This window comes from Niveispirillum sp. FG156 (genome assembly GCF_057809555.1).
The window spans coordinates 1-57671 of the sequence record NZ_JBMDKE010000025.1; the positions used below are offsets into that span (position 1 = coordinate 1).

General features: G+C 64.8%; 33 protein-coding genes (1 of these 33 running past the window's edge). 17 read left to right on the forward strand and 16 right to left on the reverse strand.

Translation table 11 applies throughout. From position 1 onward, the window contains the following. The 3 genes from ACODSP_RS16670 to ACODSP_RS16680 all read right to left on the reverse strand — a co-directional run. The coding region (locus tag ACODSP_RS16670) for an MBG domain-containing protein (RefSeq protein ID WP_488966687.1) at positions 1 to 7252 on the reverse strand (7252 nt) is incomplete at its 3' end. 10 nt (positions 7253 to 7262) lie between these two features. Beyond that, positions 7263 to 8906, reverse strand: a complete 1644-nt coding sequence (locus ACODSP_RS16675) for a ShlB/FhaC/HecB family hemolysin secretion/activation protein (RefSeq protein ID WP_488966688.1) — start codon at positions 8904 to 8906, stop codon at positions 7263 to 7265. A gap of 231 nt (positions 8907 to 9137) precedes the next feature. Next, positions 9138 to 9989 (reverse strand): MBL fold metallo-hydrolase, encoded by an 852-nt coding sequence (locus ACODSP_RS16680; RefSeq protein WP_488966689.1) that lies wholly within the window; start codon positions 9987 to 9989, stop codon positions 9138 to 9140. Positions 9990 to 10185: 196 nt separating this feature from the next. Here ACODSP_RS16680 and ACODSP_RS16685 point away from each other — a divergent pair, with 196 nt between their 5' ends. Both ACODSP_RS16685 and ACODSP_RS16690 read left to right on the forward strand, forming a co-directional pair. After that, positions 10186 to 10917 carry a cyclic nucleotide-binding domain-containing protein gene (locus tag ACODSP_RS16685; RefSeq protein ID WP_488966690.1) on the forward strand — a complete coding sequence of 244 codons (732 nt, stop codon included), beginning with the start codon at positions 10186 to 10188 and terminating at the stop codon, positions 10915 to 10917. Positions 10918 to 11037: 120 nt separating this feature from the next. Beyond that, entirely contained in the window at positions 11038 to 12237 is a 1200-nt protein-coding gene (locus ACODSP_RS16690; protein WP_488966691.1) for a GGDEF domain-containing protein, read from the forward strand. A 5-nt stretch (positions 12238 to 12242) separates the two neighbouring features. Here the strand turns inward: ACODSP_RS16690 and ACODSP_RS16695 are convergent, their stop codons facing one another. Continuing rightward, positions 12243 to 15152: a hypothetical protein gene (locus ACODSP_RS16695; protein WP_488966692.1), complete on the reverse strand. Its 2910-nt coding sequence runs from the start codon at positions 15150 to 15152 to the stop codon at positions 12243 to 12245. Positions 15153 to 15336: 184 nt separating this feature from the next. Continuing rightward, positions 15337 to 16368 (reverse strand): substrate-binding domain-containing protein, encoded by a 1032-nt coding sequence (locus tag ACODSP_RS16700; protein WP_488966693.1) that lies wholly within the window; start codon positions 16366 to 16368, stop codon positions 15337 to 15339. A 255-nt stretch (positions 16369 to 16623) separates the two neighbouring features. On the opposite strand from ACODSP_RS16700, the gene pgmB reads away from it, so the two are divergent. From pgmB to ACODSP_RS16725, 5 genes are all read left to right on the forward strand, one after another. After that, positions 16624 to 19581 (forward strand): beta-phosphoglucomutase, encoded by a 2958-nt coding sequence (pgmB, locus tag ACODSP_RS16705; protein WP_488966694.1) that lies wholly within the window; start codon positions 16624 to 16626, stop codon positions 19579 to 19581. A gap of 106 nt (positions 19582 to 19687) precedes the next feature. Continuing rightward, positions 19688 to 22132, forward strand: a complete 2445-nt coding sequence (locus tag ACODSP_RS16710; protein WP_488966695.1) for a TonB-dependent receptor — start codon at positions 19688 to 19690, stop codon at positions 22130 to 22132. Between the two features lie 207 nt (positions 22133 to 22339). Beyond that, entirely contained in the window at positions 22340 to 24322 is a 1983-nt protein-coding gene (locus ACODSP_RS16715; RefSeq protein WP_488966696.1) for a hypothetical protein, read from the forward strand. Positions 24323 to 24369: 47 nt separating this feature from the next. Further along, a complete protein-coding gene (locus tag ACODSP_RS16720; RefSeq protein ID WP_488966697.1) occupies positions 24370 to 25587 on the forward strand; it encodes an MFS transporter in 1218 nt (405 codons plus the stop codon). A gap of 52 nt (positions 25588 to 25639) precedes the next feature. Then, a complete protein-coding gene (locus ACODSP_RS16725; protein WP_488966698.1) occupies positions 25640 to 26053 on the forward strand; it encodes a hypothetical protein in 414 nt (137 codons plus the stop codon). On the opposite strand, the gene ACODSP_RS16730 is transcribed toward ACODSP_RS16725, so the two are convergent. Genes ACODSP_RS16730 through ACODSP_RS16740 form a run of 3 tightly spaced genes read right to left on the reverse strand, consistent with a single transcriptional unit; the run spans position 26037 to position 28647 of the window. Then, positions 26037 to 26567 (reverse strand): HutD/Ves family protein, encoded by a 531-nt coding sequence (locus ACODSP_RS16730; protein ID WP_488966699.1) that lies wholly within the window; start codon positions 26565 to 26567, stop codon positions 26037 to 26039. The genes ACODSP_RS16725 and ACODSP_RS16730 overlap by 17 nt on opposite strands. Then, positions 26564 to 27295, reverse strand: a complete 732-nt coding sequence (hutC, locus tag ACODSP_RS16735) for a histidine utilization transcriptional repressor HutC (RefSeq protein WP_488966700.1) — start codon at positions 27293 to 27295, stop codon at positions 26564 to 26566. Before hutC ends, ACODSP_RS16730 begins: the two co-directional genes overlap by 4 nt. Then, the gene (locus ACODSP_RS16740) at positions 27292 to 28647 is read right to left on the reverse strand and encodes a formimidoylglutamate deiminase (protein ID WP_488966701.1); all 1356 of its coding nucleotides are present in this window, start codon (positions 28645 to 28647) and stop codon (positions 27292 to 27294) included. The genes hutC and ACODSP_RS16740 overlap by 4 nt, the downstream gene beginning before the upstream one ends. A 131-nt stretch (positions 28648 to 28778) precedes the next feature. On the opposite strand from ACODSP_RS16740, the gene ACODSP_RS16745 reads away from it, so the two are divergent. The 5 genes from ACODSP_RS16745 to hutU all read left to right on the forward strand — a co-directional run bounded on the left by ACODSP_RS16745 (position 28779) and on the right by hutU (position 34575). Continuing rightward, positions 28779 to 28964 carry a hypothetical protein gene (locus tag ACODSP_RS16745; RefSeq protein WP_488966702.1) on the forward strand — a complete coding sequence of 62 codons (186 nt, stop codon included), beginning with the start codon at positions 28779 to 28781 and terminating at the stop codon, positions 28962 to 28964. Beyond that, positions 28954 to 30159 carry an imidazolonepropionase gene (gene hutI / locus ACODSP_RS16750; RefSeq protein ID WP_488966703.1) on the forward strand — a complete coding sequence of 402 codons (1206 nt, stop codon included), beginning with the start codon at positions 28954 to 28956 and terminating at the stop codon, positions 30157 to 30159. The genes ACODSP_RS16745 and hutI overlap by 11 nt, the downstream gene beginning before the upstream one ends. Then, positions 30159 to 31703 carry a histidine ammonia-lyase gene (gene hutH / locus ACODSP_RS16755; protein ID WP_488966704.1) on the forward strand — a complete coding sequence of 515 codons (1545 nt, stop codon included), beginning with the start codon at positions 30159 to 30161 and terminating at the stop codon, positions 31701 to 31703. Before hutI ends, hutH begins: the two co-directional genes overlap by 1 nt. A gap of 202 nt (positions 31704 to 31905) precedes the next feature. Continuing rightward, complete coding sequence (hutG, locus tag ACODSP_RS16760; protein ID WP_488966705.1) at positions 31906 to 32733, forward strand: N-formylglutamate deformylase; 828 nt, start codon at positions 31906 to 31908, stop codon at positions 32731 to 32733. A 171-nt stretch (positions 32734 to 32904) separates the two neighbouring features. After that, entirely contained in the window at positions 32905 to 34575 is a 1671-nt protein-coding gene (hutU, locus tag ACODSP_RS16765; protein WP_488966706.1) for a urocanate hydratase, read from the forward strand. A gap of 85 nt (positions 34576 to 34660) precedes the next feature. Here hutU and ACODSP_RS16770 read toward each other — a convergent pair whose 3' ends face one another. After that, positions 34661 to 35593, reverse strand: coding sequence for a hypothetical protein (locus tag ACODSP_RS16770; RefSeq protein WP_488966707.1), 933 nt, complete (start codon positions 35591 to 35593; stop codon positions 34661 to 34663). Then, a complete protein-coding gene (locus tag ACODSP_RS16775; protein ID WP_488966708.1) occupies positions 35590 to 38421 on the reverse strand; it encodes a tetratricopeptide repeat protein in 2832 nt (943 codons plus the stop codon). The genes ACODSP_RS16770 and ACODSP_RS16775 overlap by 4 nt, the downstream gene beginning before the upstream one ends. 148 nt (positions 38422 to 38569) lie before the next feature. Here ACODSP_RS16775 and ACODSP_RS16780 point away from each other — a divergent pair, with 148 nt between their 5' ends. After that, complete coding sequence (locus tag ACODSP_RS16780) at positions 38570 to 39601, forward strand: adenylate/guanylate cyclase domain-containing protein (protein WP_488966709.1); 1032 nt, start codon at positions 38570 to 38572, stop codon at positions 39599 to 39601. Positions 39602 to 39608: 7 nt separating this feature from the next. On the opposite strand, the gene ACODSP_RS16785 is transcribed toward ACODSP_RS16780, so the two are convergent. The 3 genes from ACODSP_RS16785 to ACODSP_RS16795 all read right to left on the reverse strand — a co-directional run bounded on the left by ACODSP_RS16785 (position 39609) and on the right by ACODSP_RS16795 (position 44668). Next, on the reverse strand, positions 39609 to 40865 hold the full coding sequence (locus ACODSP_RS16785; protein ID WP_488966710.1) for an MgtC/SapB family protein: 1257 nt from the start codon (positions 40863 to 40865) through the stop codon (positions 39609 to 39611). Positions 40866 to 40935: 70 nt separating this feature from the next. Continuing rightward, positions 40936 to 41265 (reverse strand): PilZ domain-containing protein, encoded by a 330-nt coding sequence (locus ACODSP_RS16790; protein ID WP_488966711.1) that lies wholly within the window; start codon positions 41263 to 41265, stop codon positions 40936 to 40938. 163 nt (positions 41266 to 41428) lie between these two features. After that, entirely contained in the window at positions 41429 to 44668 is a 3240-nt protein-coding gene (locus ACODSP_RS16795; protein WP_488966712.1) for a TonB-dependent receptor, read from the reverse strand. Between the two features lie 281 nt (positions 44669 to 44949). Here ACODSP_RS16795 and ACODSP_RS16800 point away from each other — a divergent pair, with 281 nt between their 5' ends. Continuing rightward, the gene (locus ACODSP_RS16800) at positions 44950 to 46920 is read left to right on the forward strand and encodes a bifunctional 2',3'-cyclic-nucleotide 2'-phosphodiesterase/3'-nucleotidase (protein WP_488966713.1); all 1971 of its coding nucleotides are present in this window, start codon (positions 44950 to 44952) and stop codon (positions 46918 to 46920) included. Continuing rightward, positions 46917 to 47438 carry a nucleoside 2-deoxyribosyltransferase gene (locus ACODSP_RS16805; protein WP_488966714.1) on the forward strand — a complete coding sequence of 174 codons (522 nt, stop codon included), beginning with the start codon at positions 46917 to 46919 and terminating at the stop codon, positions 47436 to 47438. The genes ACODSP_RS16800 and ACODSP_RS16805 overlap by 4 nt, the downstream gene beginning before the upstream one ends. A gap of 32 nt (positions 47439 to 47470) precedes the next feature. On the opposite strand, the gene ACODSP_RS16810 is transcribed toward ACODSP_RS16805, so the two are convergent. Beyond that, positions 47471 to 50971 carry a hybrid sensor histidine kinase/response regulator gene (locus ACODSP_RS16810; protein WP_488966715.1) on the reverse strand — a complete coding sequence of 1167 codons (3501 nt, stop codon included), beginning with the start codon at positions 50969 to 50971 and terminating at the stop codon, positions 47471 to 47473. Positions 50972 to 51229: 258 nt separating this feature from the next. Between ACODSP_RS16810 and ACODSP_RS16815 the strand changes: the two genes are divergently transcribed. After that, positions 51230 to 52891, forward strand: a complete 1662-nt coding sequence (locus ACODSP_RS16815; RefSeq protein ID WP_488966716.1) for a hypothetical protein — start codon at positions 51230 to 51232, stop codon at positions 52889 to 52891. A gap of 5 nt (positions 52892 to 52896) precedes the next feature. Here ACODSP_RS16815 and ACODSP_RS16820 read toward each other — a convergent pair whose 3' ends face one another. Further along, the gene (locus tag ACODSP_RS16820) at positions 52897 to 54498 is read right to left on the reverse strand and encodes an alkaline phosphatase D family protein (protein ID WP_488966717.1); all 1602 of its coding nucleotides are present in this window, start codon (positions 54496 to 54498) and stop codon (positions 52897 to 52899) included. A 329-nt stretch (positions 54499 to 54827) separates the two neighbouring features. Then, positions 54828 to 56885, reverse strand: a complete 2058-nt coding sequence (locus tag ACODSP_RS16825) for a PhoX family protein (RefSeq protein ID WP_488966718.1) — start codon at positions 56883 to 56885, stop codon at positions 54828 to 54830. A gap of 273 nt (positions 56886 to 57158) precedes the next feature. On the opposite strand from ACODSP_RS16825, the gene ACODSP_RS16830 reads away from it, so the two are divergent. Next, positions 57159 to 57671, forward strand: the 5' portion of a protein-coding gene (locus ACODSP_RS16830) for a BMP family lipoprotein (protein ID WP_488966719.1). 495 nt of this gene lie beyond the right edge of the window; 513 of the gene's 1008 nt are visible here — the first part of the coding sequence; its start codon is at positions 57159 to 57161; the stop codon falls past the right edge of the window.

Below are 57671 nucleotides of genomic sequence, written 5' to 3' on the forward strand. Positions count from 1 at the left end.
TGCCGACATCCCGGCCCGCCGCCCGCGTCAGGGCACCCGACACACTGTCCCCCGCCACCAGACCGGACACGCTGTAGGCCAGGGCCGGGTCATCAGTACCGTAAACTTTGGTTCCAGAGGCCGCCGTCACCGTCAGGGCGGCGGGCGTGATGGTCAGCGTCCCACCCGTGAAGCTCAGCGTATAGTTCGCCCCCGCCGACAGGCTGCCCTGGCTGATCGCATAGGTGCCGACATCCCGGCCCGCCGCCCGCGTCAGGGCACCCGACACACTGTCCCCCGCTACCAGACCGGACACGCTGTAGGCCATGGCCGGGTCATCGCTCCCGTAAACCTTGGTTCCAGAGGCCGCCGTCACGGTCAGGACAGCGGGCGTGATGGTCAGCGTCCCACCCGTGAAGCTCAGCGTATAGTTCGCGCCCGCCGACAGGCTGCCCTGACCGATGGCATAGGCGTCGACGTTCCGCCCCGCCGCCCGCGTCAGTCCACCCGTCAAACCATCACCATTGACAAGACCGGTCACGCTATAGGTCAGCGCTGGATCATCCGTACCATAGACCCGCGTCAGGCTGTTCGCTGTCACGGTCAACGCGGCGGGATTGACGGTCAGGGTGCCTGTCGCCCCCTGCCCGCCTTCCATCACATAATTGCCAGCATCGGCACCGGTCAGGCCGTTGATACGCTGGGTATAGCTACCCGCACCCAGTTTCGGTCCCGGCGTGACGGCGCCGCCGGCCCCTTCCACGCTGACATCGGCCTTCACATCATCGCCGGCCAGCAGACCGGTCAGGGTGACCGCCCCCGTGGCCGCATTCTGGCCATAGGTGGCGGTGACCGATGCCACGCTGGCCGTCAGGGCCTTGGCCGCGATGGTCAGCACGCCATTGCTGTTGCCCGACCCGGCCAGCACATAGTTCGATGCCGACCCGCCACCCAGCGCCGTCAGGGTCAGGTCATAGGTCCCGACCTTCAACCGGTCCGACAGGGTGCCGGACACCAGCGTCACGGCACCGCTGACATCATCCCCCGACAGAACGCCCGTCAGGCTGGGCGTGCCCAGCACAGCCAGGGTGCCATAGGTGCTGGCAACATTGGCGATGCTGAAATTCACCGATTTGCGCGCCACCGTCAGGGTGCCAGCGCTGCTGCCACTATTGGCCAGCCGGTAATTGCTGACATCGCCGCCGCCCAGCGTCACCGTCTGATCATAGGTCCCCGCCGACAGCCGATCCGACAGGGTCGCGCCTGACAGGCTGACACTGGCCGTCACATCATCCCCATTCACCACCCCGGTCAGGGTGGCGGTGCCCAGCGTCGCCCGCGTGCCATAGATGGAATTGACCGCGCCGACGCTGTAGGTCAGTTCCTTGGCCGCGATGGTCAGGGTGCCGTCGGTGTGGCCCGATGCCGCCAACTCATAATTGCCGACATCGCTGCCGGCAATCGCCGTCACCTTCTGCGTCAGGCTGCCCACGGCGGTGCGCGGGGCCAGGGTCACCTCATCGGTCCCGCGATAGGTGGTGACGGTCCCCGTCACCCCGTCCCCATCCACCAGCCCACCCAGCGTCACGGTCCCGCCGGTCGCCGTCGTGCCATAGGTGCTGCTGCTGTTGGTGATGGAATAGGTCAGGGATTTCTTGGTCACCGTCAGGGTGCCGGTGCCGTAACTGAACCCATAGCCCAGGTCCGACGCCAGCGTGCCTGCCCCCGCCGTCAGGGTATAGGTGCCGACATTCCGCCCCGCCCCGGTAATGACACCGGTGCCGCTGACGGCATTTCCCAAAGCGTCACCCGTGACCAGTCCGGTGATCGTATAGGTCAGGCCCGTGATGGTGGACCCGGTATAGACCCGGCTGACGCTATCGGGCGTCACCGTCAGGGTGGGGGTATAGCCATAGACGAACCGGCTGCCGCTGTTGGACACCGCCGTATAAGTACGGTCGCTGAAGCTGAAGCTGCGGTTATAGAGCGGCAGGGCCGAGATACCGCCCGTGCTGCTGGTCAGCGGACTGTTGGAGAAGACCAGGAACCGGCCCCCGCCCGCCACCGACAGGGCGCTGGACCCCGCGCTGTTGGTGAAGGTGCCGTTGGCGGCCAGGATCAGGGCATCGCCGCTGCCATTGGCGGCTACACTGGCCCCCGATGCCAGGGTTAGGTTGCCGCCACTGGTCAGCTTCACGGTCCCCGTCGCCGTCACCCCCGCCACCGACCCGATGGTGCCGATACTGACCGCCCCCGACAGGCCGACATCGACGGAACCGGTATTGGCCGCCACCGTACTGACGGCGTTGGACGCATGGGCCAGCGTATAGGCACCACCCGCCCCGTTCAGCGACAGGCCCGACGCCGTAATGGCCGCACTCTGCGTCACACTCCCCGTGCTGGTCAGGGTCAGATTGCCCGTCCCGGCATTCACCCCCGCCACCCCATCCACCGTGCCGATGGCAAAGCCCGTATCATCGCGAAGGGCGACGGCGCCATTGCTGCTGCCGGTCGTAGCCGCAAAACTCGTGACGGCATTGTTCACACCCGACAGCGCCACCGCCCCGCCCGCCGTCACGGCCAGATTGGCGACGGTAATCGCGCCTGTCTGCCCAATCCCCGCCCCGCTGCGCAAATGCAATGTGCTGCTGCCCGTGGGCGCAATGGCCCCCGTCACGCTGATCGCCCCGGCGCTGGCCGACCCGATGCGGATGGTCCCCGCCGTCACGCGGTTCAGTTCCGCCGACGAAATCTCCAGCCCGCTGCCGCTGTCCGTGGCGGAGCCCAGATCGATCCCCCGCCCGGCGGTGGATGTCGTCAGGGTGGCCGTCGCCGTCCCGGCATCCACCGACCCGGTCAGGTTCAACCGGTCGGCATTCAGGGTGATGTCCTGGTTCTGCGTGCTGATGGCCGCACTGACGGTCAGCAAGCCCTTGGTATTGGCCGACAGGCTACCCGCATCCGCCCCGCTGCCCGTGGACAGGGCACCGCTGATGGTAATGGCGCCATTATTGCTGATCAGGCTGGTATTGTCCTTGAACGCGGCCCCGGAAACGCTGATCGCCCCCGTCCCGTCCGACCGCCCCACCGTGACGCTGCTGAACCCGGCGCGGAGGCTGTCCAGTTCCGTCTGGCCCAGTTCCAGATCGCTGGACGCCGCCCCGTCACCCACGCCGATGCTGGCAGATGTACTGTTGGGCCGCAGGATAAGGTTGCCCGTCCCGCCGATGCTGATCGCCGCCGCACCCGTCCCGCTGGTCAGGGTCATGCGGTCGGCGGTCAGGGTAACGGTCCCGGCATAGGCGGTTGTTCCGTCCCAGCCGATATAGGCCCGGCTGCTGTCCGACGACCCACCATTGGCCGCAATCAAGCCATTGGTCCCCGTGGCCGTCAGGCCCAGCGCGCCGCCACCCGTGCTGTAGATGGCGCTGCGCGTGCCCGGATCATCGCGCAGCAGGATGCCATACCGATTGGTCCCCGACCCCGCCTGCGCCCCGTTCAGGGCGATGGCCCCGCTGGCGCTGCGGATGGTGCTGCCATTGCCGATGGCGATGCCGCTGGTCAGCGTATTGCCCGTGCCCCCGGCCCCGTTCAGCGTGATGGTCCCGGCCCCGGCGGCAATCAGGCTGCTGGCGCTGACATTGATGCCGATGCCGGTCCCAGAATTGGTACCGGATGGCGCGCCGTCACCATTGATCAGGATAGTGCCGCCCGCCCCGCTGTTCAGCGTGCTGGAGGTGATATTCACCCCGATGCCGGTATCGGCCTTGCCCTCCGCTGCGCGGCTGGCCGGCGTCGAACCGCTGCCGATGGTGATGTTGCCACCATTGCTGGACAGGGTGGCGCCGCTGATGGCCACACGGCCCGCTGATCCGCTCTCATTGCCATCGGCGGCCAGCACGATATTGACCTTGCCCGACCCCGACACGCCGACATTGGCCGACACGGTCACATCAATGTCGCTGGACAGGGTCAGTGTACCCGTCCCCGACCCGGCATAGGTGGCGGCCTGCCCCAGTGTGATCAGGCTTGCAGCAGCATAAAGGCTGGCATTGCCGGTGAAGGTCAGGCCCGTCGTCCCGGCCACGGTCCCGACACTCAGCGCATCTGTGCTGCGGAAATCCACCGATCCGGTATTGCCGGCCAGCGTCGTCACACTGTTGCCCGACCGGGTCAGCGTATAATTTCCGCCGGTGCCCAGCAGCGACAGGTTGGTCACATTGATATCGGCACTCTGCGTGACGGTCCCGGCACTGGCCAGTTCGACCGTATCGCTGTGGGCGTAGCTTAAGCCACTGCTGATCACCAGATTGCCGCCATCCAGCGCACCCAGGCGGACGACGCCGGCGCTGATCTGGTCGATCTCCGTCTGCGATACATGGGCCTTGCCCGACCCCGCGCCCGTGGCCCCCACATCCATCTGCCCGCCCGTGGCGAAGGGGCGCAGCTGCACGCGGCCTGTGCTGGTGATGCTGGTGCTGGACAGGGCGATATCGCCGCCGGCCAGGATAATGGTCCCCGCCCCCGCCGACACAGTCGTGCTGTTCAGCACCAGATTGTCGCGCCCGCGCAGGCTGATATCGCCGCCATTGCTAGTAAAGCTGCCATTGCCCGCCGTCAGGGTGCCGCTGCTGCCCCCATATCCGGCAATGGCATCGACATTCAGCTTGCCCGTGCTGGAGCCGGCCCCGATCCCGGAATTGAAGGTCAGGTCCTGGGCCGCGCGCAGGGTCAGGGTGGCATCCCCGCCCGCCGATTTGGCGATGGAATTGCTGACGGTAATGTCGCCCACGCCTGCCTCGGCCAGGGCGTTCTTGCCGGCGTCCAGGAAGGTCTGCAACAGGCTGGCGATGGAACTGCCAATGGTCAGGCTGCCGCTGATCAGCTCGAACGCGCCGATGCCGGTCGTGGACGGGTTGGCCGTCACGCTGACCGTACCCGTATGCTGTGCATGGCCAAGGGCCAGGGTGCCGGCGGTAACCGTGCCCAGTTCCGCCGTGGACAGGGCCAGCCCGGCACTGTCATCCGTGCCGCCGATGACCAGATTGCCGCTGTTGCTGCGGGTACGCAGGGTGACGCGGCCCGCCGACCGGATGCTGGCGCCCGTCAGGTACATGCTGTCGGCACGCAGTTCGACATCGCCCGCCTGGCTGCTGCTGGCCCCGCCGACATTACCGCTGCCGCTGAACAGCAGGCCGACACTGCCCGCCCCCTCCGTCGCCGTCACGGTCGTCTTGCCGCTGCCCGACGTCACGCCGAACCCGCCCATGACCAGCACGCCATGATTGGCCGTGCCCGTCCCGCTGCTGCTGCCGGTCCCGGTCAGGCCGACGGTGCCCGATGTGTTGCTGATCCCGCCGCCGCTGCTGCCATCCAGTCGGATACCGACGGACCCGGCGCCGCTGCCATTGGCCGTACCAGTGATACTCACCGAACCGGCGCCGGCTGAAACCGTGCCATAGGCAAAATCCACGCCAAACGCACCCGTACCGGTCACGGTAATGGCGCCATTACCGCTCGACAGCGTGCTGTTGCCCGCCAGCAGCACGCCCGTGGCGCTGCCCGTACCGGTCAGGGTCAGGGCGCCCGACCCCGTGCTGAAACCGGCCCCCGACAGGTTGACGCCCGTCGTGGCCCCGGTTCCCGTGGCGGTCACGGTGATGCTGCCGCCATTGCTGCTGAAACTGCCGCCCGTGGCCTGAAACGACCGACCGGCATTGAAACTCATGGACAGGGTACCGCTGCTGGAACTGACCCCGATGCCGCTGGCAAAGCTGATATCCTGCCCGGCATTCAGCGTCAGGGTGGCTCCAAAACCGCCCGACTTGGCGATGGAACTGTTGATATTGATATCGTCACTGGCCGCAAGCGTGACGCTGGTGCCGCTGTTCAACAGGGTCTCGATGGCCCCGGCGGTGATCACACTGTTGACCGCCCCCTGATCACCCACATTGTCCAGATCGCCGGCATTTTCCAGATCATCGCCGGTTGTGCCGTCGCCATTCAGGTTGGGCGTGCCGCCGATGGTGATGTTGGCCGGGTCCAGCAGCAATTCACCGGCCTTGCCGCCCGCCCCGCCGGCCAGATCGGCGGTGCCGGCAAAGCGCAGGCTGCCCTTGCCCGACACTTCGGCAAAGCCGCCATCGACCGCGCCCCGCGCGCTGACGGCCCCTTCATGCACCGTGCGCCCATCGGACCAGATGATGATGCGCCCGCCATCGCCCGCCGCGCCATCGGCCATCACCCGGCTGCCAGCATCGATGCGGGTCGCCTGCGACCGGTGCAGATCGCCCCCGCCCTGGAAATCCCCGCCGATGCGCACCGATCCGCCATCAACCGGGCCCGACGCATCGACAATCGCCCCGGTCAGCGTGACCTTGTCGCCCAGCACATCGATGGACCCGCCCGCGGCGTGGACGGTGCCGGAAACCTCCGTCTCCACCCCTTCCCCGCCGATGATGATGCGGCCATCCACCTCCCGCGCTGCCGTCGCCTCCACCAGACCCCCGGCATTGACCACGCCGGCCAGCCCATCGCGCGCCGCCCGCGCCGTCATCAGGACCTGGGCACCGGTAATGGTCCCATCATTCAGGACCCGTCCCGCCAGTTCCGCCGGGATTTCAAACCGCAGCAGGCCATCGCCGGCCAGATCCAGCGTGAACCGCTCCGCCCCGGCCAGAACGACCCGGCCAAACCGCGCCTCGATCAGTCCGCTATTGCGAACCTCCGGTGCCGCCAGCACGGCATAACCGCCATCGGCCACGCGGATGGTGCCCTCATTCACCACCGCCGCCCCGGCCTGCCCCGCCTTGCCGAAGGTCAGGCGCCCGGCGGCAAAATCGGCATTGTCGATATCCGCCGTCGTGGCCAGGAAGGCACCGGCATCAATGCGCGCGCCCCGCCCCACCACGATCCCGGCCTTGTCGATCACCACAACCTGGCCATTGGCCGTCAGGTTGCCGTCAATCCGCGTGCCGGACCCGTGACCGATCACGCGATTGACCAGCAGCGATCCCGCCCCCGGCTGCGTCACGGCCACCGACTGCCCCGCCCCGATATCAAAACTGCGCCAGTCGATCAGGGCGCGGTCACTGGTCTGGTTGATCAGGGTCTGGGTGCCCTGGGCGCTGATCCCCGCCCCGCCCACCACGACGGTGCCGCCCTGCGGGGATTGCGCCGCCGCCGGCAGGGTGAAGACGGATGCCAGCGTCAGGGCGCGAAAACCGCGCCCCCACCGCTTCTGGCCCGTCCCCTGCCGCCGCGCGCCCTGCATCCCATCCCCCCTAAAGCTGAACCGTCAGATCGATGAACAGGCGCGTATCCCGTCCTTCCGCCCCCGGAATGGGCAGCGACCGCAGGGTGCGCGCCAGTTCCGCCGACAGGTTGGCCTTGGCGAACAGCCCCAGCCGCACCCCGCCGCCCGCCGACAGCAGGTGCGTATTGGCCGCCACACTGTCCCAGACGCGGCCACCATCGACAAAGCCATATAGCGTGAACCCGTCCACCCGTTCGATCCCCGGATTGAACGACCGGCGCAGCTCCAGGCCGCCCCCCACCCCGTTCGGCCCCGACAGGTCCCCGCCATTATAGCCGCGCCCGAACCGGCTGCCGCCCAGGGTGAATTCCTCACCGGCCAGCAGGGTGTCGGGCGTGTATTGCCCCGCCACCGTCAGGGTGGCGCCGATATCGGCGAACAGGCGGCGCCCATAGGCCATTTCCGCAGTGAATTTAGAATACCAGGGGTTGGGCCGCAGACGCGACGCGTCACGGTCGCCCCGCCCCGTGGCACCCGCCACGTTCAGCCCCTGGGTCAATCCTGCCTGCGCAAACAGGTCGCCGCCTGCAAATCGCAACTGGCTGTAGCTGATGCGCGCATCGACACTACGCCACTGGTCCCGGCTGAAGGGCAGGGCCAGCAGTTCCACCATCGCCTTCTGCGCGTTCCACCCGGTTTCAATGGTCAGGTTCCGCGCCCGTGACCGGATCAGGGGCAGCGACAGGCGTTGGCCCATGCCATAGCCCTCGGTCGCCACCGCAAACGGCTTCAGTGCCGCACCGGGCCGCCCCCGGCTGTAATTGGCATTGCTGGTCAGGCTCAGGCCGCTGCCGTCCAGCGGCTGCACCCAGCGGCCATTGACCGACCTTTGTTCCTTGATCTGCGGCGTGGCCGACAGGGTCAGGCCCAGCTGCTCCCCCCAGCCCAGGGTCGAATTGGCCGCCACATCGACAAAGGCCGACCAGGGGCCTGCGAAATCCGATCCCCGGTTGCCGATGCCGGCCACCAGCGCATAGGGCGTTTCGCTATACCCGACCAGCAGTTCCGCCGCGCCGAAACTGTCGCCGGGCCGCACCAGCCCCGTGACATTCACCCCCGGCAGATCATCGACCAGCAGCAGCCCGCTTTCGATCAGCTCGACCCGCGCCGGTCGCGCCGCCACGGCATCGGCCAGCCGCGCCTCCACCCGCGCCCGTTCACGCGGACCGCCGCCTTCCACGCGCACCCGCTCCAGATGGCCTTCGATCACGCGGATGCTGATGGTCTGGTCCTTGATCTCCTGCGCCGGCACGAACACGCGGGTCAGGCCGAAACCAAGAGCCAGATACCGGGCCTGGATACGGTCGGCCAGCGCCGAGATATCGGCTAGGGTCACGGGCTTGGCGATGGCGGCCCTTATATCCCCGGCAAATTCCGTCTGCGGGTCAAAGACCGACGCGCCTTCCACCGCCACGCGGGTCAGGGTGAAGCGCAGGTCATTGGCACCGGCGGCGGGTGCGCCCTTGCGCTGTGCCGGGATGGAAAATTGCAGCTGCGCTTTGGGCGCCTTGCGCATCTCCTCCAGCGGGGCGGGAACCGTGGGCCGCCCCGGCTCCACGGCACCGGGCAGGCGCGATGGTGCCGCCTGCGCATGCGCAGTGGCAGGCGCCATCACGGCAACCATTCCCATAATTGCCAGCCGACGACGCATATGACCCCAACGCTTTGATGCTTCGTTTAAGTTTTAAGCCGAAGGGGGCAGGTCTTGCCAGTCGTTTATGCATTAACTGCGCGGGCAGCGGGCATTAACCAAGGCGAGCAGCCAAGAAGAAATACACCTGTCCGTTGGGCTGTACACACGCATCGGTAGTTACTCGCCTGCTGCGTGCCGGCTTTGCTTGGTTCAGCGCACCAACTCGCCATCCGGTGTGATCACCTGCCCTTCACGCGCCACCAGGGCGCCGGGATGGCAGGCGCGGGCCTGCGCGGCGATGACGTCCAGATCGGCGTCGGTGCGTTCCGGACTATGGTGGAAAATCACCGGATGCCGCACCCCGGCATGATCGGCCAGACGCAGCGCCTCTTCCCAGGTGGAATGGCCCCAGCCGACATGGTGGGCATATTCGGCATCGCTGTAGCTGGCGTCATAAATCATGACATCGGCCCCGCGCACCAGATCGGCGATGGTCTCGTCCCGGCCCTGCGCCGGATGCTCGGTATCGGTGATCAGGCAAATGGACCTGCCCTGATAATCCACCCGGTATCCCGTGGCCCCGTTGGGATGGTTCAGGGGACAGGTCCGCACGATCAGGCCGGGCCGCGGCTCCAACACCTGACCGCCCGTGAACTTGCGATAATCCATGCAGCGTTCCAGCCCGCGCAGCGGCACCGGGAACAAAGGTGCGGCCATCAGGCTGCCCAAAACCTGCCCCAGGGTCAGGTCCGGCCCCAGATGCCCTTCCCACAGGCTGATGCGGCTGCGCTTGTCATGAAAGGGGGCGAAGAACGGGAAGCCCACAACATGATCGATATGGGTGTGGGTGAAGAACAGGTCCGCCGTGACCGGATCGCCCCCATCTTCCAGCGCGTCGCCCAGCAGCCGGATGCCCGTTCCCGCGTCAAAGATCAGCAGGTGCGGGCCGCAGCGCATTTCCAGACACGTGGTATTGCCGCCATAGCGCAGCGTGTCCGCACCCGTGGTGGCGATGCTGCCGCGCACGCCCCAGAACCGCACAAAGAAGCTGTCGTCGCTCATGTCCTGGTGATCCGCCGCCCTCTTGCCGACCCGCACTTTCAGCCAAGGATTGGAAAAGGGCAACAGCCCACCGCCATGGTGACGCAGGAAAAGCGGCAATCCCGTGCTTGCCGTCACACCTGCCGAAAACGTAAATGAATATTCAATATTCCACGGGCATGCTCCGCCCGACCGCAAACCGTGCAGGATACCGGAATTGGATGAGATCAATGTCGCCCCCGGCAAGTTGCTGATCAAGGAGGGGGACTGGTCGGGCGATGCCTTCCTGATCACCGCCGGCCGGGTGGAGGTTTTCCGCGCCGTCAATGGTGTCAAGAACCGGCTGGCCACGCTGGGTCCGGGCGAGATTGCGGGGGAGATGGGGCTGATCGACAACGCCCCGCGTTCGGCCTGTATCGCCACGATGGAGCCGACGCGACTGATCGTCATTTCGCGCGAGGTGTTCGTGAAGCAGCTGCGTGCGGCCCCGCCGCTGGTGCGGTTCGTGCTGCATTCGCTGGTCCGCACGTTGCGCGCCCTGAACGGCATTCCCACCGATAATGGCGACCCGATCTTCAGCGATGATCCCATCGTGTCGGAACGCACGCACAAGTTGCTGCGCCGTGACACATTCGCGCCGGGCCGCACCATATTCCGCCGGGGGGATGAGGCGCACTGCGCCTATCTGATCCAGTCGGGTCTGGTGGAGATCACCCGCGAAACGCCTGACGGTCAATCCATGGTGCTGGGCCATGCCGGGGCCGGCGCCGTCTTCGGTGAAATGGCCCTGCTGCGCGATGCCAACCGCGCCGCCACGGTGACCGCCGTGGACCTGACCGTGTGCGAGGTGATCCAGCGCCAGCGGTTTGAGGAACTGTTGCGCGCCGCGCCGACGCTGATTCGTCAGCTGATCAATTCCTATGTGGGGCGCATCGAACGCGGCATCTGATCCGGCCTCTCCTTGCCCGTTCCCCTTGCAGGAATGGATGCGCCAAACCCCATACGCACGTATTCTTTCTGCTTACCCATTGCCGGATAACCGGAAAGGTGTAGCATTAAGGCGAACAACATGGGTTCAGTAATGCTGCCGGCCCTGGATCTGGCCTCGATCTTCATTGCGAATGCCGTCGTCACGGGTGTGGCGGCGTTCGTCCTGCGCTTTATCCGACGCTATCATCCCGATCTGGCGGGCATCGGCCATTGGGCCTTGGGCCAGGCCTGTTACGCGGTCGGATTCGTCCTTCTTTACTTCTCCATGCTGGACCCGTTTCAGCGGTCGTCCCTGCCCGGCTTCTTCTTCGCCATTGGCGGCACCCTGCTGACCAGCCTGGGCTTTTACCGCTTCCTGCGCCTGCCGGGCCGGCCGGAACCCTATGGTCTGGCCTTCTTCCTGCTGGTGGTTGGCTTCTGCCTCGTCATGTCGTTGGCGCTGGAGGAGCCGGGATACGTGATGACCGCGACCGTCACGGCACAGGGCGTGATCAGCGCTTTCAACTTCCTGCTGCTGCGCCGCCATGCCAGCGGGGCGATGCGCCCGGCGGCACTGACATTGGCGGTGCTGCATGCGCTTTGGGCGCTGGTCAGCCTGACACGCGCCCTGTTCATCATCGGCACAGGGTTCGACACGCGGGTCGCCATTTCCATGATGCCTGTCTCCATGCTGGGCGGCACCTTCCTGCTGACCTGCCACGCGCTGGGTCTGGTCTGGATGATCGTGGGCCGCATGCAGGAACATTTGGTGCATCAAGCCGCAACCGACCCGCTGACCGGGGCCTTGAACCGCCGGGCGCTGCAGGCCCGCCTGGAACAGGAACGGACCCGCGTGATGCGCGAAGGCGGCGGCTTCGCGCTGGCCACCTTCGACCTGGATCATTTCAAGCTGTTGAACGACACGCACGGCCATGTTGTGGGCGACGCCACCCTGGTGGGCGTGGTGAATGCCGCCGGCACCCTGCTGCGGCCTGTCGATGCCGTCGCCCGGTTGGGGGGCGAGGAATTCTGTCTGCTGCTGCCCGACGTGACCGGTGACGGCGCCGTGGATATGGCGGAACGGCTGCGCCGCTCGCTGGAGGGGCTGGACATCAGCAGCAGCAGTGGCCCCGTGGCCGTGGCCGCCAGTTTCGGCGTCGCCTGGTACGGCACCCATGGCCATGACTGGCCAACCCTGCTGAAGGCTGCCGACAGTGCGCTTTATTGTGCCAAGCGCAATGGCCGCAACCGTGTGGAAGTGGCCAACCCCCTTACAGACGCCGACCTGCGCAGCGCCTGACGCCGTTATAGCCCGACCGACCCCGCCGCCAGGGTCCCGACGCCCGTCAGGATGATGGCGAAATCGGCATTGCCGTCGCCATCCACGTCGCCCAGCACCTGCAGATCAGCGCCCACCACCTGGATGCGCAACTGCCCGGCGACATTGCTGAAGGCCGCCGTGCCGATGAAGGTAAAGGCATCGTCGCCCGCTGTGGTGCTGTTGGCGTCGATGGCGGTCAGGTCGATCCGGTCGCCCTGCGCCGCCACGAAATCGCTGATGGTGACGGGGGTCGCCACCGGGCTGTCGGCTGCGGCGGCCAGTACGAAACTGTCGCCCCCCAGCCCGCCGGTCAGCGTATCCGCCCCGCCGCCACCCGTCAGGGTGTCAGCACCGGCCCCGCCCGTGATGACATTGGCCAGCGCGTTACCGGTGCCCGTGAAGGTGCCCGTGCCCGTATAGGTCAGGTTCTCGACATTGGCGACCAGGGTCAGGCTGGCCAGATCGGTGCGGATCGTGTCCGTCCCCTCACCGGCCAGTTCCACCACCACATCCGTGGTGGCATCGACGACATAGACATCATTGCCCAGCCCGCCGGTCATGCTGTCGCTGCCGGCCCCGCCATCCAGCACGTCATCGCCGCCGCCGCCCGTGATGGTGTTGTCCAGCGCATTGCCGGTGCCCGCGAAATTGCCGCCGCCCGTAAAGGTCATCACCTCGACATTGGCCGCCAGCGTCAGACTGGCCAGACTGGTACGAACCGTATCCGTCCCCTCGCCCGCCGCCTCGACCACCACATCCGTGGCCGCGTCGACGATATAGGTATCGTCGCCGGTCCCGCCGATCATGCGGTCGCTGCCGCCGCCGCCATCCAGGCTGTCATTGCCCGCCCCACCTGTCAGGGTGTCATTGCCGGTCCCGCCAGAGATCAGGTTGGCGCTGTCATTGCCCGTGCCGGTGAAGGCGGCCGTCCCCGTATAGCTCAGGTTCTCCACCTCGGCGGCCAGGGTGAAGCTGGCCAGGGAGGTGCGGACGGTATCCGTCCCTTCGCCGGCCAGTTCGGTGATAGTATCGCTGCCGGCATTGACGATATAGACATCGTTGCCGGCCCCGCCGGTCAGTTGGTCAATTCCCGCACCGCCATCCAGCGTGTCATCACCGGCCCCACCATCCAGCGTATCGGCACCCGCCCCGCCCGTGATGGAATTGGCCGCGGCATTACCCGTGCCGGCGAAGTCGCCGATACCGATAAAGGCCAGATGCTCCAGATCGGCGGCCAGCGTATAGGATGCCAGGCGGGAATTGACGATATCGGCCCCTTCACCCGCCAGCTCAACGATCACGTCACCGGCATCATCGACGACATAGGTGTCGTTGCCGACACCGCCCGTCATGCTGTCGGCGCCCGACCCGCCATCCAGCGTGTCATTGCCGGCCAGCCCGGTCAGCGTGTCATCGCCACCCCCGCCCCGGATGCTGTTATCGGCGACATTGCCAAGGCCGGTGAAGTTGCCGGCCCCCGTATACTGCAAATTCTCGAAATCGGTCAGCAACGTATAGGTGGCGAGGCTGGTTCGCACCGTATCGGTGCCTGCACCCGCCGCCTCATTGATGACATCGCCAAGGTTGTCGACGACATAGGTGTCGTTGCCGGCCCCACCGGTCAGCGTATCGGCACCCGCACCGCCATCCAGCGTGTCATTGCCGATACCGCCGGTGATGGAATTGTCCAGGCTGTTGCCCGTGCCATTGAAATTGCTGGTGCCCAGATACAGCAGATTGTTCTGCGTGGCGGTCAGGGTGAAGGTGGCGGCCGTGGTGTTGACCGTCACCCGACCCGTACTATCCACCGTTTCATAGGAATAGCCGAAGTCGGACGTATCGAGGATGCCGGCGAAGCCCTGCACCCGGAAGATGAAGTCATCAGCCCCCAGGTTGCTGCTGCGCCCCGGCCCGGAAACCACCAGATAGACCTCACCCAGATAGCTGAACAGGCCGGCCCGGTTATTTTCATAAAGCGGCTGTCCCTTCGCGAACAGGAAGTTCATGGCGGCGTAGAAGGAATTGCCCGTGGCCCGCAGCACCCCGCCCGACGCCACGGAGGTGACCGCAAACGGCAGCTCCACGCTGTCGGCCAGCGCCACGCCATTGCCGCCGAAATCGATACCGACCAGCGTATCCATGCCGTTGAAGGTCAGGGTGGATTCCAGGCGCGTTTCGGACACGCGGGAGAAGACGAACCGGTCCGACCCCGACCCGGCAATCAGCCTGTCCAGGCCCAGGCCGCCGACCAGCACATCATCGCCGGCGGTGGCGATCAGGGTATCATTGCCCTGTCCCCCTACCAGACTGTCATTGCCATAGCCGCCGATCAGGCTGTCATCGCCCGATCCGCCGATCAGGGTATCATTGCCCAGGCCGCCATCGATCGTGTCATTGCCGTCGCCGCCATCGATATAATTCTCGAACCGGTCCTTGATATCACCGCGCAGCCGCTCGGCGGTGCTGTTGTCAAAGGTCTGGATCTGCACCGGCCCCTGGATCATCTCCACCTGCAGGCTGAACAGGCGCGGCGCATTGCCTGTCCCTTCATTGTCAAAGGCGGTAATGGTGCCCGTGGTCTTGTCGACGGCATAGATGATGACGCTGTGCGGCTCCACGATGGTGCCGTTGTTCCAGAAGAAATGCAGAATCTCGCCCGCCTGCAAATTCCGGTACATGTTCTTCAGGTCCTTGACCGCCACGGTGCGGTAATCGGACCAGCTGTCCAGCCGGTCATCCACCATCACCACCGTGTCGGTGGACCCATTGGTCACCCGTTCACCGCCAAAGATCATGCCCGCATCGTTCAGGACGGTGCGGAACAGTTCCATTTCGTCCGCGACCGGCTCACCAGCGGCGATGGCGGCATCAAGGACGGTCTTCAGGCTGGGCATGGGCGGACTCCGGGCGGCAAATAATTCCCAGGGCACAAGGAATTCCCGGCACCCTGACCCTGTACAAGCAATTCATACGCCAACTAAGGCCTTATGCTTCAGGCCGGCGACTGCCGGCCCGCGACCTCATGGTCGCGTAAGCCAAGCCGACGGATGTCGGCGCCCGGCGCCTGAGGGCGCACAATCAAGTCCCCCGAACCACCAGCCGAGCGGGAAGGCTGACCGATGCCACTTCCTCCCCATTGATCAGGGACAGGATGCGCCGCGCCAGCAGTTCGCCACCCGCCTGCCAATCCTGATGGACCGACGAAAGCGGCGGTGTCAGGCAGGCCCCCAGGGGCGTATCGTCGTAACCGATCACGGAAATCCGCTCCGGCACGGGAATGCCGCGTTCCTGCAAGGCCTGCAGCGCGCCGATGGCCAGAAGGTCGCTGGCGGCCAGCAGACAGTCGAACGCGGCCCCGCCCTCATCGATCCACCGGGCAATCGCCGCCGACCCCGCCGCGATGCTGAACGGGCAGGAAATGCCGCCCACTAAGTGTCCGCCACCAGTGGCCAGGGCGTCGCGGAAGCCGTCATGGCGCTGTGCAATCTCGGCGTGGCTGGTGTCGCCCAGAAAAAGGCCGCGCCGGCGGCCCATGGACAGGAAACGGTCAGCGGCCAGCGCCCCGCCCTGCCGGTTGTCCGACCCGACCGTCACATAATCATGCTCCGGCGCCTCGGCACCCCAGACGACCAGGGGCACGTCGCTGTCGGCCAGTTGCACCGCCGCCTCGTCATGGCTGCCCTGGCCCAGCAGGATGATGCCGTCTGCCGTCTGCACCGCCGGCATATGCACCCCGTCGCGGGTGGTCAGGACGACGGCATAGCCGATGCTGGTCAGTTCCTGGCAGATGCCGCCCATCAGCGCCATGGGGAACGGGTCGGACAGGGGCCGGTCGGGGCTGGGCTTCATCTCCACCACCACGGCCACGCTGTTGGACCGTTGCAGGCGCAGGCTGCGCGCCGACAGGTTCAGCTTGTAGCCATGTTCCTTGGCCAGGGCCTGGATCTTGGCCCGCGTATCGGGCTTCACCGTCGGGCTGTCGCGCAGGGCGCGTGACACCGTGATCTTCGATACCTGCGCCAATTCCGCCAGGTCGGCCATGGTCAAGCGGCCGGCGGGCGCGGCCTTGGCTTCAATCTCGGGTCCGCGGGCGGCTGCGGGCTTGATCATCTGGCTTTCGGCGGGTGACGGGCAGGGAAGCCGACATTGGCATGGAAGGCGATTTTTTCCAAGGGTTTGGCAACACCCAATCGCATAGGCCCGAACCCCCGCCCCATACGTAGTCAGAAAAATGACATCGATATCTTGACATCGATAACATTGATGTTAGCTTAAGGACCAACCACCGCATCATGGCGGCGGATCAAGCGTATCTTGGGGAGGTTTGCCGTGGCGGAGAGAGCATCTCACGTCCGCGCAGGAGATGTGCGTGCCGATGCCGGGGATGGCTGGACCATCCGGGTTGCCGGGTTCAATCCGGAAACCGCGGCGCGTGACGAAAGCCTGTTCGCACTGGCCAATGGCGCGCTGGGCGTGCGCGGCGGCATCGACGGGGTGGACAGCGCCAGCGATGGTGCCTTTCTGGCGGCCTTCTTCGAACAGGCACCGATCCATTATCACGAGAAATTCACCGGTTTTGCGCTTTCCACCGATACCCGCGTGCCCGTGGCCGATGCCAAGCATGTGCGGATCGTGCTGGACGGGGAAACCGTCACCCTGACACCGGATGCCGGCCTTGTCCGCGAGCTGGACCTGTCCACGGGCCGTTTCCGCACCTCCATGCGCTATACGGCAAAGGGTGGAGCGGTGGAGATCACCACCGACCGTCTGGTCAGCCTTTCACGCCCCGGCCTGCTGGCCCTGCGCCTGACCATCCGTTCCCTGGACTATACCGGCCCCGTCACCCTGCTGTCGGATCTGCGTTGGGGCCGCCGGGCGGAGGGGCAGGGCGATGATCCGCGCATCGGTGTCTCGCTGGGGGCCGGCGGGGTGGACAGTTTCCCGGTGGTGGAGGATGGCATCCCCACCGCCCTGCGGCAGACGGCCCGCCTGTCGCGCCGGACCTGCCTGCTGCGGCAGGATCACGTGTCTGGTCACGGCCTGGCATCCGATCAACCCTTCCTGACGCTCGACAGCATCAGTCAGGCCTTCCATGCCGACCTGACGCCGGGTACCGGGATCGAACTGGTAAAGTTCGCCGCCTATGCCTGGGCCGATCATGATGGTGATGTCGCCGCCCTGTTTGCCGATGCCGGGGCCACCCTGGCCGCTGCGCTTGCCGCCGGCTGGGACGTGATCGCACAGGAACAGGCCGATGATCTGGCCCGCTTCTGGGCCGATGCCGATGTGGTGATTGATGGCGATGCGGGCCTGCAGCAGGCCATCCGCTTCAACCTGTTCCACCTGTACCAGTCCACGGGCCGTGACGGCGCCACCTCCATCGCGGCCAAGGGCCTGACGGGGGAAGGCTATGAGGGCCATTATTTCTGGGACACGGAAACCTTCATCCTGCCCGTGCTGGCCTTCACCGCCCCGCAACTGGCGCGGCGCATGCTGGAATACCGGATCGGCCGGCTGGACCGCGCCCGCGCCCATGCGCGCGGCATGGGGCACAGTACCGGCGCCCTGTTCCCCTGGCGCACCATCGCCGGCGATGAATGTTCGGCGCACTACCCCAGCGGGTCGGCGCAGTACCATATCAATGCCGACATCGCCTTTGCCGCCCGGCTTTACGAGGAAGCGACCGGCGACAGCGCCTTTCTTTACGCCCATGCCGCCGAGATGCTGTTTGAAACGGCCCGCATCTGGCCGCAGGTGGGGCATTTCAACGCCCGCAAGGGCGGGGCCTTCACCATTCATGAGGTGACGGGACCGGACGAGTACACCGCGCTGGTGAACAATAATTTCTACACCAACGCCATGGCCGCCGCCCATCTGGCCCATGCCGCCGATCTCTATCGCCGCATGTCCACCGACGCGCCCGGTGCCCTGTCCACCCTCGCCACCCGCATCGGCCTGACCGATGCCGAAGTGGCCCTGTGGCAGCGGGCGGCGGATAGCATGTACCTGCCCACCGACCCCGATTTGGGCGTCAGCCCGCAGGATGACGACTTCCTGTCCAAGCCCGTCTGGCCCTTCGCCGATACGCCCGCCGACAAATATCCGCTGTTGCTGCACTATCACCCGCTTTCCATCTATCGCCATCAGGTGTGCAAACAGGCCGATGTCGTGCTGGCCATGCTGCTGGCCGGCGACCGGTTCAGCCCCGCCCTGAAACGCCGCAATTTCGATTATTACGAAGCCGTAACAGTCCATGACAGCACCCTGTCACCCAGCAGCTACGGCATCCTGGCCGCAGAGCTGGGCGACAGTGAAAAGGCCATTCGTTACTTTACCGAAACAGCCCGTATCGACCTGGATGACCTGCATGGCAATGCCAGCCATGGCGTGCATATGGCGGCCATGGCCGGAAGCTGGCTGGGCATCGCCTGGGGCTTCGGCGGCCTGCGCTGGCAGGGTGGCATCGCCCGCTTTGCCCCCATCCTGCCCCCCGGCTGGACCCGCTATGGCTTCGGCATTAATTGGCAAGGAAGACGCCTGCGGGTGACGGTCGATCAGGTGGGCACCACCTACCGCCTGCTGTCGGGCGATGCCCTGACCATCCATCACCAGGGCGCCCCCGTCACCCTGACGCCGGGTCAGGATACCGCCATCGCCCACAGCCCGTTTCCCGCCCCGGTCAAGGCCATCATCTTCGACCTGGACGGCGTTCTGACCGATACCGCAGAGGGCCATTATCAGGCCTGGCAGCGTCTGGCGGATGAGTTGGGCGTGCCCTTCGACCGCGAAAAGAACGAGGCGCTGAAGGGCATCGACCGCATGGGCAGCCTGGAACGCATCCTGGCCGGCTCTGCCATCACCCTGACCGACGCGGAGAAGCTGGACGCCGCATCGCGGAAGAACGGCTATTACCAGGACCTGATCGCAAGGTTCAGCCCCGACGATTTGTTCGACGGCGTGCGCGACCTGCTGCTGGCCGCCAAAGCCGCCGGGCTGAAGCTGGGCGTGGCGTCGGCCAGCCGTAACGCCCCCACCCTTTTGACGCGCCTGGGCATCATCGACCTGTTCGACCATGTCGCCGATGCGGGTGCCATCCCCAATCCCAAGCCCGCCCCTGACATTTTCCTGTCCGTGGCCAAGGCTCTGGATGTCTCCCCGCCCGCGTGCCTGGGCGTGGAGGACAGCATGGCCGGGATCACCGCCATCAAAGCAGCCGGCATGCCGGCGCTGGGTATCGGTGATCCCGCCATCCTGACCGAGGCCGATGAGGTCATCGGCCATATACGCGAATTCCGGCTGGACCGTTTCGTCCGCCCGGCATGACAATCCGGGCGCCATCCCGAGAGGGGGGATGCGTCGCCCGGACGGAAAAACAAGCACAGCCCATCAATCAAGAAGCATCCGGGTGATGCTCATACGGGAGGTCCCTATGACTAAGTTTGACAAGAAGCTGCTGACGGGCGCTGCCTTCGCGGCCCTGCTGCTGCCCGCCATCGGTGCTGCCCAGGCACAGGACGCCCAGCAGGGTGGCCTGCTGGAAGAAATCATCGTCACCGGCGTGGCGCGCTCCGACGGTATCAAGAAGCTGGATGCCAGCTTCTCCATCACCACCGCCGATGCCGAAGCCATCGCCGAACAGCAGCCCGCCAGCACCGCCGACCTCCTGAAGATCGTCCCCGGCGTCTGGGTTGAAAGCTCGTCCGGCACGTCGGGCGCCAATATCGACGTGCGTGGTTTCCCCGGCGGCGGCGACGCGCCCTTCATCACGGTACAGCTGGACGGCTCCCCCCTGTTCCCGCCGCCCACCCTTTCCTTCCTGGAAAACAGCACCCTGTTCCGCCTGGACGACACGGTGGAGCGGGTGGAGGTGCTACGCGGCGGCCCCTCGCCCATCTTCTCCAATGGTCAGCCCGGCGCCACCATCAACTTCATCCAGCGCAAGGGCAAGGAAGACCCCGAGGGCAGCCTGAAGCTGACCGTGGGGGATGAGGGGCTGTACCGTTTCGACACCTATTACCAGGGTGCCTTGGACAAGGATCTGCTGTTCTCGGTCGGCGGTTTCTACCGCACGTCGGACGGTATCCGCGATACCGAATTCCCCGCCGATCGCGGCGGTCAGGTCAGCGGCAACATCACCAAGGTCCTGGAAAACGGCGAGGTCACTTTCTACGGTCGTTACACCAACGACAAGAACGCCTTCTACACGGCCATCCCGCTGCTTTCCTCCAACAATGGCAAGACCATCAAGGAGTTTCCGGGCTTTGATGCGGGCAAGGGCACCTTCCTGGGCAATGAGCTGCGCAATGTCGTGCTGGAGGTCACCCCCGGCGCCACACCCGGCACCATCCGCCGTGATTTCGCCGATGGCCGTGGCGTGAAGGCCGCCGTGGTCGGCAACACGATCGACCTGACCTTCGGGGAATGGACGGTTAGCAATAAGATGAACTACCTGAAGGGTCAGGCCGATACGCGCGGCCTGTTCACGGGTGCCAACCCGCAGACCCTGGGCAGCTTCATCAATGGTCAGATCGCGTCGGCCAACGCCAACGCCGCCGTCGTTGCCGCCGCCGGTCGCACGGCCACGGCGGGTTCTGCCAGCTTCGCCAATGGCGGGGCCGCCATCACCGACCTGAATATGCAGGTGATCACGGCCGGCCTCTGGTCGGTGGACAAGGATATCGAAAGCTTCACCGACGATATCCGTTTCAGCCGTGAGATCTTCGACGGCAACACCATCACCATCGGCGCCTATTTCGCTGATTATTCGTCCAAGGATCTCTGGTACCTGGGCAACAACGTCCTGATGACAGCCACGCCCAATGCCAAGCTGATCAATCTGACGCTCAATAACGGCGCCAAGGTCACCCGCAACGGCTTCGTCGGCACCTCCTTCTTCGATGTGAATGCCAGCTATAACGGTCAGAACCTGGCCGCCTTCATCGCCGATGAGTGGGCCCTGACCGAGGATCTGCGCATCGATATCGGTGGCCGTGTGGAGAAGCAGAAGGTCAATGCGACCTTGGAAAACGTGTCGACCATGGACCTGGACGGCAATCCGCTGACGCTGGCCAACAACGCCACCTCCGTCCTGAACGGCTCCTTCCGCACGCTGGATTATTCCAACACGGAAACCTCCTGGACGGCGGGCGTGAACTACTACCTGACGGGCGATCTGTCGGTGTTCGGTCGCCTGAACAGCGGCTTCAAGTTCCCGCAGTTCGACAATCTGCGTGACGGCCAGAACCAGATGCAGAAGATCGATCAGCAGGAGGTCGGTCTGAAGACCCGCACGTCTGATTACGCCGCCTATGTCACCTTCTTCCACAACAAGTTTGAAGGCCTGCCCTTCCAGCAGTTCATTATCAATCCCGACGGGTCGCAGACGCAGCTGACCCGCATCGGCGGTTCCAAGGCCTATGGCATGGAATTCGAACTGATGGTCATGCCGGTCGAAAACCTGAACCTGGCCCTGCGCGGCAATTACCAGAAGGGCGAGTTCAAGGATTTCGGCCCCAACAGCGGCAATCAGGTGCAACGTCAGCCGAAGATCCAGTTCAGCTTCTCGCCCTCTTATGACGTGCCCATGGATTGGGGCAAGCTGCGCTTCTTCGCCAGCTACAACTATACCGGCGCACGTTGGGCCGATGTGGAAAATGCCCAGCGTCTGCCCAGCTTCAACACCATCGATGCCGGCATCTCCGCCGATATCGGTGATGACGTGACGGTCATGCTGTCGGGCACCAACCTGACGGACGAATTGGGCCTGACTGAAGGCAATGCCCGCATCATCGGCGGCGCCAACACCAGCGGCGTCTTCATGGGCCGCCCGATCTTCGGGCGTAACGTGAAGATGTCGGTGGCGACCAAGTTCTAAACCGCCACCGTCGCTCCCTCACCCTCCCCAACGCTATCGCGTTCGGGCCCCTCCCTCTCCCGCCAGGCGGGCGAGGGGCGAAACAAGGTTCATCCCCAACTTTCGCCCCTCACCCACGAAGGTGGGAGAGGGAGGGGCCCGTTGGCGCCAGCCAACGGGAGGGTGAGGGCAAACCCGCCACCACCGCCCCCCCAACGGAGCCCGCCCATGCCCCGCCTGACCCGCCTCGGCAAGACCCTGCCGCTGCTGGCCCTGCTTCTGGCGGGTCCCGCCTGGGGGGAGGATGCGCTGCGGTTCGACCTGACGGCCGGGCAGCATCAGAACCTGTTCCAGCGTGACGGCCCCGTTTCCGCCCATCTGGTGGCAGGCGCGGGCCGGATCGTGGTGGCCTTTCCCGCCGGCAATACCGGGATCGGCCTGTGGACCGATGCCAAGGCGGCGATCACCGCCACCGCCCTGTCTCCCCTGACCATCCCGGACACCAGGGGCCACCCACTGCACGGCATCAAAACCACGCTGGAAATCGCCACCCAGACCCTGACCCTGCGTCAGACGATCCTCTCCAGCATCCGGGTCCTGCGGGACTTTCAGCACTCCTCCACGCGCCAGCCCCTGGTCGAAACCACCCCCACCATCGATGGCACCACCATCCATTGGCAGCGCGACCGTCTGGACGGCGCCCCCGGCCTTATGCTGGCCCTGACCCTGTTGAACGGCACCGCCAAGGCCAATCCCGACGGCACCGTCACGCTGACTACCCCCGCCCCCGCCCTGCGCCTGACACTGACGGCGGCCAGCGGGGAAACACCGCTGACCCCCATCGCCCTTTCCGACCTGCTGACCGAAAAGGCCGCCCCGGACACCAAGGCGCGGCAGGTGCTGGATTTCCTCAGCTACCGGGAAAAGCTGATGGCCGGGTCCTGGGCTTACAACACCTATTTCGGGCGCGACACGCTGATGTCCCTGCGCCTGCTGATGCCAGTCCTGAAACCTGCTGCCATCGAGGCCGGGCTGGGCGCTGTCCTGGAACGGCTCAGCCCGACCGGCGATGTCGCGCATGAGGAGGATGTGGGCGAGTTCGCCGTCCTGCGCCATCGCCTGGAACAGGGCAGCAGCAGCGCCGATCCCCTCTTCGATTACAAGATGGTCGATGATGATCTGATGCTGGCCCCCATCCTGGCCGATTATCTGGAAAGCATCCCCGCCCGCGACGCCCAGCTGTTCCTGGCGCGGCGCACGCCGTCGGGGGACGCTTACGGCACGCTGCTGGCCCGCAACCTGTCCTTCGTCCTGGCCCGTGCCGCCGCCTTCGCCGCCAACCCCGTCGCCACCAACCTGATCCCCCTGCCGGCGGGACAGAAGGTGGGCGACTGGCGCGACAGCCAGGAGGGGTTGGCCGGTGGCCGCTATTCCTACTCCGTCAATGCCGTGCTGGCCCCGGCGGCGCTTGCCGCCATCACCCGCCTGCACAAATCCGGCCTTATATATCCCTACAGCCGTGACCTGTCACGGACCGAACCCCTGGCAAGGGTCTGGGCGGACAAAGCCCCCGCCCTGTTCACCGTCACCATCCCGGCCACAGAAGCGCAGGCCGCCACCACCCGCTTCGCCGCCGAACTGGGCATCCCAACGACACCCCTGCCCGCCGGCCCGTTGCGTTTCGACGCGCTGGCCCTGGATGATACCGGCAGGCCCCTGCCCGTGATGCATTCCGACACGGGCTTTGCCCTGCTGTTCCTGACCCCGGATGCCGCGACGCTGGACCGTGCCATCGCCCCCCTGCTGCACCGCCTGCCTGCCGGGCTGATGACCGATGCCGGCATGGTCGTCGCCAATGCCGCCTGGGCACCGGCCCCCATCCGGGCCGAATTCGGCCCCGGCTACTATCATGGTGCCGTCATCTGGTCCTGGCAGCAGGCCCTGATGGCTGCGGGCCTGGAACGGCAACTGGCCCGCACCAACCTGCCCACCGCCACGCGCACCCGCCTGCAATCGGCGCAGCGTGCCTTGTGGCAGGCGATCCGTGCCGTCCCGGCGGATCAGCGGACGTCGGAACTCTGGTCCTGGGCCTATGGCGATGGCAACTTCACCTATCGCCCCTTCGGCCAGGGTGGCGGGGATCAGACGGAATCCAACGCCGCCCAGCTTTGGAGCACGGTCTATCTGGCCGTCAAACCACCGGCACTTTGACAAACGGCGCCAAACCAACAAGAACGGAACAGGGAAGGATATGAGGCATGCGCAACGGACGGGCGGTACTGGCGGTGGGATTGACCTATGTGGTCTTTGCCATGCTGTTGAATGCCGTGGGCACGGTCATCCTGCAATCGATCCAGAGCTTTGGCGTGACCAAGCTGGAGGCAGGAAGGCTGGAGGCCTACAAGGACCTGCCCATCGCCATCACCAGCTTCATCGTCGCCAGCTTCCTGCCCCGCATTGGCTATCGCCGCGCCATGATCGCCGCCCTGGTTCTACAGGGGCTGGCGGCGGCCCTGATGCCGTTCCTGTCTTCCTTCTGGGCCATGAAGCTGATGTTCTTCTGCATCGGCGTCGGCTTTGCGCATGTGAAGGTGGCGGCATATTCCTCCATCGGCCTGCTGACGCGCGACAAACAGGGCCATGCCAGCCTGACCAACATGATTGAGGGCGTGTTCATGCTGGGCGTCCTGGGCAGTTACTGGCTGTTCAGCCTGTTCGTGAACCATGACAACCCCGCCGATCCGTCCTGGCTGAATGTCTATTGGGTCCTGTCCGCCCTCGCCTTCGCCGCCGCCGCCCTGTGGTCCGTGACGCCGCTGGATGAAAGCGAGGCCCATGCCCCCGACGCCAAGCCCGGCGTGCAGCAGATGGCGCGCCTCGCCGTCACCCCCATCGCGGTCGTGTTTCTGGCGTCCGCCTTCCTCTATGTCCTGATCGAACAGGCCATCGGCACCTGGCTGCCCACCTTCAACGCGGAGGTGCTGCACCTGCCCGCCGCCATGTCGATCCAGGCCACCTCCATCTTCGCCGCCGGCATCGCGCTGGGCCGGCTGGGGGCGGGCGTCGCCCTGGCCCGCATCGGCTGGTTCCCGTTCCTGGCCTTCTGCCTTGCCGCCATGACGGCCCTGGTCCTGCTGACCCTGCCGCTGGCCGACGGCGTACAGCCGATGGCAGAGGCCAACTGGCTTTCCGCCCCCATCGCCGCCTTCATGCTGCCCTTGATCGGCCTGTTCATGGCGCCGATCTACCCGGTGATCAACTCCGTCATCCTGTCGGCCCTGCCCAAGCATGAGCATGCAGCCATGACGGGCCTGATCGTGGTCTTCTCCGCATTGGGCGGCACCTTCGGCTCATTCGTCACCGGCTTCCTGTTCGACCGCCTGGGCGGCCATACCGCCTTCTACATGGCCCTGGTGCCCATGGGTGCCATCGCCGTGACCCTGTTCCTGCTGGACCGGCGGACGCGGGCGGCATAGATCATGACATCAGGCAATGCCGGGCGTACACCCGGATGCTGAAGGAAGCAGGATGACAGGCGCAGACCATCCGAAGCGATATCATGATCATTCCCTGGCCGGAATCCGGTACGGGAAGGACGGCACCATATCGCTTTTAATCAGAGGTCCCGACGATATCGAGCGTGTGATCATTCTCGACGATGTTGAGCATTTCCTTGTGTCCGACCTATTGGCCGGCAACATCATCGATACAGTGAAAAACGTCACGATATCGCCCGACAATCGGGCTTGTATCGCCGCATCCTTTCAGGAGATCGGCAGCCAATATTACGCCGACGACACGTGCCGTCATTTGGCGCTGTCCCCGCGAATCCTGGGAAAGCTCTTCGTTTCATTCAGCTCCAGCTATGGGGTTGAGATCAGGGCAATCGTCGGCGGAATGCGGGAAGTCGGCCCCGGCGCCATGGTCACACATACCGGATGATGATCAGCAGCCCCGCCCCATCGCCCGTCACCGTCGCCACATCCTCCGGCCCGACCAGCAGCGCATCCCAGGACCTCAAGCCCCGATAGCCCCCGTCCAGCGCCAGAAGCAGCCGTACCGCCGGCACCCCGCCCAGCGCCACCGGCCCGCGCACGCGTGCCACCGAATGGCTGAAACGCCCGCGCCGCGTCATGACATTCAGATCATGCACCGGCCCGCCGCTGACCACGGCCTGCACCACCTCCCCGCCATCAAAGGCGAACGGCGCGCTGTCGGGCGTCAGCACATGGCCGTTCAGCGCCATCGACCCGCCCGACAGCAGGGTCAGCGTCCGGTCGATGCCGGGAAAGGCGGAGAACGGCCCGTCCCCGTCCACCCGCGCGATGGAGACGCGCCAGTCGAAATCCGACAGGCCCGCCTTTTCCGGGAAGACGGCCACCGTCGCCGTCTCGCCCCCGCCATTCTTCCACGCGGTCCAGGGGCGATCCGCCGCGCGCAACAGCAACCCGCTCATGCCGCCCCCCCGGCGGCCCCGGTGAACCGCGCCACCAGATCAAAGCCTTCGCCGGGAAACACCTGCCTGACATGGGTGATGGGCTGATCCCCGCGCCAGGTGCGGCGGTCCAGCAGCAGGCAGGCCGTGCCCTCCTCCACGCCCAAGGCGCCTGCCAGCCTCCCGGCGGGGGCGGCGGTGATGCGATGCTCCGCCTCCGTCCAGGGCACATGCGCCAGCAGCCAGGAACCGGGCGCCACCTGGGTAAAGTCAACGCTCGCCGCGTCCGGCACCGCCTTCAGGCTGATCAACCGCTCCTCCACGGCAAAGGGCACGCCATCGGCCAGATGCCGGCAGGTGAGCGCCAGCACCTTGGCCCCACGCGGTGGCCGCATCCGGTCGGGATCGACCGACACTGCCGGTAACACGTCGCGCGACAGCAATTCCAGGCGGTAAATTTGCCCCCGCCCCGTCACTTCCGCCTGGATATCGGGGATGGCCAGCGCCGCCATATGGATCTGCGGGCGCGACACAAAGGTCCCCGCCCGTTTGCGCCGCTCCAGCAGCCCTGCCTCCACCAGCCCCGTTAGCGCCTTGTTCACCGTCATGCGGGCGCAGCCATAGCGCGCCATCAGCTCATGTTCGAACGGGATACGGTCGCCGGCCTTCAACGTGCCCGACAGGATCGCCCCTTCGATATCGGCCCGGATGCGGGCATGCAGCGGTGCGGCATTCTCAGTCACGCTCATGACAGGATGGTTCCCAGCGCCAGACGGTAACGCGCGGCGACGGCGTCGCGCACGATATGGCGGCCTCCGCTTACCACGCGCCTGCCCCGCCGCCAAACCCCGTCCACCATGCGCTGCCCTGCAAAGATGAACCCGTCCAGCAGGGCATCGCCGCGCCGGGCCGCCAGACTGGGCTGTGTCGCATCCAGGGTCACGAAATCCGCCGCCGCGCCAACAGACAGGCCAGCATCCTTCTGCCCCAGCGCCCGTGCCCCGCCGGTCAGCGCGCCGTCGAACAGCACCCGTCCGGTGGAGGGCGTATCGGCGCGGCCCAGCACATTGCGCGCCCGGTGGGCCAGACGCTGGGCATATTCCATGCTGCGCAGTTCTTCTGCGGCATCGATCAGGACATTGCTGTCCGACCCGATGCCGAACAGCCCGCCTGCCGCCTGATAATCACGGCCATTGAAGATGCCATCGCCCAGATTGGCCTCGGTAATGGGGCACAATCCCGCCACGGCCCCGCTTGCCGCCAGCTTCGCTGTCTCCGCCGCATCCATATGCGTGGCATGCACCAGACACCATTGCCCATCGACATCGGCATGATCGAACAGCCAGGCCACGGGCCGCTGCCCGCTCCAGGCATGGCAATCGGCCACTTCCTTGATCTGTTCGGCGATATGGATATGGATGGGACCACCCGCCGCCAGGGCGGGCACGAAGGACAGGCTGTCCGGCGTGACGGCGCGCAGACTGTGCGGCGCCACGCCCACCAACCCGTCGGGCAGGGTGGCGATGGCGGCCCGGCTAGCCTCCACCACGCGCGCGAAACCGTCGATGCTGTTGATGAACCGCTTCTGCCCCGGCCCCGGTGCCTGCCCGCCAAACCCACCATACTGATACAGGACCGGCAGCAGGGTCAGGGCGATCCCCGTTTCCGCCGCCGCCGCCGCCAGCTTCGCCCCCATCTCCGCCGGATTGGCATAGGGGACACCATCGACATCCTGGTGGATATAATGGAACTCACCCACCCGCGTGAACCCGCCCTCCAGCATCTCGACAAAGGCCATGGCGGCAATGGCCTGCATCTCGTCCGGGCCGATCCGGTGGGCGAAGCGATACATCACCTCCCGCCAGGTCCAGAAACTATCCTCCCCCGGTCCCCGCACCTCCGCCAGCCCCGCCATCCCGCGCTGAAACGCGTGGGAATGCAGGTTGGGCAGACCCGGCAGGGCGATGGCATGACGCTCATCGGTGGGTTCAGGGGCGGTGCCAGCGGTGACAGATGCGATCACCCCGCCCTGCTCCACCACCCGCACCCCGTCCGCCCATCCGCCCGGCAGCAGCGCCTGCTGGAACCAGAACCCGGCCATCACCCACACCCCCAAATTTCATCTCGGGCCCCATATTAATGTATAGACATTAATTATGTATAGACATAAAAGAGGGGAAAACAGGCGCGCAGACGCCATGATGAACGGTTCAGCGGGGAAAAGGGTCGGACATGCGGCATGGGTTTTTCGATCACACGCTTCTTTCCCGTCATCCCGGCGAAAGCCGGGACCCAGGGGTCACGGGCACGATGATCGGGTTCCCCCGCTACTACGCTGCTGAACGCTCGGGCGCCTGGCCCCTGGGTCCCGGCTTTCGCCGGGATGACGAGGTGCGGGATGAACCCCATGCACGCTGACCACCTCTGGACCCACGCGCGCCTTGCCACCATGCGCCCCGACCTGCCCGGTCTGGGGATCGTGGAGGATGGGGTGATTGCTGCGCACAATGGCCGCATCATTTTCGCCGGTTCCAAGGCCGACGCCCCCGCCTTCACCGCCACGCAAACCACCGACTTGAGCGGTCGCTGGGTCACCCCCGGCCTGATTGATTGCCACACGCATCTGGTCCATGCCGGCGACCGCGCGCATGAATTCGAACTGCGCCTGCAAGGTGCGACGTACGAGGAGATTGCGCGGGCCGGCGGCGGCATCGTCTCCACCATGCGCGCCACCCGCGCCGCCACCCTGGATACGCTGATCTGTCAGGCGCTGCCCCGCCTCGACGCCCTGCTGGCCGAAGGGGTGACGACGGTTGAGGTGAAGTCCGGTTACGGCCTGACGCTCGCGGATGAGGTAAAGATGCTGCGCGCCGCCCGCGCTCTGGCTGACCACCGCCCTGTCGATGTCGCCACCACCTTCCTGGGCGCCCACGCTGTTCCGCCGGAATATGCCGACGATCACGACGCCTATATCGATCTGGTCTGCCGCACCATGATCCCGCATGTGGCGCAGCATAAGCTGGCCGATGCCGTGGACGGGTTCTGTGAGGGCATCGGCTTTTCCCTGGCCCAGGTCCGTCGCGTCTTCCATGCCGCAAAGGCCAATGGCCTGGCCCTGAAACTCCACGCCGAACAGCTATCCAACCTAAATGGTGCGGCCCTGGCCGCCCAATGCGGGGCGCTGTCCGCCGACCATCTGGAACATGTCGACGAAGCGGGCGTGCGCGCCATGGCGCAATCCGGCACCGTCGCCGTCATGCTGCCCGGCGCCTATTACTTCACGCGCGACACCAAGCTGCCGCCCATCGACCTGTTCCGCCTGCACGGCGTGCCCATGGCGGTCGCGACCGACTGCAACCCCGGCACGGCCCCGCTGACCTCGCTGTTGCTGTCGCTGAACATGGCCGCCACCTTGTTCCGGATGAGTGTGGAGGAATGTTTGGCCGGCGCCACCCGCGTTGCGGCCAAGGCGCTGGGACGCCACGCCGATATCGGCACGCTGGAAGCCGGCAAGCAATGCGACCTCGCCATCTGGGACATTGAGCGTCCCGCCGAACTTGTTTACCGCATGGGGTTCAACCCCCTGCATGCCCGTATCCACAGGGGGATCTGATGCCGCAATCCATGTCCGTCACGCTGCGCCCCGGCGCTGTCAGCCTGGGCGAATGGCGCCGCATCTATAATGGCGCCGCCGTGACGCTGGACCCCGCCTGCCGCCCGGCGGTGGAGCGTTCCGCCGCCACCATCGCCCGCATCATCGCCAAGGGCGACCCCGTCTATGGCGTGAATACCGGCTTCGGCAAGCTGGCATCCGTCCGCATTGCTGCGGAAGATCTCGAATTGCTGCAACGCAACATTGTACTCTCCCATGCCGCCGGCGTGGGCGATCCGATGCCGCGCAATGTCCTGCGCCTGATGATGGCGCTGAAGCTGGCCAGCCTGGGTGTGGGCGCGTCCGGTGTGAAGCCGGCAACGCTCGACCTGCTGGAAGCGCTGCTGACCCACGACATCCTGCCCGTGGTCCCGGCCCAGGGTTCGGTGGGCGCATCGGGCGACCTCGCCCCCCTGTCCCACATGGCAGCGGCAATGATCGGCCATGGGGAGGTCATCGCCAACGGCACCCGAATGAAGGCGGCGGACGCGCTGAAGGCCGCCGGCCTGTCCCCCCTGACCCTGGGGCCAAAGGAAGGCTTGGCCCTGCTGAACGGCACCCAATTCTCCACCGCCTATGCTTTGGCCGGCCTGTTCGAAGCCGAACGCCTGCACGGCTCCGCGCTCGCCACCGGTGCTTTGTCCACCGAGGCCGCCAAGGGCTCCGACACCCCCTTCGACCCACGCATCCATCTGCTGCGCGGTCACAAGGGTCAGATCGCGGTGGCCGACACGCTGCGTCGCCTGATGGACGGCTCCGCCATCCGCGCCTCGCACCGCGAAGATGACATCCGTGTCCAGGACCCCTACTGCCTGCGCTGCCAGCCGCAGGTGATGGGGGCGGCACTGGACCTGCTGCGTCAGGCGGGCCAGACGCTGCTGACGGAGGCCAACGCCGTCTCCGACAATCCGCTGGTGTTCGCGGAGGATGACAGCGTGCTGTCCGGTGGGAATTTCCACGCCGAACCGGTGGCGTTTGCCGCCGACATGATCGCCATGGCGGTGTGCGAGATCGGCAGCCTGTCCGAACGCCGCATCGCCATGCTGGTGGACCCGGCCCTGTCCGGCCTGCCCGCCTTCCTGACGCCGAAGCCGGGCCTGAATTCCGGCTTCATGATCCCGCAGGTCACCGCCGCAGCCCTGGTTTCGGAGAACAAGCAGCGCGCCTATCCAGCCAGCGTGGACAGCATCCCCACCTCGGCCAACCAGGAAGACCATGTCTCCATGGCCGCCCACGGCGCCCGCCGCCTGCTCTCCATGGTGAAGAACGCCGACAGTGTAGTCGCCATCGAATATCTCTCGGCAGTCCAGGGCTGCGACTTCCACGCCCCCTTGACCAGTTCGACCGTTCTGGAATCCCTGCGGACCACCCTGCGCAATGTCGTCCCCACCCTCACCGACGACCGCTATTTCCACGCCGACATCGACACCGCCTTGACCCTGGTCCGCACTGGTGCCCTGATCAGGACGGTGACGACGGGCGGTGTGGAACTGCCGAGTGTGTGAGGACGGGTGCCCCCTCACCCTCCCAAACGCTGACGCGTTCGGGCCCCTCCCTCTCCCGCAAGCGGGCGAGGGGCGAAAACTTCTTCCCTCGCCCACGAAGGTGGGAGAGGGAGGGGCCCAAGCCTGCCAAGGCTTGGGAGGGTGAGGGAACAACCGATCCCAAGGCAAAGATAACCCCGCCCCGGAACAGGAGAACCCAACCATGGACCAGGACTGGCTGATCATCCATCAGGGCACCGCGCCCCTGATCCTCTCCATCCCGCACGCGGGAACGGAGATCGACTGGGCGTTGGAGGACACGCTGGCCGATCCCTGGCGGGCGCGCAAGGATGCCGACTGGTGGGTGGGGCAGCTCTATTTCTTTGCCCGCGACCTGGGCGCCACCATCGTGCAGACTAGCCTGTCGCGCACCATGATCGACGTGAACCGCCCGCCCGACGGTGCCTCCCTCTATCCTGGACAGGCCACGACCGACCTTTGCCCGCTGACCACGTTTGACGGTGAACCGCTCTACAATCCCGGCCAGGAACCCGACGCGATGGAGGTGTTGCGCCGGCGCGAACTGTTCCACGCTCCCTATCACGCCGCCTTGATGCTGGAAATCCTGCGCCTGCGCCGCACGCATCCGCGCGTCGTGCTGTATGATTGCCACTCCATCCGGTCCTGGGTGCCGCGCCTGTTCGACGGGCTGCTGCCGCATTTCAACATCGGCACGTTTGAGGGCAAAAGCTGCGATCCCGGCCTGACCCGCGTGATTGAGGCGGCGTGTGACGCCACACAGTTCACCCACGTCAGCAATGGCCGCTTCAAGGGCGGCTACATCACCCGCCATTACGGGCAACCCGCCAAGGGCGTGCATGCGGTGCAGATGGAACTGGCGACGCGCGGCTACCTTCTGGAACCCGACGACGATCCCACCCCCCATAATTGGCCCCCCGCCTATGACACGGCCTATGCCGCACCCATGGAAAAGGCCCTGCGCACCATCCTGACCGCCTGCATCGGCTGGGCGACGGACCCCAAGGGGTGATGCCTCCCCACCGTCATCCCCGCGCAAGCGGGGACCCAGCGAGAGCAGCGATAGCTGCGACATGACTCATATCGGCGCTAACTGCGCCTCACGCTGGGTTCCCGCTTGCGCGGGAATGACGTTTGGGGGGCAGGTCAACTCAACTCAGACGGCCCCCAAATAACCGAGGACATGATGAGCCGCATCGACAATACCCGCCTGATCCGCGCCCCCCACGGCACCGACCGCACCGCCAAGTCCTGGTTGACGGAGGCCGCCTTGCGCATGCTGATGAACAACCTCGACCCCGACGTGGCCGAACGGCCAGAGGAGCTGGTGGTCTATGGCGGCATCGGCCGGGCCGCGCGCGACTGGGCCAGTTTCGACCGCATCGTCGCGGCGCTCCGCGATCTGGAGGATGACCAGACCCTGCTGGTGCAATCGGGCAAGCCGGTCGGCGTGTTCCGCACCCATGCCGACGCCCCGCGCGTCCTGATCGCCAATTCCAACCTCGTCCCCCACTGGGCCACGTGGGACAAATTCCATGAGCTGGATGCCAAGGGCCTGATGATGTACGGCCAGATGACGGCGGGTAGCTGGATCTATATCGGCACGCAAGGCATCGTCCAGGGCACCTATGAGACGTTTGTGGAGGTGGGCCGCCGTCATTATGGCGGCAGCCTGTCTGGCCGCTGGATCCTGACCGGCGGTCTGGGCGGCATGGGCGGGGCACAGCCGCTGGCCGCCGTGATGGCCGGTGCCTCCTGTCTGGCTGTGGAGTGTCAGCCCTCGCGCATCGACATGCGCCTGCGCACCGGTTACCTGGACCGCGCCACCGACAGCCTGGATGAGGCACTGTCCATCATCGATGAAAGCTGCAAGGCCAAGAAGCCCGTTTCCGTCGGCCTGCTGGGCAATGCGGCGGAAGTCTTCCCCGAACTGGTCCGCCGGGGCGTGCGCCCCGATGCCGTCACCGACCAGACGTCTGCCCATGACCCGATCAACGGCTACCTGCCCGCCGGCTGGACCCTGGACCAATGGCTGCGGGCGCGCGAGGAAGACCCCAAATCCGTGGAAAAGGCGTCCCGCGCGTCCATGGCGGTACAGGTCCGCGCCATGCTGGATTTCTGGAAGGCCGGCGTGCCCACGCTCGATTACGGCAACAACATCCGGCAGATGGCGCTGGAAGAGGGCGTCACCGACGCCTTCGCCTTCCCCGGCTTCGTGCCCGCCTATATCCGCCCGCTTTTCTGTCGCGGCATCGGCCCCTTCCGCTGGGCGGCCCTGTCGGGCGATCCGGAAGATATCTACAAGACCGACGCCAAGGTGAAGGAACTGCTGCCCGACAATGCCCACCTGCATAACTGGCTGGACATGGCGCGGGAAAAGATCAAGTTCCAGGGCCTGCCCGCCCGCATCTGCTGGGTCGGCCTGGGCGACCGCCACCGTCTGGCACTGGCCTTCAATGAGATGGTGGCCAAGGGCGAGCTGAAGGCCCCCGTGGTCATCGGTCGCGACCATCTGGACAGCGGCTCCGTCGCCTCGCCCAACCGCGAAACAGAGGCCATGCTGGACGGTTCCGACGCCGTCTCCGACTGGCCCCTGCTGAACGCCCTGCTCAACACCGCATCTGGTGCCACCTGGGTATCGCTCCACCATGGCGGCGGCGTCGGCATGGGCTTCTCCCAGCATAGCGGCGTCGTCATCGTCGCCGACGGCACCGACGCGGCGGCCCGCCGCCTGGGCCGCGTCCTCTGGAACGACCCCGCCACCGGCGTCATGCGCCACGCCGACGCCGGCTACGACATCGCCAAGGACTGCGCACGGGAAAAGGGCCTGAACCTGCCGGGGATATTGGGGTAAGGGGGCCACGCTCCCCACCCGTAGCGCGGATTAGGCAACGCCGTAATCCGCGGAAACCCCGCACCCGCGCGGGTCCTCCCCGCCCTCACCCCTGCCCGGCGGGCGGGGGCGACGCGTTCAGCTTGTCCTGCAACTGCGCCAGCATCGATTTGGTGCTTTCCCCCTGCGCCAGCCATTCGCGGTGTTCCACCGACAGATGTTCATGCAGCGCCGCCACCCACAGTTCCAGCGCGTCTGCATCGCCTGCCTGCACCTTGGGCCGCACCTTTGCCAACAGCGCCTGTATCTCCATCAGGCTGTCCCAGGTCCGGCGATACCGCTCGGCATTGCGCAGATCCTGGCCCATGGCCTCCTGCGTGGTGACAAGGCTGGCCAATGTCGCCCCGAACACACCAAGCACGGGCACCCAGGGGGCGACAAACCCGCTGAACAGCGTTCCAACCGCCCCCAGCCCCACCGCAATGGAACCGGCCTTCAGCAGCAACCTGCCATGCGCACGATGCTCCTTGCCCCGCCCCTCATAATAGCGAAGCTGAACCTCCAACTGAAACCGGCGGATATAGTCCAGGGCGTCCAGAAGCAGCGCGGCATCCCCGCCCTTCACCGCAGCAACCACAGTGCTGAAATAGGCCAGCCGCCGACTTTCGGCCTTGGCCCTTTGTGTCATCCACTCCTTCAGCAATTCCCCGCTGCGCAGATAGTGAAGCGAGGCCATCGCCACAAACCCCGCCAGCCCACCCAGCACTGCCAGCGTGGCGGCAACCCAACCCGGCCAAGCCTCCGGCACCGCCAAGGCCACCGCCGCCAGGAACGTCGCCAACGCCGCCCCCACATTGGCCCTGCGCGCGTGACCTCGAAACTCCCGCTGATTGGCCACCGCCTCATTATCCGCCACCTCGAACAATCTGACAGCGGTCGCCACCTCCGCCCCCCGCAAAATCCCCGCTAGCGCCGGTGCGTCTGCGGCGATGTCATCGGCATGACGGGTGGGGGAGAGGAGGTAGTCGTGGTTTGTCATTTGGGGCCTGCGGATTGCATCTGCTGAAGGGTTTTGGCGAAAGCTTCTGTGTGGGGGTGACTGGTGCCTAATTTGCGAGCTGCACTTAAATAGGTTGCTCTCATCAAAGAGAAAGCTGACCTCAGTTCACCCAACTGCCAAAGAGCACACGCCAAATTACCCATTGAAATCAGGGTATCAGGGTGTTCTTTGCCAAGCACTTTCTGACGTAGCACCAACACTTCGGACATCATATCTAGGGCATTCTCACAATCCCCTCGCCCCCACATGGCATTTGCTAAGTTATTCATACTAATCAGTGTATCTGGATGCTCGCGCCCAAGTTCTCTTTGACGAATATTAAATACATCAGTCAGTATTTTGCATGATTCATCATATTTTTTCTGACTCATCAGCGTCGAAGCAAGATTATCCATGGAAGTTAATGTGTCAATATGATATTCACCAAGTACAATACGCCTTAAACTAAGGACTTTTTGTTCGAGTTGTCGAGCAGATTCAAAATCCCGCTGATTCCATAATGTGTTTGCAAGATTACTCATAGTCATTAAAGTATCTGGATGATCTTCCCCAAGTACGTCTCGCCGCACCTCCAACAAATTCTCTTCCATTTCTCGAGCCTTCTGAAAATCACCGAGCATCCGGATTGTACTAGATAGATTATTTATTATAGACAAAGTATCAACGTGCCTTGCCCCCAAAAACTCATGTCTATATTTCAAAACCTTATTTTCATATTCATATGCTTCTTGAAAACTCCCCATATCTTTAAGCGATTTTGCCAAATTATTCATGCAGATGAACGTGCGCGGGTCAGTTGGGTCTAATTTATGTTGGTATGTTTCCAGAAGCTCCCTCTCAAGCATTGCGGCCTCAAGAATATTACCATTTATCCTAAGGGCGTTTGCTAAATTACCTTTACTTATTAGGGTGTCCTGGTGTTTTTTTGGAAGAGTTCGAACGCGAATATTATAAACAAAATTCAGAATATTTAGAGCCTCTTTAATATCCCCTCCATTAAGCATGGCAGCGCCCAAATTATTGGCACTTAATAACGTTAGAGGATGTTCTGAACTGAGCTCCGAAAGGAAAAAACTGTATTGGCGGCGATGTATTTCAGAACTCATGTGATATGCGCCACGTTCCCGCAAGAAAGAACCGATCCGGCCTAACAGTTGTGCCGTTTTCATATCCTCCACCGTTTCCACCAGCGCCAGTGCATGAGGCAGGAGGGGAGCCAGCCGGTTATGTTCGCGGATATCTTCCGCATCCCGCATCGCCCCAATCATCACTTCCACCACCATCCGCCGCATCTCCACACTGATGGGTTGGTGTAGGCGGATGGTACGGGTGACCAGGATGTGGGCGGCGATACTCTTGTCATCCAGCCGTTCCAGCAGCCCCTCATCCGCCGCCGCATCAAGAGGCAACGCTGCGACCAGCGGGCTAATAGGTTTCCCCTCCCCAATCGCGGCCATCAGGGAGACAAGGAAGTCACGGGGGATCGGTTCGACGGCCAGCAGAGAGACCAGTTGCAGCACCTCCTGCGCATCCGGGTCTAGGCGGGTGATGGAATGTAGCAGGGTAGCAGCCACACTGGCTTCATGCCCATTGGGCAGGTCCTTGGCCATTTTGGCGGCCAGGTCGAGCGCGTCCCGTGTCGGGTTCTGCAGTTCGTTCAGCATCTGGGCATAGGTAACGCGAACCAGCGCCGCCCCCGTCACATCCACGGCCAGGGCATGATTGCCCAACACGCCCAAAATCTCCTTTGCCGCCACCACTTCCGCCGCATCCCTCGGCTTCTGCCGGCTGGTCAGCAGTTCAAACGCAGTGTCATCATCCAATTGTTCCAGCGGTATGGCCTGACCATTGCCACTCCATCCCCCGCTGCGACTGGTGATCAGGGTCCGGCCCTTTCCCGTGGGGGCCAGCCAGTGGCGTAACAGCTCCGCCCCGGCCCCCACCGGCAGATCATCAACAACCCAGAGATAGGAACCCACCACTTCCAGATGCCGCCGCAGCATCCCCTGCACCACAGGAAGTGCCTGCCCTTTGATCTCCATCCCCAACCGCTGCGCCAGATCCAGCATCTGGCCCTGATATTGCTGCTCCGGCGTGGTCCTTGTGTCCGGCGGGCTGGCCGACAGCCAGAAGATGCCGCCGGGATAGGCAGCACCGAAACGCAGGGCATATTCCTCGGCCAGCAGGGATTTGCCGATGCCGCCCATGCCATGCACCCGGACCAGATCATTGCCCGCCGGCTTGCCGGAAATGACGGCCAGATCACCGGCAATCAGGCCGTTATGAATGTCCCACAGCTCCCGTATCCGGCCCACGAAGCGGTTGGACCCGCTGCGGCGGGGACCGGCGGGCCAGGGCGGGGCCGTCAGGGCGCGGATATGGGCAAAGGGCGACAAAGCCCGGTCCACCGCATCGCGCACCCGCACCGCCAGTTCCACCACCGCCCCGCGCCCCGACAGATGCTGGCAATCCTTCAGATGCGCCTGTCCCACATGGGCCGTACCCTCCACCGGGTTCACGACCAGCAAGCGCTGCCCGACCTTGCCGCCCTCCTGCTGTGCCGCCAGATAGGCGGCGGTCAGTTCCCACTGGCAGGGGCGCGACAGGGCATAGGCAGGCGCGTACCAGGCCAGCAGCACACGCGACTGCGCCAGCCCGTCCACGATACTGCCCGTCACCGGCGTGCCGTCGGCAATCTCCCTGACATCCATCCAGACCGACAGGCCCAGCGCCTCCAGTGCCTGTTTCAGGGCGGTCACCGGCCCCTGCTCGGCCCGTGGATAGGATAGGAAGATGTCGTAGACCACGCACCACCCCGCGCTGCATATCCCGGCAGCCTAACAAACCGCTGGACCGGATGCACGCACGATGCACCTGTGACAGCCCTCATTGCATCCGTTGGGGCGCATGATAGCGTGGGGCGACTTCCGCCCCCCGCCTCCCGGTGCCCGCCCCATGGTCTCCCTGCCGGAAAGCTCCGCCCTTCCCACCCCGTCCACCCCCGTCTGGCGGCATGTCCGCGCCTGGGTCCTAGTGCTGCTGATCGGCAGCACGCTGGGCTTTCCCATCGCGCATTGGGCCGGCGTCTCGCTGCCTGTCTCCATGGTGCATGGGGCCTTTATCGGCGGCCTGTGCCTGGCCTTCAAACATGGGCTGCTGCTGCGCCGATTGCGCGACCGGATTGCCGATCTGCCGCGCGGGCGCGCCCTGCTGGCACTCTACGCTGCCTATATCATGCTGATCCTGCTGGGCATCGCGCTGGCCCTGACGGTGGAGGAAATGGTGGGCATGGATGGGGATGACGGCCCCAATATCGATTTCTTCCAGGTCTTCACCTATGCCGCCGCCTCCGTCATCCTGCTGCTGCTGTTGGACCAGAGCCGCAGCCTGATCGGCAATCAGGTGTTCTTCGCCCTGATCACAGGCCGTTACGCCCGCCCGCTGGAGGAACAGCGCCTGTTCCTGGCCATCGATATGGCCAATTCCACGGCCCTGGCGGCCAGGCTGGGCGACCGGGAGGCGATGCGCATCGTGGGTCGCTTCCTGTACGCGCTGGGGGAGCCGGTTCGCGCCCATGGCGGCTCCATCGACAAATATGTGGGCGATCAGGCCATCATGAGCTGGCGATTGACCCCGCAACGCCCCGACGCGCCGGCCCTGGCCTGCGCGCTCGCCATCCGCCGCACCCTGACGGCGCTGCGGCGGGATATGGGGGTGGAACTGGGCTTCCGCATCACCCTCCATGCCGGGCCCGTCATCGTGGCACAGGTCGGTGATCAACGCCGTGAGATCACCTATTTCGGCGACACGATCAATTCACTGTCCCGCCTGGACGCCATCGCCAAGGAGGCGGGCCGCGACCTGATCCTGACCGCCGATGGCTGGCAGCGCTGCCGCCCCGTCCCCGGCGTGCCCCCCCTCCCCCTCGGTCCCGTCACCCTGCGCGGACGGGAAGCACCGCTGGAGATTCTGGGGGTGGAGGGGTAACCATCGGTCACACCATCCAGAATGAAGCCGCCCCCGCCGTGACGGCGGCCAGGCTGGGGATGCCGACGGACAGGCCCAGGCTGCGGCCCCCCACACTGCCGGCCATGACCGATTTGGTGATGGTGTTGACGCCCACGGCCAGCAGGGTGCAGGCGGCGGCCAGGGACAGGCTTTCCGGCTTGGTGCCCAGGCGCGCCATGGCGACGGTGATGGCATCGACATCGGCGATGCCGGCAGCGGCGGCGGCCACCAGCAGGCCCGCATCGCCCACGAAACGCTGGATCAGTTCGGCCGCCACCAGCACCAGGGCGATGAAGCCGGCCAGTTTCAAGGCGGTACCCAGTTCCAGCGGGTTCGACAGGGCCGGGGTCGTATCCTCCGGCCCCGTGCCATCACGGCGGAGCAGGATCAGGGCGGAAAGGCCCATTACGGTCAGCGCCGCCCCGGCGGGCGCCAGCAGCGGCAGCATCAGCGCCCGGTTCAAGATCAGGGCGACCAGCAGCACACGCATCACGCTGACCATACCGGACAGCAGAATGCCGGCGGCCAGCAGGGGCGACGCCGCCGGCTGCGCCTTGGCCACGCGCGACAGGGTGAGCGTGGCGGCGGTGGAGGAGGCAAGGCCGCCAGCCAATGCCGCCACCAGCACCCCCCGCTTCTCCCCGAACAGCTTCACCGCCACATAGCCGCCGAAGGAAATGGCGGCGATCAGGATGGCCAGGAACCAGATCTCCGCCGGGTTCAGCACCCCCCAGGGATCGACAGGACCTTTGGGCAGGACGGGCAGGGCCAGAAAACTCATCACCGCCAGGATCAGGACGGCGCGGATTTCCACCCATTGCAGACGCCGCAGCCATTCATGCAGCGGATCACGCAGGGCCAGCAGCAGGGTGGTGGCCACGCCTGCCGCCACGGCGACGCGGATTTCCCCCAGCATGGCATAGGCACCCAGCAGGAAGACCAGCAGGCCGGAGACGACGCCGGTGACCGAATTCCGGCCCTCCTCCCGCGATTCCAGCCAGTGGAAGGCCGTGAAGGCACCCGCAAAGCCCAGAAAGGCCAGGCCCAGGAACAGCAGATTGTCCAGCCCATGCGCCAGCGCACCGGCCACACCGCCCAGCAGGCCCGACAGCGCAAAGGTGCGCAGGCCCGCCGCGCGCTGCCCATCGGCCAGATCGCGCGACCGCCAGCCCCGCTCCAGCCCGACCAGCAGGCCGATGGCCAGCGCCGTGCCCAGACGCATCAGGATTTCAAGATCGTGCAACGCTCAAGCTCCCCATTTCCGGGGCACAGCATGCGACGGGTGGCAGGGAAAGGGCAAGCAGGTGGACGGGTTAAGCCCGCGCCAGCGAGTGGTTGAACAGTTCCAGCAGCAGCGGGAAGGCCGACAGCCGGTCCACCAGCATAACACCCAGCGCCCCCGCATCCTCATGATCGACATGGCGGATGGTGACGGGCAGGCGGGCCCAGCTGTGCCCGTCGGGGCGCAGGATGGTGACATCCACGCGCTGTCCCACGATGAAACCACCGGCCTGTTCCGGACGGACGCGCAGACCCCCGAACGACCAGTCAAGCAGACGGGACGGGCGACCGGCAACCATCAGGAAGATGGGTTCTGTCGGGTTACGCGGATGTATCCGGCGTTCGGCCGGGGTGTCGGACATGGCAATCATGAACGCAATTTTACCAAAATACCTGTCAATCCGATACTGCCCAGAGGAAATAGAAAGATCATTACCGGCCCCGGCGGCTGCAAGGCTGCCATAACGAAAAAAGGCGGCCCGAAGGCCGCCTTTCCCCAAGTCATTGATCCTGCTTGAAGAAGGATCAGAACTCGTACTTCACACCCAGCTGGATCTTCCAGACCGAGGCGCGGTTGCGCACGGTCTCGGAGGGTTCGCGCAGGGCGCCCGTGAACACGTACTTGTTGTTCACGATGTTGGCGTTGATGGCATTCACCGCGTTGAAGAACGGGATTTCCTGATTGCGGCCCCAGCTGCTGTTCAGCAGGTTGGTCAGGTTGGTGATGTCCATCGTCAGGATGGCCTTGTGGCCTTCGATCGGCGCCGGGATTTCCTGGGCCAGCTTGGCATCCAGCGAGTAGATCCAGCTGCTTTCCAGGGCGCCGCGCGGGATGACCGAGCCACGATACTTGGACAGGCCGTTCCGCTCGATATAGCTGTCCATCTGCGCCGGGGTGATCGACGAGGCGGCCCAATCGATCAGCGGATCGCTGGCACCCGACGGCACATACAGCGCCTGACGCGAGCGGGTGCTGCGGCAGGCCGGATCGCCGAACGGGTTCTGGGTGTTGGAGCAACCGAACACATAGCTGTAGGGCTTGCCGGAACGCGCTTCGCCGAACAGGCTCAGCGAGGTCTTGTAGCCGTCGAAATATTCGACGCTGTAGGTCGTGCTGGCGTTGAAGCGGTGCTTCAGCTCATAGCTCGACGTGTCCAGCAGATCGACATTCGGGTCGGTCGTCACGAACTGTTCGTAGTTCGAGCCGGCGACCGAGCTGGTGCCCTGGCTGGCGTCCTTCACGTTCTGGTAGGCATAGCCGCCGGCCAGATCGAAGGTGCCGTAATCGGTCTCCCAGTTCTTGGAGACGTACAGCGACAGGACCAGACCATCACCCTTCTTGGTGTTGGTCAGCAGCAGGTCCGAACCGGCAGCGCGGGTCACGGTGGCGCCGGCCGCATTGACGGTGGTCTGTGCGCGCTGGCCATAGATCGGGCGGCCATCGGGGGCCGTACCGGTCTGCACCAGACGCAGATCCTTGTAGAAGTTGGCGTTCTTCACGGTGGTATAGATCGCCTCAGCCGTGAACAGCCAGTTGTCGCCCAGATAGGGGATGTCAACCGACTGGTCGATGGCGATGGAGTACTTCCAGCTGGACGGCAGCTCGTAGTTCGGGTCGAGCGCGTTGACGAAACCTTCGCCGATGCTGGCCAGACGGGAAACGGCGGCGGCCGGAACCTGACCGGTGACACCGTTCAGCAGCAGCGCGTCGGCAGCCGAGATAGTGCCGGTCGGGCGGGACACGTCCAGCGAACGCTGGGTGATACCGTCGTTGGAATAGTTGTTGGACAGCCACACCACCGGGCCCATGCCGGTGAACAGGCCGGCGCCACCGCGGACGGTCGTGTCCTCGAACGGCTTGTAGGTAATGCCCAGACGCGGCAGCCAGATATCCTTGCCGTCGATGGTCTCCGTGTTGGAGATGCCATAGCGGGACAGGAAGTTGGCGTTGGCCTTCGGGGCCTTGTTGTTGTCATACAGCTCGTAACGCAGACCGCCCTGGAGCTGCAGGTCCGGGGTCACATCCCAGGTGTCCTGCAGGTAGAAGGAGTGCTGCGTGTACTTCCAATCCGCCGCCGCGTCGTCGGCATTGCCCGACGGGGCATTGGCGAAACGGAAGCGGGAAGCGTTGCGGGCTTCGAAATTCGCGATAGAGCTGAATTCCCAGTAGCCCAAGCTGCGCTGCAGGAACAGGTTGAAATAGTCGTACTTGTCGTACTCGTAACCGCCGGTGATCTTGTGATCGCCCAGCAGGTAGGTGCCCTTGAACTTGGCGCTGTCCGTCGTCGTCGTCAGGTAGTTGCTGTGCGACGAGATGTCGGGACCGATCACGACCTGGGCGCCGCCCGGCGTCATGATGCGCATTTCGCCGAAGCCCAGACCGTTCAGCGGCAGACGCAGGCTTTCGACTTCCTTGCGGGCCAGCTTGACTTCGGTCGAGAAGTCGGACGTCCAGTCGGAGAACAGCTGGAACGAGTAGCTGTCCATGATCTGGGTGCGATCATAGAAGTTCGACTGCAAGGACAGCGTGCGCGGATTGGCGCTGGTGCTGGACGAGGCATCGATGATGTTGTTGCCCTTGTTGCGCTGATAGGCGAACGAGGCGCGATGATCGTCGGTGATGTTCCAGTCGAGCTTGGTGAGGATCTTCTCATCCGCTTCCGGCAGGCTGCCATCGGCCAGACCCAGCGTGTCATAGCCATAGATGCGCTGCGCGATCTCGCGGACCTGATTGACCTGGGCGGTGGTCACGCCCTGGATCGGGTTGCCGAGGCCGCTATCCTGGGTGCCGAACACCACCGGAGCCTGGCTCTTGAACTTCTCGTAATTGGTATAGAAGAACAGCTTGTCTTCGACCAGCGCACCCGACAGCGAGCCGCCCCAAGTGGTTTCCTTGTACGGGCTGATCAGGTTGCGGCGGCTGCCGCTGCGGTCGCCGGACAGGCTCTCGTCGCCATAGAAATAGTAGAAGGAGCCGTGCGGATCGTTGCCGCCCGACTTGGTCACCACGTTGATGGTGCCGCCCTGGAAGCCCGAATATTCAACGTCGTACGGCGCGGTCAGGACCGACAGGCCCTCCACCGTCTCCAGCGACAGCGGCGAGCGCTGCGTCGGGTAGCCGCCATTGTTCAGGCCGAAATCGTCGTTCTGCTTCACGCCGTCGATGGTCAGGCTGTTGAAGCGGTTGTTGGCGCCGGCGATCTGGATGGCGTTGGAGTTGCCGGCGTCGATGAACACCTTCGGATCGTTGCGGACGATGTCCTTCAGATCGCGGCTGATCGACGGGGCGGCGCTGATCTGGCCTTCACCGAAATTGGTGCCGATGCCCACCGTCTTCGACGCGATGCGCTGACCGGACACCACGATCTCTTCCATCTGGCTGCCGAGCGCCAGATCCAGGGCGAACGGCTCGCCCAGGGAGATGAAGATGCCTTCCAGCACCTGCGGCTCAGCGCCGGCAGCGGTGATGGTCACGGTGTAGGGGCCGCCGACGCGCAGACCGCCGGCCTGGAAACGGCCCTGGTCATTGACGTTGGTGACCGAACGCGTACCGGACGGCGTATGGACGATGGTGACTTCGGCACCGGCCGCCGGGGCGCCGGCGGCGGTCACGATCTGACCCGTCATGGACGAGGTCGTCTGCTGCGCGATGGCCGGGACGGCCCAGGAAGAAGCGATGGCCAGCGCCAGGGCGCCAGTGCCGATATTCAAAGCGGACAGGTGACGGCGCAGGATCGACGCCGCCTTCTTATTCTCGATGGTCATACGAAAGCCCCCAATAAGCCGGACCGGATCGCGCGGACAACACCAGATGCCCGTGACGCTTAGGTAACGAATAAATTACAGTTCCATGACAAGCACCTCTGCAGCTATGCCTGCAGGGGCTTGAACGGCTATATCTCAACCAGCGTATCATTACCGCCACAGTTTTGCGGCGCAGCATGACGGTTCGGAGGGGCGAGACCCACGCCTCCTGCATTTCTTAACCGTATTTGCTGCGATGCACCTGCTGCTGGGCGGCAACAGAACCCGATGGAGCGCCTTCCGTGATTCGTAATCTCCCCTCCCGTGCCCTGATGGCGGGCGCCTTGTTCCTGTCGATGGCGGGTGCCGCCACAGCACAGGAGAAGATCGACTTGCAGGTACTGGCCACCACCGACCTGCATATGTATTTGGAGGATTACGATTATTATGCCGACAAGCCGGATGCCGGCGTCGGCCTGATCCGGGTCACGCCGCTGATCCGGGCGGCGCGGGCCGCCAATCCCAATACGCTGCTGCTGGACAATGGCGATCTGATCCAGGGCACGCCCATGGGCGACTGGGTCGTGCGCGAGCGCGGGGTGGGCAAGGACAAGCCCACCCATCCCGCCATGGCCACCATGAACCTGCTGGGCTATGACGCTGCCGTGCTGGGCAATCATGAATTCAATTTCGGCCTGGACGTGCTGCACAATGTCTATGCGGGGGCGAAGTTCCCCGTGCTGGCCGGCAATGTCTTCAAGGTCGATGGCGACAAGGACCCGGCCAACGCCCCCACCCTCTACCCCGCCTATGTCATCCAGGAACGCACCCTGGTCGATGACAAGGGCGCTAGGCAGAAGGTGAAGGTGGGCATCCTGGGCCTGCTGACCCCGCAGATCATGATCTGGGACAAGGACAAGCTGGAAGGCCGCGTCACCACCCGCGACATTATCGACATGGCCAATGTCTATGTCCCGCGCATGAAGAAGGAAGGGGCCGATGTCATCATCGTCCTGTCCCATTCGGGCCTGTCCTTCTTCCCGCGTGAAGGGGGCGAGGAGAATATCTCCAACGCCCTGACCGAGGTGCCGGGCGTCGATGCCGTCATCACAGGCCACAGCCACCGCGTCTTCCCCGGCAAGGATTATGAGGGCCTGCCCAAGGCCGACCTTGCCAAGGGCACCGTCAATGGCAAGCCGCTGGTGATGTCCGGTTCCTATGGCAGCCATCTGGGCATGATCCAGTTGAAGCTGGAAAAGAAGGGCAAGGGCTGGCAGGTGGTGGAGGGTACGGCCATGGCCAAGCCCATCCAGGAACGCCAGGATGGCCGCATGGTGGTGGCCGAACCCGACGCCGAGGTCGGCACCCTGCTGGCCCCCAGCCATCAGGGCACGCTGGATTATGTCCGCCGCCCCGTGGGCAAGGTGACGGCCCGCATCCATTCCTATTTCTCCTTCCTGGGCGACAGCGCCGGGGTGGAGCTGGTGGCAGAGGCGCAGCGGGCCTATGTGGCGCGTGCCCTGGCCGGGACGGAGCTGGCCTCCCTGCCCATCCTGTCGGCGGCGGCACCGTTCAAGTCGGGCGGGCGGCCGGGTCCCGCCTTCTATACCGACATTGCCGCCGGCAGCGTGGCCATCCGCAATGTCGCCGACCTCTATGTCTATCCCAACCAGCTGGCCGTCGTGAAACTGACGGGTGCACAGGTGCGCGATTGGCTGGAAATGTCGTCCCGCGCCCTGTCGGTCATCGATCCCAACAAGAAGGAGCCGCAGTCGCTGGTCAATGTGCGGGTGCCGGCCTATTCCTTCGACATTATCGACGGCGTGACCTACAGCATCGACCTGACGCAGCCCGAACGGTTCGATCGCGACGGCAAGCCGGCCAATGACAAGGCGCACCGCATCAAGGACCTGATGTTCCAGGGCAAGCCCATCGACGACAAACAGGAATTCCTGGTCGTCACCAACAATTACCGCGCCAATGGCGGCGGTGCGGTGCCGGGCCTGGATGGCACCACAATCGTCTATCAGTCGCCCGACACGGTGCAGTCGGCCATCATCGAATATATCCGCGCCAAGGGTGTGGTGGAGCCGTCGACCGACAATTCCTTCCGCATCGCGCCGATGCCGGCAGGGGTGAATGTCTATTTCGACAGCTCACCGCTGGCCCAGGAACTGCTGTCCGAACAGCCGGCCCTGTCCTATGAAGGGCCGGCCCCGGACGGGTTCGCCCGCTTCCGCGTCGATCCCTTGAAGATCGGCGGCACGCGGTGAGGCCGCGCCTTTATCTGGCGGGACCGGATGTGTTCCTGCCCGACCCGCTGGCCGCAGCGGCGTCGATGAAGGCCATCTGTGAGGAACTGGGGCTGGAGGGCGTGTTTCCCATGGATAATGCCCTGTCGCCTGCAGACGGCGAAGGCGGGGCGGCATTCGCCGCCCGTATCCGGCAGGCCAACCTGGACCTGATCCGGGGGGCCGACGGCGTGATCGCCAATTGCATGCCCTTCCGGGGGCCGTCCGTCGATGATGGTACGGCCTATGAAATGGGGTTTGCAGCGGCGCTCGGCAAACCCGCCTTCCCCTGGTCCGGCGATATCCGCCCCCTGCTGCAACGCACGCAATCGCGCCAGTATCTGGCCCATGATGGCCGCGTCTGGCGCGATGCCGACCAGATGGAGGTGGAGGAGTTTGGCCTGCCCGTAAACCTGATGCTGGTCGATCCCGTAACAGGACCGGTGCAAGGCAGCTTCATCCAGGCTGCCAAGGCTGCGGCGGTTTGGTTCGGGGCTTAAGGGCTGTCGGAGTTGGGTTGAAACACCCCTGACTACGCCGCCCGTCCCCGCCGCTTCTCGGCCAGCATATGGCTCAACAGCGCGCGCAACGCCCCCGGCCTTACCGGCTTGTACAGCACCCGGCACCCCGCCTGCGCTACGCTGTCCTTCACGGCTTCTGTCCGGTCGGCGGTGATCACGGCGGCGGGCAGGTCGGCCCCGAACCGCGCCCGGATCAAGGACAGGGCGTCCAGCCCGCTCATCCCATGGTCCAGATGGTAATCGGTCAGCACGACATCCGGCACCCGGTCGCCCAGGGCGGCCAGCGCATCCGCCCCCGTCGCCCCCCACACCACCTCGCATGACCATCCCGACAGGAGCGCGATGGTCGCCTCCGCGATGGCCGGCTCATTCTCCACGCACAGGACCAGCGTGCCTTCCAGGCCCGTGACGCTGGCGCCCACGGCGGGCCGGGCCGGGTCGGCGGCGCGGGCTGACAGCGGCACCTCGACGGCAAAGCACGATCCCTTGCCCTCCACCGACCGCAGGCTGACGCGGTGGCCCAGGATGGCCGCGAACCGTTCTACGATGGACAGGCCCAGGCCCAGCCCCTTGTCGCGGTCGCCCTGGCCATTACCCAGCTGCCGGAACTCCTTGAAAATCTCCTCGCGCTTATCTTCTGGGATGCCCGGCCCCGTATCCCAGACCTCCACCCGCACCGCGCCCGCCAATCGCCGGCACCCCACCAGGATGCGCCCGCGCGGGGTATAGCGCAGGGCATTGGCCAGCAAATTCTGCACGATCCGGCGCAGCAGGACAGCATCGGTATCCACGCTTGCCCGGCACGGCACAAAGCGCAGCTGCAACCCATGCCGCTGCGCCACCACGGCCAGCTCGTCCGTCAGCGGGTGTAGCACATCATCGATGGCCACCGCCGTCCGGTTGGGCTTCACCACGCCCGTATCCAGCTTGGTGATGTCCAGCAGATCGCCCAGCAGCTGTTCCACCGACCGCAGGGCGGCATCCGCCTGCGTCACCAGCGCGTCCGGCCCCCGGTCCAACGCGGCGGAAATGAACAGCCGGGCCGCGTGCAGCGGCTGCAAAAGGTCGTGGCTGACAGCGGCCAGCAGCCGCGTTTTGGCCTGATTGGCGCGGTCGGCCTCCGACTTAGCGATGGCCAGATCGATGGTGCGCTCGGCAATCCCCCGTTCCAGCCCTTCATTGGCGGCACGCAGCGCCTCTGCCGCCCGGTGCCGGTCGGTGACGTCGGTATAGACGGCCACGAACCCGCCATCGGGCAGCGGATTGGACATAATCTCCAACACCACCCCATCGGGCCTTGTGCGGTGGAAACTGTCGGGCATGTCGCGGCGCTTGGGGTCCAGGCGACGGGCGAACAGGGTCTCCATCTCCCCCTCCTCCCCGAACTCCCCTTGGCTTTGCAGATAGGCGACCAGCTCGCCCATGGGCGTGCCCACCTTGATCAGGCCCTCCGGCACCTCCAGCATCTCCAGGAACCGGCGGTTCCACAGGCGCAGGCGGAAATCCTTGTCGACCGCACAGATGCCCTTGCCGACATTTTCCAGCGTGGACCGCATCAGCACATGGCTGTCCAGGATGGCGCGCGACGCCTCGTCGATGATCGACCGCGCGTCCGACCGCGACAGACGCCGGTCCGACAGCAGGCTGGCCACCACCACGCGCGCCGATGCCGACCCGATGGCGCCCGCCAGCAGCCATTCGGTGGCCTGCACGGCCTCCTCATCGATGCGCCGCTTCAACCCCTCCTCGAACAGGTCCTTGCCCTCGTCAGCGCCCAGGCCCACCAGCTCACGGAACACCGGTTCCGCACGGCTGCGCCCGACATAGCGCAGCGCCAGCTCATACAGGTCGCCCAGCGTCACCCCGCGCACCGGCGCCACCCCGTCCCGCGCGTCGTGACGCATGGAGACGAAGCGGCGGGCCTGCTGCTTTTCCAGGTCGGACTGGCCCGTAATGCCGGACACCAGCACCATCATGAACAGGTTCAGCGCCAGACTGGTCAGGGCGCCATGGGCCAGCGTGTCCAGATCATGGATGCCGCCCAGGCCGGTGGGCGTCAGCCAGCCCAGCCCGAACAGGCCCTGATCCATCAGATGCCCCGGCACCAGCCCCGCCACCGCAAAGGACGGGATCAGCACCGAATAGACCCAGGCGACAAACCCGGCCACCAGCCCCGTGATGGCCCCTGCCTTGGTCACCCGCCGGAAGAACAGACCCATCAGCAGGGCCGGCGCGAACTGTGCCACGCCCGCGAAACTGACCGTCCCGATGGTGGCCAGCGGGAAGGTGGTGCCAATCATCAGGTAATAAAGATACGCCATGCCCAGCAGCGCCACGACGGCCACCCGGCGCACCGTCAGCAGCATGGGCTTGGGATCATGCTGCCACCGCCGCATGGCCGCCGGAATCGCCATCAGGATGGGCACGATCAGGTCGTTGCAGACCATGGTGGACAGGGCAACCGCCCCCACGATGATCATGCTGGTCGCCGCCGACAGCCCGCCCAGAAAGGCCAGAACCGCCATCCAGTCATGGCCCAGCCGCTGCGGCATGGTCACCAGGAACGTGTCGGCATTCACGCTGCCATCCGGGAACATCATCAACCCGGCCAGCGCCACGGGCAGCACGAAGATATTGATGGCGACAAGATAGAGCGGGAACAGCCAGCTGGCGGTGCGGATATCCCCGACATGGGTATTCTCCACCACCGTCACATGAAACTGCCGCGGCAGGCACAGGATGGCCAGGGCCGCCAGCAGGGTGATGGACCACCACCCGGCCCCGAAATGCGGGGTCAGCAGATGGGCCAAGCGCGGGTCGCCCGCCGCCCGCTCGAAAATGCCCGACGGTCCGCCGGCCACCGCAAAGACGATGCCCCCGCCCACCAGGATGGCCGCCCCCAGCTTGACCATGCTTTCGGTAGAAATCGCCATCATCAGGCCGCGATGATGCTCATTCGCATGGATATTGCGCACCCCGAACAGGATGGCGAACAGGGCCATGGCACAGGTGATGATGAAGGTCGTCTCGCCCGGAATATCCATCACCCGGTTGGCAAACGGGTCCCCGGCCAGCGCCTCCAGGCTGATGGTGATGGCTTTCAGCTGTAGCGCGAAATAAGGCAGCACCACGGTAACTGCCATGACGGTGATCAGGGCCGCCAGCACCCGGCTCTTGCCATATCGGGCGGAGATGAAGTCAGAGATGGAGACGGTGTTCTCCGCCTTGGCCACCCTGACCATCTTGGCCAGAATGGGCCAGCCCAGCGAAAAGACCAGGATCGGTCCCACATAGATGGACAGAAAGTCCCACCCACTGGCCGCCGCCCGCCCGATGGCGCCATAGAAGGTCCAAGACGTGCAATAGACCGCCAGCGACATGGCATAGAGCAAGGGCGCGCGGCGCTCCTGCACCTCGGGCTGCTTTGCCGCATACCGATCCCCCCACCAGGCAATGGCAAACAACGCCGCCAGATACCCCAGCGCCAACCCCAGAACCGGCCAACTCGACATGGATGCCCCACGGGTGCTTCTTGCTTGGGCGCTATCCTACGCCCGTTGCTGGGGCGCCGTCATGGGGCGCGATGGTCGGGGGCGGCACGGAAAGCCAGCGTTATGTGGAATATATCAGTTTTGATTTTCGGCACCGGCGATCGGTACTCACCCGACATTTTCTAGGCAACAATGCCGTTGCAGAGACTGCTACTCTAGATATGCTTCACCTTGCGGTGACACTACCGTCTTCGCCCATCAACCATCACCGGAGTCGGCATGCGCAGCGTCCTGATTTCCGCACTCTGTAGACTGCTTTTTCTGCTGATCAGCGCGCAACAGGCCAACGCCTGCCAGATTTGGGATAACCCAGATCGGATGTCAGCCTTCGACGCGGTGGCAACAGCTGATGTGATATTGACAGCCCTCGTCATCGACCGCGTGAAGGACAACGACAATGCGCGCGGCTATGTCCGGCTGAAGCCATTGAAAATTTCCAAAGGGGATGTGCCTGCGGAGATCAAACTGGATGGTCAGCTGCAGTCTCACTGGGATGGCCTGTATTGCGGCGGCTTGCCATTATACAACAAAGGAGAAGTTCATTTTTTGCTTTTGAAGAATGGCGGTGAAATTTATCAACGGATCGGTGGAAGTACGTGGTCAAGCGAGTATTTGTCGATCGATGGCATTTCTGTTTCAATTAACTTGCTTCAGAATTTCTTGGAAATACAGCGCGACCCCAACCTTGACCACCAAGGCCAAAAACTAGAGCAGATGCTGACGCCAATGCTGCGCCCGGACCTGGATGAGCGAGGGCAAGAAGATGCAAGGCACATTCTGGACCATCTGCGGTCAACCTCACCCACCCATTCGGGGCGTCGGCTTCTGTCATATCTAGCCGATCTGGAGGCGAAACGTCTCCCCCGCTGGGGTTTACGGGCAAGTTGGGGCAGGACCGACAACTGGGACCGGCGGCCTTGGGATGAAGTCACCAAGACGCCGCGATATCTTGTATATGATCAGCGCATGGACGGGTCTCCTGACTTTGCGAGGCTGAAGCAGGATGTGCTGGAGGCCCTGCTGGGTGGTCCGCATCATGAAGTAGCCGAACCTCTCGTCCGCCGGTTGCTGTCCGATGCCTCCGATCTTGATACGCTCCTGCGTTGCATCGCCTTTTTCGCCTGGCAGGGCCGACGGACGGAGGCAATGGATTTGCTGGAGAAGCATCTGCATCAATTGCTGCAGAACCCTTTGCAGCCCAGCGAATTCGCGCTAACAGCACTGGAGGCTGCAATGCACGGCACCGGCTTTTCGCCTTTATGGAAGCAGGATCCAAAAGTCGCAAAGCGCTGGACCTCAATGGCTTTGTTGCTGCGCCGGCATCTGCTCAATAGTTCACCCCTGGACTTTGTTATTCAGGAAATTCATCCGACCGACTATCGCCAGGATACGGAATTGACAATGCGGCTGGGTTGGCTTCGCACTCCAGATGTACTTGCCTGGGCCCGTGGCGAATTGAGCAACCCAGACGTTCAAGATGAATGGTTCGGCGCTCCCCATGCAAAAGGGCCTGTAAAAATTGATTGGAATGAAAAACACCCGGCCCTATTGCCGTTACAGGTTCTCCTCGCCGCGAACACCCATGTTCGTGATGACAGCGAGTTGACGCGCCTGTTCTGCCGTGGCGGGCGAATGCGTCTGATGCTGCTGGAGGCGCTTGGCACAACACGCGACCCAGGTACATTCGCGAGGCAGGTGGCCAATACGCAGGGCTTGACCCGCCAGGAACGCCTGACCCTCGTGCAATCACTGGCACAAATCTACGCCGCCGAACCCGATGGCGCGCAGGTAAGTGAAGATGCCAGCATGCCATTTGACTTGATGGTTAATCTGCTGACGGGGGGCAGGATTGACCGGACAGACGCGATCCGCTGTCCGTAACCCCCTCACCCCTTCTGCACCCCCGGCTTGCCCGGATCGACGGCGAACTTGGCGCGGCTGGACAGTTTGCCGCCGGGCGTGGTCACTTGATCCAGGACCTTCAGGTCCATGGTCAGGTGCTTGGGCGTCACCTCACAGATGCCATAGCCGCGCTGGTCGTTGATCAGCTTGATATGCGGGTTTTCGGCCAGCATGCCCTTGGCGGCGGGCCGTTGGTCGCCGCCATCGCCACCGGACGAGATGGAGGTGACCACAAACTCGCTGGCCACGACGGTGCTGTTGGGGTCCTTGTCGTCGAAGATCACATTGCCGACGATATTCTGATGCTCGTCACCGGTCAGGACGACGGTGTTGCGGATATTGTTGCCCTGGATGTGCTTCAACAGGCGGGCGCGGGCCACGCGGTACGGGTCCCAGGTGTCCAGGTTGCGGATATTGGCCTCGCCCGGCTCCCGGTCGCACGGCATCAGCATGATCTGCTGCGCCAGCAGGTTGAACCGGGCCTTGCCCTGGGCCAGCCCGTCGAACAGCCACTTTTCCTGCGTCTCGCCCAGCACTGTCAGGTTGGGATTGTCGACCTCCGGGCAGGCCGGACGGAACCCGTCGCGACAAGGCTGATCGCTGCGATACTGGCGGGTGTCCAGCACATGCATGTCGACCAGATCGCCGAACGCGAACTTCCGGAACAGCTGCATGCGCGCGCCGTCGGGCAGCGATGACCGCCGGAACGGCAGATGCTCGTAATAGGCCTGGGCCGCCGCCGCGCGGCGCAGACGGAAGATATCGGGCGGGGTATTGTCCCAGTTGAAGTCCGAGGCCCAGTTATCCACGATCTCATGATCGTCCCAGACGGCGATCCAGGGGGCGGCGGCATGGGCCTTCTGCAGGTCGGTATCCAGCTTGTACTTGGCATAGCGCCGGCGATATTCGTCCAGTGACACCGGGTCGGGCAGGTCGGCGCGGCGCGGGCTAGGCACCGTATCTTCCAGATGCCGGCTGAAATAGAAGGGCCGCGACTGCCCTTCATAGATGTAGTCGCCATAATGATAGACGAAATCCACCTCTTCGCGGGCCAGATGGTCAAAGGCCGTGAACAGGCCCTGATCATAATTCTGACAGCCCGCGATGCCGAAGCGCAGCTTGGACAGCGGCGCGCCGGATGCCGGCGCCGTCACGGCCCGGCCCTGCATCGACCGGTGGTCGCCACAGCGGAACCGGTACCAGTAGGGACGGCCCGGCAGCAGCCCGGAAACCTCCACATGCACCGCATGGCCCAGCTCGGGATGGGCCATGCCCGTGCCCTTGGTCACCACCTTGCGGAACAGACGGTCCTCCGCCACCTCCCAATCCACGGGGATGATGTCGCTGGACATGCCATGGCCGGGTTCGAGCGGTCGGGGCGCCAGCCGCGTCCAGATCACGAATCCATCGGGCCAGGGCTCACCCGACGCCACACCCAGCTGGAACGGGTAATCGATGAAATTGACCGCACCAAAGGCCAGACGCGGCGCCACCGGAATGGCCAGTGCCGCCACCGCCAGCGAACCGGCCCCGCGCAGCAATTGGCGGCGGGACAGGGCGAGCGTGGACGGCAGCACGGATTTCATCAAGGACAACCCACCAATAACGCCCCGCCCAGGCCGCCTCCCTGGCGGGCCGTTCGGAAGACGTGAATGCGAAGAAGAACGAACCGGCATGCCGGTTTCGTCACCTTTGCTTGTGACAGAGGTCGGGGCGGATTGGCAAGTGTCCGATACGTTGCAACGAGATGACGCGAGGGTTGCTCCCTCACCCTCCCACCGCTACGCGGCAGGCCCCTCCCTCTCCCGCAAGCGGGCGAGGGGCTTAACTTTCTACCCCTCGCCCACGCAGGTGGGAGAGGGAGGGCCCCAAGCCGCCAGGCTTGGGAGGGTGAGGGCAACACGCCCGCGAAACCTCAAACCCCGATCACCCCGCCACCCTTCTTGGTGATCACCACCACCGATGGCCGCGCCGGCATATTGTCCTTGAAGTCCGGCCAGCGTGTGCCCGGATCGGCGAAGGTGCCCTGGCGGTTGCCGGATTTGGTCACCTTGTCCACCGCGTCCGACCCCGGATGCTGGATCGACACGAACAGCGTCTGGTCATCGGGCGTGAAGCTGGGCCCCGTCAGTTCGGCCCCCACCGGCACGCGGAAGAACAGGCGGGCGGTACCGCGCAGGGGGCCTCGCGTCTCCATGGCCCAGATGCCGTCCGACGATCCCGACGTCCATTGCCACTTACTGCCCTGGTCGGTGCCCACCCACAGCCGTCCCATGCTGTCGAAGGCGCAATTATCGGGGCAGGAGAACCAGCCATTCTCCGTGGTGGCCTTGTTGAAACTGGCACCTGTCTTCGGGTCGGCGGGATTGCCGGCCTTGACCAGGATCTCCCACTTGAACTTCTGTGCCGCATGGTCGCCGCCGGGCGGCACCATTTCCACGATATGGCCCCAGCTATTGGCCGGGCGCGGGTTGGCGGCATTGGGGCGGATCTGGGCCGGGTGGATGGGATCATCGGGCAACCGGTCGTCATTGTTGGTCAGCATGACATAGACCAGACCGGTCTTGGGATTGACCTCCACATCTTCGGGCCGGTCCATGCGGGTGGCCCCGACCAGGGTGGCGGCGATGCGGGCCGCGATGACCACATCGCCCTGATCCTTGAAGCCATTGGCCGGGGTCAGCGGCCCCTGCCCCTGCACCAGCGGCAACCAGTTGACGGTTCCATCGGCATCAAACCGCGCCACCGACAGGGTGCCCTCGTCCAGCAACTTCATGTTGGCCTTGCGGTCCGCCGGGTCATACTTGCCCTTGGACACGAACCGGTACACATGCTCAAACCGCTGATCGTCACCCATATAGACAACGGCGCGGCCATCCTTGTTCAGGGTGACGCCGGCGCCTTCATGCTTGAACCTTCCCAGCGCCGTCAGCTTGCGCGGCGTACTGGTCGGGTCATAGGGGTCGATCTCCACGATCCAGCCATAGCGATTCGCGGCAAACGGCTCCTTGTTGATATGGAACCGATCATGGAACCGGCCCCACTGGTACCAGGGAGACGGCACCGTCATGCGGTCGTAATTGCGCTGCTCGGGATGGGTCTGGTCGATGGTGCCCATGAAGTAGCCATCGATATTCTCCTCCCCCGACAGGACCGTGCCCCAGGGGGTGACGCCACCGGCGCAATTGTTCAGCATGCCGATGACGGTGCGGCCCTCGGGATCATCCTTGGTCTTCATGCGGGCATGGCCCGCCGCCGGGCCGGTGAAGGACATCTTGGTGTTCAGCGCATTGATGCGGCGGTTGAACTTGCCACCCTTCACATAGGCCCACTTGCCATCCTTGCCCCGCCTGACCTCGACGATGCTGCCCGAATGGGCCGCCATCTCGATATCCACCATCTCCTTGGTCACGGATTCGGGCGGGTATTTGTCCTGGCCCTCGGGCGCCAGGCCGGGGAACATCATCTCGGCCTGGGTATATTCATGGTTCACCCATAACAGGCCGTGATCGGCGCTGCTGCTGCCCTGCGGCAGGGGATAGAAGGCCGTGAAGTCGCAATTATAGCCGAACTGCTTCAACTGGCTGTCGGCACTCTGCTTGTACGGGTCGAAATCCGGGCTGTCGGCGAACAGCGGGTCGCCCCAGCGGATCAGGACATCCGCATCATATCCCGGCGCCACATGATGATTGCCGTCGATGCCGCGCGTCAGTTCCTCAAAATTGAACCCGAATCCGGCCTGTTTGCCGGCAGCACCCGCCGCTTGCGCCTTGGCCTCACCGGCCATCAGGGCGACAGGCACGGCAGGCGCAAAGGCCGCAATGGCGCTGGTGCCCAGCATCCCGCGCAGGATGTCGCGCCGCCCCAGCCGTGCCTGCACCACCTCACCAAAGGTCGGTTCACTGTCCGGGGATGCACCCTTGTCCTGGATGGCTTCAAACTCTTCATGGGTCAGGAAACGGTTCTCGGACATGGGACGCACAGGCTCCAGCGGAAAAAGGGCTTTGTCAGCCTACATACGCCCATGAGGCTACAGTTATTTGACAGGCAGGCACCAGACCGACAGGGCGGCGATGTGACACAGGCGACAGATTCCGCATCGCCAAACGGCAAGGCCGGCTTTGTCACCTTGCCGTGCGCCTGCGAACTGGCTAGCTTCACAGGCTGGTAAGATTGCTGGGACCCTTTCCCGGTGGCGCCCGCATCGGGAAGGCCGCCAGGGGTTCCCCTGTTCGGAACGGAGCCGATGAAGTTTACCCGTCGTGCCGCCTGTGCGGCCCTTGCGCTTTTCATGTCCACCGCCGCCACTGTCGCGCCCGCCTTCGGGTTCGAACCGGCCATCGTCTTCGACATGGGCGGGCGGTTCGACAAGTCGTTCAATGAAGGGGCCAATAATGGCGCCGAACGGTTCAAGAAGGATACGGGCACCAATTTCCGCTGGTTCGAGGTGACGAACGAGGCGCAGCGCGAACAGTTCTTGCGCCGTCTGGCCAGCCGTAACGCCGATATCATCGTCTCGGTCGGTTTCTCCATGGCCCCGTCGGTGGAAAAGGTGGCCAAGGAGTTTCCGAATGTCCGCTTCACCCTGATCGACGGCAATGTGAACCTGCCCAATGTGCAGTCCATTGAATTCGCCGAACATGAAGGCTCCTATCTGGTCGGCGTTCTGGCCGCCATGGCGTCCAAGACGGGGACGGTGGGCTTTATCGGCGGCATGGATATCCCGCTGATCCGTCGCTTTGCCTGCGGCTATGAACAG

What these genes read in the sequence shown, in the direction of transcription:
- ACODSP_RS16675 (WP_488966688.1), bottom strand. Translation starts at nt 8,906, where the DNA reads ATGGCGCCTGCCACTGCGCATGCGCAGGCGGCACCATCGCGCCTGCCC.
- ACODSP_RS16680 (WP_488966689.1), bottom strand. Translation starts at nt 9,989, where the DNA reads ATGAGCGACGACAGCTTCTTTGTGCGGTTCTGGGGCGTGCGCGGCAGC.
- ACODSP_RS16690 (WP_488966691.1), top strand. Translation starts at nt 11,038, where the DNA reads ATGGGTTCAGTAATGCTGCCGGCCCTGGATCTGGCCTCGATCTTCATT.
- ACODSP_RS16695 (WP_488966692.1), bottom strand. Translation starts at nt 15,152, where the DNA reads ATGCCCAGCCTGAAGACCGTCCTTGATGCCGCCATCGCCGCTGGTGAG.
- ACODSP_RS16700 (WP_488966693.1), bottom strand. Translation starts at nt 16,368, where the DNA reads ATGATCAAGCCCGCAGCCGCCCGCGGACCCGAGATTGAAGCCAAGGCC.
- ACODSP_RS16710 (WP_488966695.1), top strand. Translation starts at nt 19,688, where the DNA reads ATGACTAAGTTTGACAAGAAGCTGCTGACGGGCGCTGCCTTCGCGGCC.
- ACODSP_RS16715 (WP_488966696.1), top strand. Translation starts at nt 22,340, where the DNA reads ATGCCCCGCCTGACCCGCCTCGGCAAGACCCTGCCGCTGCTGGCCCTG.
- ACODSP_RS16720 (WP_488966697.1), top strand. Translation starts at nt 24,370, where the DNA reads ATGCGCAACGGACGGGCGGTACTGGCGGTGGGATTGACCTATGTGGTC.
- ACODSP_RS16725 (WP_488966698.1), top strand. Translation starts at nt 25,640, where the DNA reads ATGACAGGCGCAGACCATCCGAAGCGATATCATGATCATTCCCTGGCC.
- ACODSP_RS16730 (WP_488966699.1), bottom strand. Translation starts at nt 26,567, where the DNA reads ATGAGCGGGTTGCTGTTGCGCGCGGCGGATCGCCCCTGGACCGCGTGG.
- hutC (WP_488966700.1), bottom strand. Translation starts at nt 27,295, where the DNA reads ATGAGCGTGACTGAGAATGCCGCACCGCTGCATGCCCGCATCCGGGCC.
- ACODSP_RS16740 (WP_488966701.1), bottom strand. Translation starts at nt 28,647, where the DNA reads ATGGCCGGGTTCTGGTTCCAGCAGGCGCTGCTGCCGGGCGGATGGGCG.
- ACODSP_RS16745 (WP_488966702.1), top strand. Translation starts at nt 28,779, where the DNA reads ATGCGGCATGGGTTTTTCGATCACACGCTTCTTTCCCGTCATCCCGGC.
- hutI (WP_488966703.1), top strand. Translation starts at nt 28,954, where the DNA reads ATGCACGCTGACCACCTCTGGACCCACGCGCGCCTTGCCACCATGCGC.
- hutH (WP_488966704.1), top strand. Translation starts at nt 30,159, where the DNA reads ATGCCGCAATCCATGTCCGTCACGCTGCGCCCCGGCGCTGTCAGCCTG.
- hutG (WP_488966705.1), top strand. Translation starts at nt 31,906, where the DNA reads ATGGACCAGGACTGGCTGATCATCCATCAGGGCACCGCGCCCCTGATC.
- hutU (WP_488966706.1), top strand. Translation starts at nt 32,905, where the DNA reads ATGATGAGCCGCATCGACAATACCCGCCTGATCCGCGCCCCCCACGGC.
- ACODSP_RS16770 (WP_488966707.1), bottom strand. Translation starts at nt 35,593, where the DNA reads ATGACAAACCACGACTACCTCCTCTCCCCCACCCGTCATGCCGATGAC.
- ACODSP_RS16780 (WP_488966709.1), top strand. Translation starts at nt 38,570, where the DNA reads ATGGTCTCCCTGCCGGAAAGCTCCGCCCTTCCCACCCCGTCCACCCCC.
- ACODSP_RS16790 (WP_488966711.1), bottom strand. Translation starts at nt 41,265, where the DNA reads ATGTCCGACACCCCGGCCGAACGCCGGATACATCCGCGTAACCCGACA.
- ACODSP_RS16795 (WP_488966712.1), bottom strand. Translation starts at nt 44,668, where the DNA reads ATGACCATCGAGAATAAGAAGGCGGCGTCGATCCTGCGCCGTCACCTG.
- ACODSP_RS16810 (WP_488966715.1), bottom strand. Translation starts at nt 50,971, where the DNA reads ATGTCGAGTTGGCCGGTTCTGGGGTTGGCGCTGGGGTATCTGGCGGCG.
- ACODSP_RS16815 (WP_488966716.1), top strand. Translation starts at nt 51,230, where the DNA reads ATGCGCAGCGTCCTGATTTCCGCACTCTGTAGACTGCTTTTTCTGCTG.
- ACODSP_RS16820 (WP_488966717.1), bottom strand. Translation starts at nt 54,498, where the DNA reads ATGAAATCCGTGCTGCCGTCCACGCTCGCCCTGTCCCGCCGCCAATTG.
- ACODSP_RS16825 (WP_488966718.1), bottom strand. Translation starts at nt 56,885, where the DNA reads ATGTCCGAGAACCGTTTCCTGACCCATGAAGAGTTTGAAGCCATCCAG.